Raw genomic sequence first — 57,671 nt, forward strand, 5'->3', positions numbered from 1 at the left:
TGCATGACCCTTCGCCATCTCGTCCCCCGATCCTCCGGATGCATCAGCCGTTCATCCATATGATGCAGCGGAGCGGCGACAGGAATTCCTGCGGTTATGCCGGAGGTCCTCAGCCATTATCCGCTTTTCGGCTGGCACCCCATCATGGACTGCCACCGCTTTCAGCCGGGAGCTGCATTCCCGCCCATTGCTGCATAGATACATCAAAGGGAAGCTCCGGACCTTGCAATCCGGAGCTTCCCTCTTCAATGCAGCTGATTCCGAACGTTAGATGATGCCCTGGGACATCATTGCGTCAGCAACCTTCAGGAAGCCAGCAATGTTGGCGCCGAAGACCAGATCGCCCTCGTGGCCATATTCCTTGGCAGCATCCCACGCAGCCTTGTAGATGGAATCCATGATGCCATGAAGCTTGTCGTCGACCTCGTCGAAGGTCCAGGACAGGTGCTCATGGTTCTGGGACATCTCGAGGCCAGAGGTTGCGACGCCGCCAGCATTGGCAGCCTTGCCAGGAGCGAAGAAGACGCCATTCTGCTGGAGATAGAGCGTAGCATCGGTCGTCGTCGGCATGTTCGCACCCTCGACCACATAGCGGCAGCCATTCTCGGTCAGCTTGATGGCATCGTCGAGATCGAGCTCGTTCTGCGTGGCGCACGGAATTGCGATGTCGCACTTCTCGCCCCAAGGACGCTCTCCCTCATGGTAGACAGCGGAAGGACGTGCCTCGACATACTCCTTGATGCGGCCGCGGCGGACCTGCTTGATATCTACGAGGGTATCGAAGTCGATGCCATCAGGATCGTAGACATAGCCGTTGGAGTCAGAGACCGTGATGACCTTGGCACCGAGGCTCTCTGCCTTCTGGACAGCGTACTGAGCGACATTGCCGGCACCAGAGACAGCGACCGTCTTGCCCTTGATGGACTCGCCCTTCTGCTTGAGCATATTGAGCAGGAAGTAGACTGCACCATAGCCTGTAGCCTCAGGACGTGCAAGGGAGCCGCCATACGAGAGGCCCTTGCCGGTAAGGACAGACTGCCAGCTGTTCGTGATCTTCTTGTAGGCGCCGAACATGTAGCCGATCTCGCGGCCGCCGGTGCCGATGTCGCCTGCCGGGACATCTGTGTCAGGACCGACGTGGCGATAGAGCTCGAGCATGAAGGACTGGCAGAAGCGCATGACCTCGCGGTCAGACTTGCCCTTGGGATCGAAGTCAGAGCCGCCCTTTGCACCGCCCATAGGAAGCGTCGTGAGCGAGTTCTTGAAGACCTGCTCGAAGCCCAGGAACTTCAGGATAGAGAGGTTCACGGAAGGATGCAGGCGGATGCCGCCCTTGTAGGGCCCGATGGCAGAGTTGAACTGGATGCGATAGCCGCGGTTGACCTGGACCTTGCCCTCGTCGTCCACCCAGGGAACACGGAACATGACGATACGCTCAGGCTCTACCAGGCGCTCGAGCAGTCCCTCCTTCTCATACTCGGGATGGGCATCAAGTGCCGGCTGGAGGGTGAGGAGCACCTCGCGGGCCGCCTGGATGAATTCAGGCTGGTCTGCATAGCGCGACTCGAGATCCTTTACCACACGCTCAGAGTAGTTCATGAGCTTCCTTCCTATGCAGTTCGTTACAGGGAAAGTGCAGCAGAGTCTTCAAACCGCAAAGCTCTGAAAAGCAGATAAAAATATAATTGTTTGATAATAAGCATTTGAAATGGTGCGTATTTGGTAACGTCAGCTTCCATGTTTCGTAACATTCCGTTCACCTTGCAAAACTTTTGCAGGAATACCTGCCCGTTCGTGTAATTACAGGTAATTCGCCGGAAACAAGGCATGTTAGGTACATAAGATGGCTATGGTTTTCATCAAACAGTCACTCCAGGGGAGGCGCGATGCCAAAGCTTTCAACGAAGGTGCTGGTCCCGATTCTCGCCGCTGCATGCGCAGTTTCTGTCAGCGCCTGCAAGGCACAGACAACCAGCGAACAGGAAGCAGACCAGACCACCACGACCAGCGAATCGGCTGAGCAGACCACTCGTCGCGTCGGCAAGGTAGGCGTCGGCTATGTGACCGTTCCTTCCGACTGGATCTCCCTTGCCACGAAGAGCGGTTCGGGCGACATCGAGTTCTGCGATATCACGGCCACCAAGATCATCACGATGAAGGTCATGGACTCGACCGACGTCGATATCGTGAACTCCAAGAATGCCGAGAAGTCAGCCGCGACCTCGACCACGACAGGCTCCACGACGACCGAGAATGCCACGTCTGGCACTACGACGCAGAACGGCACCTCCGAGAGCTCCTCCACTGCCAAGACAGAGGAGAGCAGCAATTCTTCCACGAACAGCGGCACTTCCTCGACAGGAACGAATTCCTCTTCGACCAGCACCACAGACAAGTCCTCGACCTCGTCTTCGAGCACGGAAAGCGAGACCGTGACGATCGACGATGCTATCAAGGCCATCATCTATCACGCGAAGGAATACGACGTGACGGATGACAACATCCAGCAGGAGCAGACGACGCTTGCCAACCGCGAGGCCACGAAGCTTACGATCACCTACGGCGATGGCACAAGGGTCATCTGCTGGATGCTCACCGATGACTCCGGCAATGTCCGCTATGTCGCAGCCGAAGCTCCGTCCGAGTCTGTGGACGAAGTTGCAGCAATTGTCGAGAGCACCTACTCCTTCTAGTTTTTCGTTGCCATCCGGCGCCCGCTCACGTATACTAAACAACGCGCTTCGGGGCGTAGCGCAGCTTGGTAGCGCATCTGCTTTGGGAGCAGAGGGTCGCTGGTTCGAATCCAGTCGCCCCGACCACGAAATGCGGCGGTAGTTCAATTGGTAGAGCGTCAGCCTTCCAAGCTGATTGTTGCGGGTTCGAGTCCCGTCCGCCGCTCCATGAGAGACCAGCAGGCCACGGCACACGCTGTGGCCTGCTTCTTTATTGCTCTGTGACCCCTCGACAGATGATGCAGCGAGAATTCCCTTTGATTTGCCATCCGCCATGCAGACTGCCCTTTACGCATCACCGAGCCAGCGAGTTCGATGCCTGACTCCCCTCTCCCACGCTGTCGATCTGTCGGCATCTGTCCTCTCCTTATGCATGGAGCAGGACAAAACACCAGCACTGAGCTGAAAGACTTGCATAGCCATGCACCTTTGTCCCAGAATATGCCCACTGGCCGATTGATAGCACCGTACATGCAATTGACACCTTGACGGTCTATACCAGCTGGTATGTATGGAAGTGGTATCAGGAGAAAGGGGCAGCACAGATGGACGCACCTATTCGCTGGGGCATCTTGGGCTGCGGCAGGATTGCCAGACGCTTCTATGCAAGCCTCAAAGGCTCTGAGCATGGGCTGGCCTATGCAGTCGCTGGAAGGGATTCGGACAAGGCAGAAGCCTTTGCTCAAGAATGCCCGGTCGCTGTGGTCTATGACAGCCTGGGTGCCCTTCTCGAGGATCCGAACGTCGAAGCAATCTATATCGCTCTCCCCCATGCCCTGCATGCCGACTGGTCCATCAAGGCACTCCGTGCCGGCAAGGCCGTGCTCTGCGAGAAGCCTGCCGTGCTTACAGCCCAGGAAATGCATGGTGTCATCGCTTGTGCCCACAGCACGAACAGGCTCTACATGGAGGCCATGAAGACCCGCTTCGTGCCGCTCCATGCCCGCCTCATGAAGCTCCTCGATGAAGGTGACCTTGGACGGATCCAGTTCGTCGAAGCATCGCAGTGCTACCTGTTCCCCGACGATATCACGGGCTATTTCATCGACCCGGTTCAGGGTGGCTGCCTTTACGACGAAGGCATCTACTGCGTAAGCTGGCTCGATGAGCTACTTCCCGGCAAGGTGCAGATCGACCGCACGAATGCCCTGTTCCTGCGCGGTGTGGACTGGTATGACAATGTCCAGCTGAGCATAGGCTCGGTTCCGGTGCAGCTTGAGATTGCAGCAGACCGTGGTCCCAAGAGCACGCTCCACATCGAGTGCGAGTGGGGCTCTGTCGATGTGCCGACGCTTCACAGGCCCCAGACGGCCACGATCCATCGCTTCGGCCAGCCTGACCAGACGCTGAGCGCTCCCTATGCGCGCGACGACTTTTCAGGACAGATCGAGCATTTCCAGAATCTTCTCCTTGCCGGCAAGCATGAGAGCTCCATCATGCCGCTTGCAGCATCTCTTCGCTGCGCCGAGATCATCGACGCAATACGTGCCTCCTGGCAGCGCTGAGCCATGCAACAGACACTAGGACGTACGCTCCTCATTGCCAATCCGGTATCCAGAAGCGGCATGGGCAAGGCTGGTGCCACAGCTATCGAGCGAAGGCTCAGAGAGCTGCCTGAGCAAGTCCCCACCTTCGATGTCTATCTGACAACTGGCCCAGGCGATGCTGTGCACATCGCTGCCAATGCGCAGGGCTACGATACTGTGCTCGTCCTCGGCGGAGACGGCGTCATCCACGAGGCAGCCAACGGCCTCATGCAGATACCGAAAGCATCCCGCCCCACATTGGGGCCCATCCCCTTGGGCTCTGGCAATGACTATGCAAGGACACTCCATATCACGAGAAACAAGCCCGAGAAGGCTCTGGAAGAGCTTCTGGACGGCAGAAAGATTGCAGCCGACCTCGGGCTCGTGAACGGCGTCTACTTTGTCCAGACGCTCTCCTTCGGCCTTGATGCTGCTATCGCCCTCGATACGATGAACCACCGCTCGACAGGGCGTGGCGCCCATCTCTTTGCGGACTCCGGCTTCAAGATCTTCTCCTCTGCCAAGCAGGGCTATGCCTTCAAGGCAGAGATTGACGGTGTCCCGGCTGCGGGCAACGAAGCCGTCTTCGCCGTGCAGGTAGGTCCTACCTACGGCGGAGGATTCAGGGTATGCCCCAAGGCAGTGGTCGACGATGGGAAGCTTGATGTCTGCTATTCAAAGACGCTTCCTGCCGTACCGGTGACCTTGGGCATCTTCTGCCTCGCCCGCTTCGGCCTCCATACGCACTCAAAGCATCTCTTCTTCGCCCAGCCGAAGCACATCACGATCGACTTCGAGAGTGCTCCTCCCTGCCAGGTAGATGGAGAGAGGCTCGAAGGCACCCACTTCGATATCTCTATCTGCCCAGGAGCCCTTGAAGTGCTCATCCCTTAGCATCGCAGCCACTATATCCAAAGAAGAAGGGCGCCCATCGCTGGACGCCCTTCCTTATTCTCTATGAGCCTTGAGCTACTTGACAGCAGCCTGGAGCATGGCGCGAACCTCGTTAGAGGTCTCGAGCTTCATGACCTTCTCAGTCAGAGCGTCAGCCTCTTCCTTCGTCCACTCGGAGATGATCTTGCGGGTGCGGAGGACAGAGCCAGCGGAGACGGAGAACTCGTTCAGGCCGAAGGACAGGAGCACCGGCACCATCAGAGGATCGGCTGCGACCTCGCCGCACATGCCGACCATGATGCCAGCCTTGTTGCCCTCTTCGATGATGCGCTTGAGGGAGCGCAGCACCGACGGCTGATAGACGTTGTAGAGATAGGCGACACGGTCGTTGCCGCGGTCTGCGCACATCGTGTAGCCGATGAGGTCGTTCGTGCCGATGGAGAAGAAGTCGCACTCCTTGGCAAGGAGGTCAGCGATGAGGGAAGCAGACGGCGTCTCGATCATGGTGCCGACCTGGATGTCCTTGTTGTAGGAGATGCCCTCGGCGTCGAGCTCCTTCTTGCAGACCTCGATGAGTGCCTTTGCCTGACGGACCTCGTCGAGCGTCGTGACGAGCGGCAGCATGATCTTGATGTCGCCGAAAGCAGAAGCACGGAGAAGAGCCCTGAGCTGGACCTTGTACTGCTCCGGGTTGTTCAGGCAGTAGCGGACAGCACGGAAGCCCATGAACGGGTTTTCTTCCTTCTGCATGTTGAGATACGGAATCTCCTTGTCGCCACCCACATCGAGCGTACGGATGATGACCTGCTTGCCCTTCATGGCAAGAGCGACCTTCTGGTAGGCCTGGAACTGCTCCTCCTCGGAAGGAAGCTCCTGAGCATCCATGAACAGGAACTCGGAGCGGAAGAGGCCGATGCCCTCTGCGTCATGCTCGATAGCAGATGCAGCGTCAGACGGGTTGCCGATGTTGGCAACGAGCATCACAGACTCGCCGTCAGCGGTGACCGTCGGCTTGCCGCGGAAGGCCTCGAGTGCCTGCTTCTCCTCTGCAAGCTTCTTTGCCGTTGCACGGAAGCCCTCGAGCTCGTCAGCAGAAGGATCGACGTAGACAACGCCCTTGTTGCCATCGACGACGCACATATCGCCGGTCTTGATGTTCGTCGTAGCATCTGGCACGGAGAGGACAGCAGGAATCTCGAGCTGGCGTGCGATGATGGCTGAGTGGGACGTACGGCCACCGGTCTCGGTGACAATGCCGACGATGTTCTTCTTGTCGATGTCAGCCGTCATGGAAGGCGTGAGCTCGTGCACGACGACGACAGAGTTCTCGGGAAGGACAGCCAGATTCACAAGCTCCTTGCCGAGGAGGTCAGCCAGAAGACCGGTCCTGACGTCGGCAACGTCTGCTGCACGCTCACGGAAGAGCTCGTCCTCCATGTTTGCGAACATGTTGTAGTACATGTCATAGGCATTCTGCACAGCCTGCTCAGCGCACATACCATCGTCGATGGAGCTGTTGACCATATCGACGATGCCCTCATCCTCGGCGAACTCGATGTGGGCCTGCATGATTGCAGCCGTCTCCTCGCCGACGGTCTCCTTCATGCGATCGATCTGAGCCTGCGTCTGGGCAACGAACTTGTCGCGGGCTGAGACGTAGCGCTGCTTCTCGGCGTCAGCGTCCTCAGGGCTATGCGGCGTGAAAGAAAGATCGGGCTCCACAGCAACGCGTGCAACGCCGATACCGATGCCCTCAGATGCGTTAACTCCCTCGTACATGTTTCCTCCATTCGGAAGCAGCGGGCATCCGCCCGCTGCAACTCCCCCATAGCGTCACCCCGAAGGGTGCAAGACAAGAGCTGCGGTGTCCCCACACCGCAGCTCGCAATCTCCGGAATTAGGCTTCGCCGTCGGCGACCATCTTGTCCAGGCGGGCAACGATGCGGTCGATAGTGGAGCGCTTTGCAATGCCCTTGCTTGCTGCCGTTGCAGTGCCGCAGGCGCTGGAGAACAGCAGAGCACGGTCATAGTCGTGCGTCTTGTCATACGTGGCCAGGAAGCCTGCGACCATGGAGTCGCCAGCACCGGTGGCGTTGACAAGCTTGATCTTTGCGCAAGGAGCGACATGCTCCTCGCCATTCTCATCCACGAGGGCTGCACCATGGCTGCCGCAGGAGACGAGGACATTCTGTGCACCCATCTCATGAAGCTTGTGGGCAAGCGGCATGACCTCGGCAGGAGTCTCAGGAAGCGGCTTCATGCCAAAGATGCGGCCAACCTCATGGTTGTTCGGCTTGATGAGGAAGGGCTTCGACTTCAGTGCGTTCGTGAGAAGCTCGCCCGGAGCATCGACGACAAAGCGGATGCCACGGCCTGCAAGACGCTCCATGATGATCATGTACATATCGCGCGGCAGGGATGCCGGAATCGAGCCGGTAAGGACGATCGTGTCGCCCTCGCCGAGGTAGTCGATGCGGTCAAGCAGCTCGTCGACCTTGGACTGCGGAATCTTCGGACCCATGCCATTGACCATGGTCATGACAATGCCATTGAGCTTGACGTTGATGCGCGTATTGCCCTTGTCCAGACGGACAAAGTTGCAGCTGACACCCTTTTCCTGGAGCCTCTTGATCAGGTAGTCGCCCGTAAAGCCGGCAGCAATGCCGAGAGCGACGTTGGGGGTATCGAGCTCATTGAGCAGGCAGCAGATGTTGATGCCATTGCCGCCTACATGAATCTCCTCCTGCTTGGATCTATTAGTGAAGCCCATGTCGAGAGACAGAGGGTACATCACGTAGTCGATTGCAGGATTGAGGGTAACGGTATAAATCACCACAGGCTCCTTTCGCCTTTGCCATCAAAAGATGGCAGACGGCTTCCCCCCAAGACCGTCTGCCCATTTCCTATAAAGGAAACTACTTGACCGCGTCTGCGATCACGGAAGCGATGGCTGCAGGATCGTCGGACTCTGCGATGCGCTTGCGAGCGTCCTCATGCATGAGCATGCTGGAGACCTTTGCAAGGACGAGAAGGTGCGTGGTGCCAGCCTCTGCGCCCGGCATAAGAAGGCCGATAGCGGTGGTCACAGGGACATCATCCGTGGACTTCCAAGCGACGTCATTTGCGAGCTTTGCGACAAGGATACCCGGCTTCTTGATTGCATCGTCCTTTGCGTGCGGGATAGCAAAGCCATCAGCCATGCCGGTGGAGCCGAGCTCCTCACGGTGCTTGAAGGAAGCGAGGACAGCGTCCTTGTCGTCGGCATAGCCAAGCTCGACTGCCTTGCTAGACAGGAACTCAAGCACGTCGTCGACGCTCTTAGCTTCGACATTCAGGAAAACATTGGTGGATGCGATCATTTCACTCATTTTAGATTCCTTTCCCAAAATCTCATGAGCTGCTTGCCGGTATCCCTGAGGAATTACCTTTGGCTCTAAGGATACAACATCCTGAGTCACCAATAGGCAAATGCATCAAGTCTTTGAGTGCTATGCCGTAAAATCATCTAACGAAGTCGGCGATATTTCTAAACTCTCGACACCACCACGTTTCATATATTTGATTTGTGAAGACAAAGGTAATTTTACCGTTAAAGCCCTATCCAATTCATAACGTCCGGCAAGCGTAGCCGGTCTGGGCCTCGACGGAAATTGAAGATGAATACTTTGATAGCTTGCGTTTGATGCTCTATCATATGAAGTCCGCGCCCTTAGCCCAGCTGGATAGAGCAGGGGACTTCTAATCCCAAGGTCATGCGTTCGAGTCGCATAGGGCGCACCAGAGATGACAAGAGCCGGGAGGTCTGCCCTCTCGGCTCTTCTTCTGTCTCTATCGCTCGCCCAGCGCCAGAGCTTGCGCGGCGATAATTGTCTTGCTGTCTTGGATGAGACCTGCTCTCACTCCGGCAAGGATATCCTCAAGCGGAAGCCAAACGACGCCCACGAATTCGCCTTCATCGGGGTGCGCTTCTGATTGATGCAGTCCACGAGCAAGGAAGACTCTCGTTGCTTCATTGGTGAAGCCTATCGATCCCGCAGACACAGCAAGCGGCACAAGTTCGTCAGCTACAAGGCCTGTCTCTTCAGTAAGCTCACGGGCTGCGCAGACAACGGGTTCCTCCCCCATCTCGAGCTTCCCAGCGGGTATCTCGAGCGTCATGCGTCCAAGAGCAACCCGATACTGACGTACGAGGCAAAGCTTGCCCTCATGAAATGCAGCCACACCACACCCGCCATGGTGCCATGCAATTTCACGCGTGGCGAAAGAGCCGTCAGGGAGCTTAACTTTGAGGACATCAGCCGAGAAGATGCAGCCTTTCCACTGGACCTCGTCATCGACTGTCTCCTCGTAGAGAGCAGGATCAAGCTCCAGATAGCGCTTAATAGATTCAACGGTACCTCGACGAAGATCCATAGCAAGACCTCTCTATATAAAAAGAGCCAGGCAATGCCTGGCTCGAACTCTCTGGTGCGCCGTCAGGGATTCGAACCCTGGACCTTGGGATTAAGAGTCCCCTGCTCTGGCCAGCTGAGCTAACGGCGCAAATATACGTCGCTGCAAAGAGGAAATGGTGCGCCGTCAGGGATTCGAACCCTGGACCTTGGGATTAAGAGTCCCCTGCTCTGGCCAGCTGAGCTAACGGCGCCTAGTATCATGCGAATGGGGTGGGTGAAGGGTCTCGAACCCTCGACCTACGGAGCCACGGTCCGTCGCTCTACCAACTGAGCTACACCCACCATCTCGTTCGTATGCCCTCTCAGGCAGCTCGTTAATTATTGAGCAGTAGACAGACCAATGCAAGCAAAATTTTATTTTTCTCTGCACGCTCCCTTTGTTGTGAACATTACGTGAACTTATAACACACAGCGAATCTAGCGAACAATACGAAACATCCCCAGAATCGCCTCCAAGCTTGCAGGGAACATTATTATCCCGGCATAAAGGCAATTCCGCATAGTAACTATCCCCGCGCTTGTGGGGAACAACGAAGTTGGCTGCTTTGATAACGTTCTAGCAGGCCATCCCCGCATCCGTAGGGAGCGCTGACGATACCTTCGTGAAGCGCTACTACCCCAGGAATCACTTCTGCGTTAACAGGGATCATCTTGATGCGACTGCTTGCCAGCGCGGTTGGATGGGATTATCCCAGCATTCACGGGGAGCACTGTACTACTTATCAGCACTATCATCTGTCACTAGGATCATCCCCGCTCGTGCGGGGAGCACATGGCTGCAGGATCGTCGGACTCTGCAATCTTCGGATCATCCCCGCTCGTGCGGGGAGCACTGGTTGTCGCCAGTGACGGCAACGGTCGTTGCGGGATCATCCCCGCTCGTGCGGGGAGCACTAATCCAACGCACGGGTTGGCTTTGCCGCGCCGGGATCATCCCCGCTCGTGCGGGGAGCACTCGTCGAAATAATCATGACACACAACTATGTTGGGATCATCCCCGCTCGTGCGGGGAGCACACCTCCACAGATGGTCTTGCAGCCGCTCATGCGGGATCATCCCCGCTCGTGCGGGGAGCACTCCCTCATGTCATGCAACGTGAGCATGATGCCGGGATCATCCCCGCTCGTGCGGGGAGCACAGATCGTGCGCGAAGTGCGAGAGCGGCACGAGAGGATCATCCCCGCTCGTGCGGGGAGCACGCAGTGGACACGTCCCTGCTCACGGCCTACGCAGGATCATCCCCGCTCGTGCGGGGAGCACCTGGGGGATGCGATGATGCATCTTCCGGGCGCAGGATCATCCCCGCTCGTGCGGGGAGCACAATGCCGCTGGGTTGCTGTAGGAGAACGTCGGGGGATCATCCCCGCTCGTGCGGGGAGCACATGCTGTCAGAGAGCTGCTTGATGGATGACTGGGGATCATCCCCGCTCGTGCGGGGAGCACCATCACGGCATGCCGGTTCCAGCAGGCTACCGGGGATCATCCCCGCTCGTGCGGGGAGCACGACTGCTGCCAGATTGAGGTGGAAGTGCGCTCGGGATCATCCCCGCTCGTGCGGGGAGCACGAGGTCATGCAGGATGTTCGCCGCAGTGTCGTGGGATCATCCCCGCTCGTGCGGGGAGCACAAGGTCTGAGTCTGAGAGAAGGACGTTCTGGTAGGATCATCCCCGCTCGTGCGGGGAGCACCTCGTGTCGGCAGCCCGGCTGCTGCGCCATGCCGGATCATCCCCGCTCGTGCGGGGAGCACCAGCACGTGGACCGCATTCCGTGAGTTCTACTAGGATCATCCCCGCTCGTGCGGGGAGCACAGGGAGTAGTTGAGGCGCTGCGTGTTGAGCCGGGGATCATCCCCGCTCGTGCGGGGAGCACGCTGCCGTCTCGCGGATGCCGTCGGCCACGTCGGGATCATCCCCGCTCGTGCGGGGAGCACACCAGATGTGGGCGTTCGTGCCGCTCAGCCCGGGGATCATCCCCGCTCGTGCGGGGAGCACACCCACATCTGGTCCTTCGATGTGCCTTCGTCGGGATCATCCCCGCTCGTGCGGGGAGCACCGGAAGGCGAGTTCCGCGCGATGCTGCCATCGGGGATCATCCCCGCTCGTGCGGGGAGCACGCTTCGAGCACAGTCAGCTTCGCCGAGGTCCGGGGATCATCCCCGCTCGTGCGGGGAGCACACGGCTGCGTTCTGCAAGCCGTAGGAAGGCACGGGATCATCCCCGCTCGTGCGGGGAGCACCCTGCGTAGCCCCAGCCGCTGTTCGCGCATGAAGGATCATCCCCGCTCGTGCGGGGAGCACCTTGACCGCCTGTATGTCTTCGAGGTGACCGAGGGATCATCCCCGCTCGTGCGGGGAGCACACCCGGAAGATTGGGACGTCGATGGCGCGGCTGGGATCATCCCCGCTCGTGCGGGGAGCACCAGGCTTGGCACGGTATCGCTCAACGCAGGGGGGGATCATCCCCGCTCGTGCGGGGAGCACGAGCTGAGCATCCACGAGATAGAGAACTCGCTGGGATCATCCCCGCTCGTGCGGGGAGCACACCAGATGTGGGCGTTCGTGCCGCTCAGCCCGGGGATCATCCCCGCTCGTGCGGGGAGCACGTCGATGATGCGCTGAACGAGGCGCCTGAGATAGGATCATCCCCGCTCGTGCGGGGAGCACCCCTCCTAGTCCATGACGGCTCCCCACAGCCGGGGATCATCCCCGCTCGTGCGGGGAGCACACCACTTTGCCGAAAGGCCGATGTGCATGGTCTGGGGATCATCCCCGCTCGTGCGGGGAGCACCCGAGATGTATCCATTTCGGAACGGCTCCGGCGGGATCATCCCCGCTCGTGCGGGGAGCACTGGCGGGCACGCTCAAGCGCATCGGCTTCGAGAGGATCATCCCCGCTCGTGCGGGGAGCACGTCTGGCTTGCTGGCGTGCTTCCGCCATTTCCGGGATCATCCCCGCTCGTGCGGGGAGCACAGTCCCGGCAAGCTTGAGGATGGTCCCGTACCAGGATCATCCCCGCTCGTGCGGGGAGCACACGGCAGAGAGCTCGTGCCGGGTGAGGTCGCTGGGATCATCCCCGCTCGTACGGGGAGCACACGGCAGAGAGCTCGTGCCGGGTGAGGTCGCTGGGATCATCCCCGCTCGTGCGGGGAGCACAGTCCCGGCAAGCTTGAGGATGGTCCCGTACCAGGATCATCCCCGCTCGTGCGGGGAGCACTCCTGCTTCCCAGAGAACCCGTTCTGCAATTTAGGATCATCCCCGCTCGTGCGGGGAGCACGATTACTACTACCAGAGCAGCGGAGACGAGGAAGGATCATCCCCGCTCGTGCGGGGAGCACTGCTCTACTTCATGAGCCTCGTTATCAACTGCGGGATCATCCCCGCTCGTGCGGGGAGCACAAAACTATGTCATGCGGGGCCGCTACCCTCGCGGGATCATCCCCGCTCGTGCGGGGAGCACTCGTCCGCATACTGTGCCACCCATGAGCCGCAGGGATCATCCCCGCTCGTGCGGGGAGCACGATGGCCCGCTCGGAGGCGGCACGACGTGGGTGGGATCATCCCCGCTCGTGCGGGGAGCACTGTCCTTCGGAAGCTCTATCATCTCTTTGTCGAGGATCATCCCCGCTCGTGCGGGGAGCACACTTAAGAACCTGCGTAATTCTAGCATGACTCAGTCATTTCTATTCAATTATCAAGGAACGTCCTGGCAATCTGATTAGTGTCTTATCTTTACCACTAGCCAGCTTCCCTCAATGTCTTCGTGCCATATGGTATTTACTTGCATTGCTCCAAGCTTTTGGAGGTGCGCCAAACATCGGAGCATCTTCTGTTCCGGATGGTTTTCTGATGAGCTCAACTCCTTCCACATCCACTGGTTCCCAGTCAGGCTGAAATGTCTCAAACGCGAGATGCTGCTCGTTGCTTGCTGAGTACGCCATAATTGCCCGACCGTTTCTCACCATGCTAATTACACGGTCCCACAAGGCCACTCTCACACGTGCCGAAACGTCACCTACGAATACGCCAGGAGATATCTCGAGCAGCCACCGTGTCAGATCCCCTCTTAGACCGACCGGACAAGCAGTAAGAGCAATAACGATCATCTGTCATCGCCTTCTGATCCATCAGCAGAATATGCCGCATAGGATTTGCCAGCAGGCACTTCGCCTGTCTTTTCATCCCACAAGCCAAGATGATTGGATGATGGATCGATATCCCCTGCCTTGCCGTCAGCATCGCCGGCGAGCAGAAGCCCCTTTATGTCGTGCACCATCCTCGACAGGATGCTCAGGTCATAGATTTCATCGCGCATGTTGCGCCTCGTTTCGGCTCCAATATCGTCTGGATGCTCTGCGGCAGTCTTGAAGGCAACAGGAATAGATATTTCAGCCTTGTACAAATCCGCAATGTCATAGACAAATGATTTCTCATGGCCTGTATGCACAAAGCCAAGCCCCGGAGAGCATCCCAGCGCCACTATGGCCGAATACGCAAGTGCATACAGACAGACATGCGCCGCAGAAAGAGCCTTGTTGATCTCTGTCGCATCGTCGAAATCGACTGGATTATAGGTGCGCTGGTCCCATGCCACGCCAGTTTCCTGAGACCATTTCTTGTACACGCGTCTGACTCGTACGCCTTCTCGCCCTCTCAGCTGCGCCATAGTCAGCTTGCTGACGTCCTCGCCAGCAAAGCGCATGGAGTACATCTTTCGTGCCACAGCAAGTCTGGTTCGAGTATTCGAAACAAGCTTTGCCTGCTGCTGCAGAAGAGCGCTCGAATGAGTCAGAGGCTGTCCGAAGGCATACATCCGGATGCCTCGTTCACCGACCCATACCACTGACACGCCGCTCTCCCCCATGAGCTTCATAGCATCATGCGTGATATCTGTGCCCGGCCCCAGCATGAGGACGCTGAGAATGGCTGAGGGCACATATGTCGTACCCTGGTCATTTCGTACGGTAATGGCATTGTCTGCTCGGTTGATCTTGCAATGCTCGAAATACAGAAACGAGATGCGATCCTCGACTCTTGCAAGGTCCGCAATATCAGGAGGAGGAGCACCTCTTTTCGCCGACGACCTCGATCCTGCGTTCTCGTCAGACATAGGCGCTCCTCCTGTCTTTCAATATGTTTCAGTCGCTCAGTGCAATGGCGCTATTGTCATCAGGCCACATCCAAATCCCTTGGCCCTGCCAATGCCGCAGCACAGAGACTTGCGGAACAGCTCCGAATCCCTCACTATCAGCACTCCATCAAATACCGCTGTATTGATTGTGACCTTGCCGTCACGATGCTTGTAGCGCTCGATGCTTCGATGGGTAACAGTGATGATTCGATTCCCATCGCTGTCTGTTGCAATTTCGAAGCCATGCTTCTCGCAGCGGTCCATCAGCCAGGTCAGCTGCTGCTCGACTGTCACATGGCCTTGGATGGTGCCGACCACTTTGTCGTTGGGCCTTCTTCCCTGATTCTGCATGACCTTTCTCGCAGGGTTTGCCTTGAGACGGAACTGCCATACCTGTCCTGCAGCAAGGGAATCAAGCACAGGAGAGTAGTCCTTCGTCTCCCAGCCTGTCGTAGAAGGCCAGCCAGCCTGTTCGACTATATGCGTAAAGTCTGGCTTAGAGGGACTCACGACATAGAGCCATACACCATCCTTCGCGTTCTTCGTAGAATCGATTCTCCAAAGAATGCGACCTGAGTCATCGCTGCGAAGCGCATTCGGCGGGAAAGCCTGTTCGATGGCGGCGTGCATCTTGTATGGCGAATTCACAAGCTGTACGGCCTGCATGCGAGCGATATTCAGCGGCATACGTGAGATATACACGTTGGCACCTCCTCTCAGAAGAAGCTCATTGGATCATGGCTGCCGTGAAACTCAATAGGCTGCTTGTCTGTTCCATCCTTGCGGGGAGCAGTTTCGCCCTCGAGGCCGGATATCTCTATCCGGCAGCGCCATGTCTTCCTGTTTGCATACTTGCGGCCACTGCCGCTAAAGGTAATCGGAATATCGGCCTGACTGATTCCTTCCTCATCAGCCTTGGCATCGCATACTGCTTCCAGTTCCCGTGTACGCGAGTGCTTTTTCCTGTAAGCCTGAGATGCAAGCCACGGAGCTTTCCCAAGAGCATCTCTCACGCCTTCATATTCCTCATGGAGGCCAAGCGACACCGGGCCATCAGGAGGACAAGAGCGCCTGCCAAGGTAAAGCGGCCAGCAGGGATGCTTCAATGCCGCATCGATATCCTTGAGCAGTTCGTCATCTCCGCCCAGTGCAGCCAGAAACTTCGCATCGGACAGATAATATCTGTACGAAAGCGGCATGCTTTTTCCTGCATCGCCGAGCGTCTTCTCGGTCTGAAAGTCAACAATCAGGTTTCCAGGCTGATCGGCACGAACTCCGAATTCGAGTGCAGCCAAGTCCTCGACGCTGTCTTCCCTTGACCGTCCAAGCGCAGCAGCCATCAATCCGATGACTCCGCTCTTTGTCGGTTCATTGCGCGTCGTCCTGCGCACAAAGCGCGAAGAATCGCCCCATGACTGCATTGGCCCAGAAAGTCTGAGCAGCAATACCGTCATTATGCTTCACCACCAGCCAGCACGTTCTTTACGCTAGCTTCGACCTGATCCAGCATCTCAGGGAACGAACAACCAGCCCCGAAGTCCTGGAGCGCCTCCGTTCCTCCATCCACGGCAGTCCACCATGCTGCAGCAGGAGCGTCTCCGTATGCACCAGAAATCTGCACGAGCGTCTTCGCAAGCTTATCCTCTGCCTGCCTAGAGATTGAAGTTCCTTCCTTGGCGCTGACCGGCTCTTCGAAGGCTGCAACACCATTTACTGGCTGGTCCTTGCGCAGCGCAACGAGAACAGCGCTTGGAAGCGTCCTGTTCGCGAACGTATTCTGCTTGCCTGTCGGCATAGCGGTCACAAACGCATCCAGGAACGCCTTCGTTGCTGCAGAGGTAGCATCTGCACCACCAAGCTGCTGCTCAAGAGTGTCAAGATTCACCGTTGCGTAGCGGTAGAGCGTAGAGGAATTGAAGCCAATGGTATCCAGCATTGCAGCGCCTGCATTGTCTTCTGCTGCAATATCATCGACAGCAGTGAAGTAATCGAACTCCTGCGAAATCTTGTCCACCGATATGGCGTGGGCAACCTGCGCGCTAGCATCGGTGTTCAGGTCAGGCGCATCGGCAAGCATCCTGCCGAAGAGCGCGATGTCCAGCGCCTGCACTCCGTGGAAAGCGCTCGACACCTGCTTCTTCAGTTCCTTGCTCGGCTTCGTAAGATCATCTCCGCTATCATGCGCCTTGATGGCAATAGCTGCGAGCTTGCTAATCTCCGAACGGGCGATGAAGATCAGATACTGCGTGACTGAGGTGCCCTGATCCTGGCCCTTGCGCTTTGACTCCTCAACCTTCACCCCTGTGATCTTGAGGACATCAGTAGCCATCGACTCTGCAAGATCGGCAAGTTCCGGACGCTGCTTCACGATCTCATCCGCAATCAGCGCGACCGCATGCTTCGACCTGACCCCAAGCTGGGAGCCATCCACGTGCTTGGAGAACTCTTCGCGCATGGCATGCTTCCATGCCTGGCTGGAAACACGAGACCGCAGATAGCCACCGTAGATTGCCGTCTTCGGCGTACCGGTATCGTCGCGATTGATGTCACAGGGCGGTACATTCTGGATTGCATAGATATCAACAAACATGGTTGCCTCCCGCTATTCTTCTTTGTCATTCTTTGTGCTCGTCGAAGATCCGACGCGATAATAATCTCTCGCCCATGCCTCGAAGACTTCCTGCCGCATATCTTCGAACTGGAGCTTGAGCAAATCGCCGGCCAACCTGCCGAAATCAAGCTGAATCTGGCTATCTGCCGCATGCATGAGCTGTATCAGAGCCCGAATTCCATTCTCGAGAGAATTGAAGTCTGTTGCTGATTCCAGCACAGCCATACGTCTCCTGACGCCGGGAGCGCCTTTGTCATCTCCCGATGCAATGCGTCCGCATGCCGAACCGAAAGTACCCTCGTTTCCCTTGGAGCCAATCAGAGCAACAGGATATTTCTTCGATTGCTGGAGCATTGCATAGTATCTGAGAGATGCACGTATGCTGAGCAGCTCCTTGTGCTCGACTGCTGGTCCGTATCCCAAATCAGGCAAATCCTCGAAGAGTTCCTCTCCTACGACAATCCAGGGTGCTCCTCCCTGCTGGTCGGTCTTGCGGAGACGCGCCAGGCTCGCACGCGCCGAAGAGGAGCCTGCCAGATAGGCTGACTGCAAGCCTCCGACTTTGCGATTGACGCATATGCCAAGTGTCTTTGCACATGTTGATATGAACATGACATCACGCCCCTTTCGCATCCGAAACAGCCGCGTTGGCATTCGTGCCTTCCGCAGCGACGTTCGGTTTTCCCAGGATCTTGTTTAGGCTGCCGTGAAGGATGGCAACAGCCCGTCCGGCAGTCATGCCCTCATGCTCGTCAAAGAACGAACGCTGGGAGGACTGCACGTAGCCATTCGCGATGCTCAGCAGCTTGAAATGAACTTCCTGCTTCCAGGATTCGCTGAAGTCATAGGCTTCTTCCTGGTTGCTCGGAAAGTGCGCAAGCCGGCTGCGGCATATCGAATCAAGCTCGCTGTATGCAAGCTCTCGAACCTTCTCGCGCTCAGCTCGCGCAACATCTTTTGCTGCCTTATCGCCCGCTGCACGCTGTAGATTGGAAACGAAGTTTACCAGTGCACCTACAGACTGATCGACTAGGTCCACCACCTCTACAGCTCTCTTGCATGAAGCGGCATCATGAGACAGCAGGGATGAGCTCATATCGAACACATCGTCTATGGCATCCGAGAAGACGCTGCTTTGAGTGCCATATGTCATCCCCTGTGCATGTATTGCGAGCACCGGCAGATCATGGTCATCTATTGCATGCACCGAACGCAGCAGCTCTGCCCACCTGACAACGCCAGGCCGCAAATCATCTCCTTCAGCAGAGACAATCGAACTAAGACCTCTCCAAATGGATCTCGAAGAATCATGCACTTGCGGCATGCGAGGAGGAACGGGAAGGCCAAGACGCTTCTGCTGTGCCTCGCTCCTTCTCCAGGCTGTCATAGGTTCAGCGGCATCTGCATTCAGAACGCTTGGAATATCGCCGTAGCAGCTGATGACGCCGGTGACGCGTTTTCCGTCTGCTGAGGGGATGAGACGCATCCTTCGCGACTGCCAGGTATACGCCTGAGCAGGACCGCAGGGCTCGCCCGGCTTTGCGTCTTTGAGATCGAAGCTATGTGAATCGAGCTCCCACGCAGGAATATCCTTTTCATCCCCTACGATTGGAGTGGACTTCCGGTTGGAATCATAGAGCACCCAATTGAGCATCAGCGTCTCAAAGAGCGAATGTCCCTCAAGGAAGATGCCGCCTTCTGCCCCCAGCATTCCAGTTCCAACAGAGCCTTTCGGAGCATAGACCTTTCCTGACTTCACATGAGTGTTGCCAACAACAGCAGGCTTGATTCCTGCTGTCGCATATGACTGCTGGAAGATCAGCCACCTCGCAGCTTCTGCGAAACTCAGACTTTCGAGCGTGCCCTTATCCCTCATGGAAAACAGGTACTTGTCATCCTTGGGAACATCTGCAACCAGCTCTCCGACCCCGTCCGAATCCTTGCCTGAGTAGACAAGACCGGGAGTCTGATAGAACGGATGCTGGCTGTCAAAGAGATCGAACCTGTCCTTGAAAAAGTCGAGGTACTGGCAGATGGGCTCCATATCAAAATGTCCAGCTTGCCAAATCTCTCCCCAAGTCTTCAGAAGACTTTTTTCATCGTCTCCTTCCGGCAAAGGATAGGCACGGTAAAGAACTGCCAGCATCATTCTGTATATAGGCAGGACTTGTTCTGGGATGTCGCCTGACAGCTCTTTGATAGAATCTGCTTCCTCGAAAGCCGTTTTGAGCGAGATTTCTCCCAAGCTTCCATCCAGATACACCGCTGGCATCCATGCGTCCATGCAAAGATCGAACGATGGCTCTTGCTTCTGGTCTGTCATACTTCCTCCTCTCTTTCAGACCGTTTAACTCATCAACCCCGCCGATGCGGGGAACACTTGCGACCCTTCACATAACACGGGTCATCCCCAGCATCTCAAGGGAACAAGTCCATATCCGCCTCCCCTCATCAGAAGTTATCGCTTTGCTAGCTATAAATATAAACTCAACTGTTATGTGAATGTAATTCTATCCGCGAACGGTAGCCAAACCGCTATGAAGGGAATACTCCAAGACCTTGCCATTGAGCTCAGTCTGATACTCGCTATTCTCCCCCTGATGCATGACAAGAAGAAGCTGTCCGGCGAGCCATGGAGACTGCTGCCAGCATGATACGTATGGCCACGATTTGTCTTCTAGCTCATGGATAACGTTGTCGATGTCCTTGAGCGGGCAGATAGAAAGAGGCAGTCTTACGGCGCACTGCAGCAAGAGCGATGCCGCTGCACGTTCCGGCTCGCAGTCACAGGGAAGCTGCGCTCCCTTTGGCACATCCTTGCTGCCAACCCAGGGCATGAGGGCGATGCCGCCATCCTCTGTCTCTCTAACCAGCAGCACTTCGACAGTTTCCTGCGTATCGCGGACAGCACGTTGGCCTTTGTCGGAGTCTCTTGGATCTTCTTCCAGCACCTGCTGAGATTCGGCAAGCTCGATCAGGCTGCCATCGTTTTTTGCAACTTTAGCAACATCATGCAGCAGGTATGTCTGCGCCCTTTCCGTCTTTCCCTCGTTCTTTTTCGATCTTTCTTTGCAGGCTTTCTCATACCTCGCCATCCATGCATCTGGGATGAGCGCCTTCACTGCATCGGAGTATGCAGTCCTGACCAGCCGCGGTATGTCATGTGGCAAAGAAATTTCCGTGTCTGCCCTTTCATCTGCCATCCCCAGCATCGCAACGCTTTCAAGCAGCGTCGCCTGGTCATATACGTTTGCTACCCCCAATGCGAATTTCGGACCATCCTCGCTCCATTCGGAAATGCCCCTGATGAGGCACCGTGCCCGTCTCAGCGGCTCTGGGCGACTGCATTCTGCAGCTCCTCTTGCATGCCTGTGCGTTCTGCCCAAGCGCTGCAGCAACAGGTCAATTGGTGCAATATCGCTTATGAGCACATCGAAATCGATATCGAGCGACTGTTCGAGAACCTGTGTCCCGACAACGACAAGAAGGGCAGGTCTCATGCCATTCTCGACAGTTGCCTCGGGACCCAGCTTATCCCTCAGGCTCTTCTCTCTTGCAAAACGATCTATATCCATGAACCGGGAATGATCCAGTACAACTGCATCCTGTCCGAAGCATCCAGAAAGCACCCGCTCTGCCGCCTGTGCGCGACCTACCGTATCGCAGATGATGCCCACGCAGCCTCCATCCTTGAGGAGCTGCTTCAATGTCTCTGCAAGAGTCTCGATATCGTCTCCGATAAACTCGGCACTGACGGTGACACTGCGTCCAGATGCTGGAACTTCAGTCCACTTCTCTTTTAGCCCCTCCGTATAGGTCAGAAGCGGATATGCGCCGAGTGCAGGTTCATCCGCAGCGGCTGATTCATCAGAAACAGCAGAGGCCAATTTCTTCCTGAGATATGGAGGCAACGGTTTTGCGGACTTGTTATCTGCAGGCCCATCAGCTGCCCCTCTGCCAGAAAGATATGATCTGACCATGCTCTCTTGCTGGCCAATAGGCAATGTGGCTGAGAGCAGTATTGCTGGCACGTGCCAGAATCCTAGCCACTCCAGAAGCCGTTCGAGATACTGGCGCATATAGAGGTCGTAAGCATGACACTCGTCGATGATGACGACCTTGTTCGTTATGGCAAGCTGGCGAAGGGACAGATGCCTCATGCAGAGAGCTCCCATGAGTACCTGGTCGACCGTGCAGACCACAAAGTTTGAAAGCATGCCACGCTTGCGTCCCAGCATCCATTCAGAGATTGTCACACCATCCGCTTTGCCATCATCGTCTGTATGGACCTTGCGGGACGCTCTCCAAGATTCTCTGATGATGCCCTGGAATTGCTCGTTCAGCCGCGATTTGCCATGTGCCAGATAGATGCTTTTCTCATCCCCTCCTTCTGCTTGAGGAAGACGGTCAAGCCATTCATCGACACGACTAAACATTGCATCGGTCGTTGCCATGGTCGGCAGAGCCACGCAGACGCCGCCCATGCCGCAGCGATATGCCATAAGCTCTGCAGCAGCAAGAGCTGCCTCCGTCTTTCCCTCTCCCATAGGAGCTTCGATGATGAGGAGTCCGGGATCTTTCGTCTCCCAAGCAATCTTTGCAGCAGCGACCTGCACAGGCCGTGCATGCGCCCCTGCAGGAAGATTGAATCTCGATGCGAAGTATTCTTCGAACGGCTGCACGACAGGAGGCTCTTCATTCCATGACGGAAGTATCGATGCGTTCTGCCAGGCTCTATCAACTCTTCCCTTCAGCTTTTCATCGCCAATCGAGTCATAGACAGAGCAGGTAGGGAAAAGGTCCTGGTTGCTTGCCAGCCAGTCTGCCATGATGAGGAAACCGTCTACCAGGCTCTCTGTAGCCACAGTCAGATGGTGATGGGCGATTCTCCGGAGATGCGCTTCATCGATACCTGCCATGCTCAGGGCATGATCGATGAGCTCGTTCTGGACTTCCTTCCAATTGCCGGCGCTTTCTGTCCATCCAAGCTCCACCAGCTTGCCTTCTCCATCGCTGATGCGGGAAAGGCTGGGGAAGTTGCCATGATGAGCACCGATGATGCTTGCGATGGCGTCTATCTGTCTCTTGCAGTGCCAGGAATCCTGCTGCTCTTCTTCGCCGAAGACCTTGGATTCGAGGTAATCGGCAAGGATAATCTCGCCGGCTATAGGGTGTGTCGGATCTTTCTCATTTCGTAAGGTCTCTCGAACATGCAGGCCAGCCTCTTCCGGCATGCTCCGCAGATCGGTTTTCGCCTCGAAGATCGGAGTTGCCTTTCCGACATCATGAGCCCCGCAGATGAAGATGACGAAAGCCCTCGCAAGCTGCTCGTCTCCATCAAATGCCCCAGCAATGACTTTGCGTGTCGATTTCGGGAGCCATTGATCCCAAAGCTTGCCTGCAATGCCAGAAGCATCGCTCAGATGGACAGAAAGTGGAAGCCAGGTCGGATCGCCCTCTTCATTGGGCTCGCCTGTCTTGCCCCAGAGGGAACGTGCCTGTTTGGAGAGCACATGCTGTACCTTTGCTTCTTCCGACATCCTCATCACCCGCTGCAGTAGGCATATCGATAGGAGTCCCGCTTTCATACAGCACTCTAAACCATGAGCCAGACAGAAATAGGTATTCGCGCTGTCGGGAATCTAACAGGAAGAGCCTCCCAGCATGGGAGGCTCTGACCAAACGCTTTATATGCAGTTGAGCATGAGGTACGAGCTACCAGCCGCGCCTTCTGGAAGCACGATTGCCGCCACGGCCCATGCCGGGCATGCCGCCCATTCCAGGCATGCCGCCCATGCCCTGTGCCTGCCTCATCATCTGCTGGAGCTGACGATTGGAGATCTTGCCGTTCTTGGAAGCCTGCTGAGACATCTGGCGCATCTTGCCAATCATCTTGTTCATCTCGCTCCACTGCTTAAGGAGCTGGTTCACTTCCTGGACCGTCCTGCCGGAACCGGCAGCAATGCGCTTTCTCCTCTGGCCATTGATGGTCTTGGGCCTTGCCCTCTCCTCTTTTGTCATCGACCGTATCATGGCCTCGATGCGCTTGAGCTGCTTCTCGTCCTCGATATCTCCTGCCTGCTTGAGCATGCGCTCGCCACCAGGCAGGGATGCGATGATCTTCTTGACGCCGCCCATCTTTCGGATCTGCTGCATCTGGGTCAGCATGTCGTCCATGGTAAAGCCCTCGCGCAGCATCCTCTCGGCATCTGCAATGGACTGCTCGTCAGCCGTCTTCTGGGCCTGCTCGATGATGCCCACGACATCGCCCATGCCGAGAATCCTCTTTGCCATGCGGTCAGGATGGAAGACCTCGAGGGAATCCGGCTTCTCGCCCATGGACACGAACTTGATGGGCTTGCCGGTCACGGCACGCACCGAGAGTGCGCCGCCGCCACGGGCATCGCCGTCGAGCTTCGACATGATCACACCGTCGAAGTCGACGCGCTCGGCGAAGGTCGAGACGACGTTCACAATGTCCTGGCCGGTCATGGCATCGACGACCATGAGGATCTGGTCGGGCTTGACCGCATCCTTGATGTCGACAGCCTCCTGCATCATCTCTTCGTCGATCTGGAGACGCCCTGCCGTATCGACGATCACGATGTCGTTCATGCCGTCGACAGCAGCCTTGATGGACTCCTTCGCGACCTTGACAGCGTCCTTGCCGTCACCGCGATAGACAGGGACGCCGATCTCCTTGCCCAAGGTCTCGAGCTGGTCTGCTGCAGCAGGGCGGTGGGTATCGCAGGCAGCGAGCAGGGGCTTGTGGCCCTGGCCCTTCAAGAGGTAGGCAAGCTTCGATGCCGCCGTCGTCTTGCCGGAGCCCTGGAGGCCGACGAGCATGATGACATTGGGCGTCCTGTTCTGTGCAAGCGTGAGCTTCGACTCGGTCGTGCCGAGAAGCTCGGTCAGCTGGTCGAGGACGATCTTCACGACGTTCTGGGACGGCGTGAGCGAATCCAGGACCTCGGCCGAGAGGCACTTCTCCTTGCAGGAGGCAACGAAGTCCTTCACGACGCGGTAGTTGACATCCGCCTCGAGCAGGGCCATGCGGATCTCGCGCATGGCGACATTGATGTCGTCCTCGGTCAGGCGGCCCTTGCCGCGCAGCTTGTCGAGGGTGTCCTGCAGGCGGTCAGAAAGGCTGTTGAACATCTATCGATTCCCTTCGTTCTCTCCCACAAGCGCACGACAGAACGACAGGGCATCGAAGGACTGGAAATCCTCCGCTCCCTCGCCGACGCCGATGCGGTAGATGGGCAGGTTCAGCTGATGAGAGATGGCGACAGCGATGCCGCCCTTTGCCGTGCCGTCGAGCTTCGTGACGATGAGGCCGTCCACATCGAGGGCATCGTTGAATTCCTTGGCCTGGAGAAGGCCATTCTGGCCCGTCGTGGCATCGATCACGAGGACGACCGAGACAGGATAGGAGCTCCGCTTCCTTGTGACATTCACGATCTTGGCAAGCTCGCGCATGAGCTCAGGGCTCGTATGGAGACGTCCTGCGGTATCGATGAGAACAAGCTGGGCGCCCTGCTTCTCTGCCGTATCGACGACGTCGTAGCAGACAGACGCCGGGTCTGCTCCCCTCTCGCGTGTGATGACCGGCACGTCGACCCTTGTGCCCCAGACCTCAAGCTGCTCGATGGCAGCAGCACGGAACGTATCGGCGCCGCCGATGAGGACGCTCTTTCCATGCCTGTGGGCATCTCCCGCAAGCTTGCCCACAGTCGTGGTCTTGCCGGCACCGTTGATGCCGACGAAGAGGACGACGGACGGAAGATCGGTGAAGGGGTCGCGCTCCACAGGAGCAAACTCCTGGGCAAGGCGCTTGGCGAGGGCTTCCCTCAGCTGAGGCGCTGTCTTCAGGTTCTTGCGTGCCGCTTCCTCGCGCAGGTCATCGGTGACCTTCATGGCGACCTCTGCTCCCATGTCGCCCATGACAAGGGTGTCTTCGAGGTTCTCCCAGAACTCCTCGTCGACCTCGCCGCCCATGTAGAAGAGCTCGTTCATGGCCTCGCGCGAGCGGGAGAGGCCATGCTTCAGCCTGTCAAAAAGTCCCATCTTAGGCATCGACCACCTTTCCTGTAGCATGATCCAGCCGCTGCGACACGACATGGCTCACACCATCCGCCTGCATGGATACACCATACAGGACATCCGCCTGTTCCATCGTACGCCGCTGGTGGGAAATGACGATGAGCTGCGTCGATTCCTTCAGGATATCTATTGCCATCAGCAGCTTCCCGAGATTTGATTCGTCGAGTGCCGCCTCCACCTCGTCGAAGACGTAGAAGGGGACGGTACGGGTCTTGTAGACCGCAAAGAGGAGGGCAAGGGCCGTCAGCGACTTCTCGCCGCCGCTCATGAGCGTCATCTTCGCAATCCTCTTGCCCACAGGCTGCGCCACGACCTCGATGCCGGTCTCGGAGAGATGGTCCGGGTCCGTCATCTCGATGTGGGCATGCCCTCCCGGGAAGAGCATCGCAAAGATGTCCTGGAAGTTTGTGTTCACCTGGTCGAAGACCGCAAGGAAGCGGTTCTTCATCTTCCGCTCTATGGCAGCCGTGATCTTCGCAAGCGAGGCCCGTGCGCTCTCGAGGTCCTCCACCTGCTCGTGGATATAGTCTGCGCGCTCCTTGAGCTGCGTGTACTCATCCATGGCAACCTCGTTCACGGGGCCGATCTTGGCAAGCTGCGCTTTGAGTGAGTCACGCTCCTCCTCGAGCGCTCCCCTGTCCTCGGGCTCAGGGAGATTGAGCGCTTCCTCGAGCACGGCGCCTGTCTGTGCAATCGCATTGATCGCGTTCTCGACCTGCACCTCGAGCTTGCCGCCTTCGACCTTGAGGTCCTGCGACGTGGTCTTGGCGCGTTCGAGCGCAGCGGAGGCCTCATCGACTGCTGCCTTCGCTTCGTGGATCGTCTTCTTGAGGTCTTCAGAGTCTGCCTCGGCGAGGCTTGCCTGATCGGAGAGACGACGTCCCCACTCATCTGCTGTCTCGATGAGGGTACGGTAGCGCTGATGGAGCGGGTCCACGCGATCGCGCAGCACATCGAGCGCCTCTGCCGCCTTCTTTGTGGCATCGATGCGCTCTGTGAGCGTCTTGTCCCTCTTCTCGAGCTCGTTCGTCCTTGTCTCGAGATGACGGAGACGCTCCGTGACCGTCGCGAGCCTGAGCTTCGCGTCGGAGAGCTTGCGCTCGAGATCGGACTCTTCGCGCGATGCCTCGCTGCGCTTGCTCGAGAGGTCGTCGAGCTCCTCTGTGAGCTTCTTCACGCGGACAGCTGCCTCGTCTGCCTTGCCGTGATGGAGCTCCACCTCGGAGCGTGCCTTCTCGACCTTCGATTTCGCCTCTTCGCGGCGCTTCTCGACGCCTGCCTTCTCGGACGCTGCCTGGCGTGCCTGCTGCTCGAGGCGTCCTATCTCAGAGGTCACGGAGCTGAGCTCGGCACGGGTCTGAGCAAGCTCGCCCTTTGCCTTGGCCTCGCTGTCGCGGGCACCGGACAGCGCCTTCTCGAGCGAGCGCTCCTTGGTCTCTGCCTCTTTCTGTGCCGCTTCGAGCGCTCCCATGCCATCCTCGAGGGCACGGATGCGGCGCTTGCGCTCAAGGGCGCCCTGCTCGACGCCACGGCCAGAGCCGACGACGCAGCGTCCGTCCGGAAGCACCGTGACGCCGTCCTTCGTGACGAAGGTATAGGCAGGCCACTGCTCGTGGGCCTCTATTGCCGCACGCGCAGTGTCGACGATGCGCACATCGCCGAGAAGAGCGGAGAGCAGCTTCTCTGCACCCTTCTGTGCATGGACAGAATCGATCAGGGCTGTGCCTGCCACGCCGTCTGTTGAAGGGAGCTCTGTGGCTGCTGCCTTCTTCGAGACGATCGTCGCCGTTCCCTTGGCACCGCGGATCCCGAGAGCCGACGACGCTACCGTTGCAGCATCCTCAGCATCCTCCACGACAAGGGCTGCCATATCGTCGCCCAGAAGGCGCTCCACGAGGTCGTCGAGCTCAGGCGGCACGTCGAGCGCATCGCCCAGGCGGCAGACAATCCTCTCCTTCACATCGCCGCGCTTGGCAAGAGCACCTGCAAGCGGGCTTGCACTTTCCTGCGAGGCATCGACCGAGCGAAGCGCCGAAAGCGAGGCTTCGGCCTGCGAGAGCTTGCGGCGTGCATCCTCGAGGGTACGCCGTGCACCTGCTGCCTCGTCCTGGCTCTTTCGGATCGTCTCGTGGGCCGCATCTGCACGTTCCTGTGCAGCGGTCCTCGCCTCTTCGAGCTCAGCCTTGCGTCCGCGCCTCTCTGCAAGCGTCTCTTCGCAGACGGAGAGCGTCTCTTCGAGGCTTGAGATCCTGCTTGCATACATCTGGTCCTCGACCTCGGCATTCGAGATCTGGTCCTTGAGACGCGCATAGGCGACGGTCTCCTGGTCGGATTCCCGCTGCGCTGCGCGCTGTTCGCCCACCAGCTTCGACTGGCGGTTTCCAAGCTCGCGGCGCCTGTTGGCTGCGTTCTGCACTTCAGGCGTGAGCTCACGTACCTGACGCTTGAGCTCGTTTGTCTGCACCTGGGCATCGGAGAGGTCTCCCTGCATCTCCGAGAGCTCGCGTGCGGCATCTGCTTTCTGCTTCTCCATGGACGAGAGGCTCGACCTCATCTCGGAGAGGCGGGAGACCATGTTCTTGCCCTTCTCCTCCAGGATGCGGATGTCTGAGTCGAGATGGGACTGGATGTCCTGCATATGGCGGCGCTGCTCGCCGAGGTCGCCTACGAAGAGGCCCTTCTCCTCGAGCAATGCCTGGAGATGGTCGAGCTCGTCGGTCTTCTTCTGGAGCTGGTACTTGCCGAGGTCGACGGCGGCATCAGCTTCCTTCTGGCGCTGCTGGAGCATTCCATGCTGTGCCTGGAGCTGGCGAAGATCGTCCACTGCCAAAATCTGCGTGACTTCGGAGAGACGGTCCTGGATCTCATGGCTCTTCTGTGCCTTCGTGACCTGACGCTCGAGCGGACGGAGCTGACGCGTGATCTCGCGCTGCACATCCTTGGCACGGGTCAGGCTCTGGTCCATGCTCTTGAGCTTGCGCTCGCTTCTCTCCTTGCGCCTCCTGTGCTTCGAGATGCCGGCTGCTTCCTCGATGAGCTCGCGGCGGTCTTCCGGCCTGCTTGCGAGGACCGAATCGAGCTTTCCCTGGGAGATGATCGAATGGGTGTCCTTGCCCAGACCCGAGTCATGGAGGATGTCCTGGATATCGAGAAGACGTGCCGGAGCTCCGTTGATGAGATACTCGGACTCGCCCGACCTATACATGCGGCGGGTGATCCCCACCTCGTCGAAGTCGATCGGCAGCGTATGGTCCGAGTTGTCGAGCACGATCGTGACTTCTGCCATGCTCACGGGCTGCCTGGCCGAGGAGCCGGAGAAGATGACATCCTCCATAGCCTGGCCACGGAGCATCTTGGCAGACTGCTCTCCCAGAACCCACAGGATCGAGTCGGAGACATTCGACTTGCCGCTGCCATTCGGTCCCACCACGACATTCAGGCCTGGGTCGAATGTCATGCTGGTCTTGTCGGCAAATGATTTGAAGCCCTTGAGGGTCAGCGACTTGAGGTACACGGGTGGGAAAGCCTTTCGGATGCGGGAGGAAAAGGACTGCTACTGGATTGGCTTGCGGAAGTTCTCTTTGAGACGGCGCAGTGCATCTTCTGCTGCTGCTGTCTCGGACTCCTTCTTCGAGGAGCCGGATCCACGTCCGATGCGGTTGCCCTGCACAAGCACGACACTCGTAAAGGTCGGATTGTGTGCAGGCCCTTCCTCGCTCTCGAGCTTGTAGACCGGAGCGCACTTGAGGTCCTTCTGCGTGACCTCCTGGAGCCTGCTCTTCGGAGAGAGCGGGCGCTGTGCACGCTCTGCCACCATGTAGGGCGAAAGCGTATCGCGCACGAACGTGTGCGTCCGCTCATACCCTGCATCGAGGTAGAGGGCGCCGACGATGGACTCGTAGACGTTCTCGAGCGCCGAGTGCATGCCACGGGCACCCGTCCCCTTCTCCGACTCGCCGAAGATGATGAGAGAGCCGATGCCCAAAGCCTCGCCTACCTCGGAGAGCGTCGCTCCCGAGACAAGCGAGATCTTGAGACGCGTGAGCTGTCCCTCGTCCATGTTCGGGAACTTCTCGAATAGGTCGGTCGCAACCATCGCGCCGAGGATGGAGTCGCCAAGGAACTCGAGGCGCTCATACGAGGCCCAGATAGGCTCGTTCTCCACGGCCGATGGATGCGTGATGGCAGAGACGATGAGCTGACGGTTCTCGAAATGGTAGCCAAGCATCTTCTCTGCAGCAGCGACGTGTTCGTCTACGTATGCAGCTGAATTGTTCTCTTGCACCTACAGGACCTTCTCAATCGCGTCGACAGCATCCTTCACGGAGTCGATGCTAGCAAGCACCTCGTCGGGAAGCGTTGCGTCGAACTCTTCCTCGAAGGCCGTGACAAGCTCGAGACGGTCGAAGGAATCTGCGCCGAGGTCCTCGAACGTCGTGGCTTCTGTGATCTTCGAAGCATCGGCGCCGTCGATCGTGTCGGCGACGATGTCCTTCACCTTTGCAAGAATCTCATCGCGGGTCATGAGCTCCGCCTTTCTCTTGTCTGGATATACGAGGCCTATTGTACCCGGTCATTCGTGAGGCTGCAGGATTGCTGGATCTCGAGCGGCAGACGGGCGCGCACAACCTCTGCGCAGGCAAGCGTGGCTGCCTTGACAGCTGCTGCATTCGAGGAGCCATGGCCCTTCACGACAGGAGCGCGAAGGCCCAGAAGGACCGCACCGCCGTAGCGGTCACCGGAAAGCTCCGATGCCACAGCCTTGAGGGCAGGCTTCATGAGGAGGGCACCGATGGCTGTCTTCTTGGAAGAGCCCGCCTGCTCCTTGATCTGCGCGACGAGGAACTTGGCTGTGCCCTCGATGCTCTTGAGCGCCACATTGCCCGTGAAGCCATCCGTGACGATCACATCGAACGTGCCGTTCAGGATATCCGTGCCTTCGGCATTGCCGACAAAGCCGCAATTGCCCTCGGCAAGCGCCGCATGGTATGCGAGCGCCATCTCGGAGCCCTTCGTATCCTCGGAGCCATTCGAGAGGAGGCCCACCTTCGGATTGTCGGTGCCGAGCGCCACCTTTGCATAGGCACGTCCCATATGGGCGAACTGGACCATGACCTCAGGCTTCACATCAGCGTTCGCGCCAAGGTCGAGCATCACGGTCTTGTGGCCGCCGACGCCGGGACACGGCAAAGCGAGCGCCGGACGCTTGATGCCCTTGATGCGGCCGATACCGAAGGTGGCAGCCGTAAGGACGGCGCCCGTGGAGCCGAAGGAGCAGAGTCCCTCTGCCTCGCCTGCATGCACGGCTGCAGATGCGCGCACGATGCTTGAATCCTTCTTGGTGCGGATGGCATTGGCAGGATGCTCGTCCATATGGATGACCTCGGTCGTCACCAGCGGACGTGCCCCTTCATGCTTCTCGCAGAACGGCGTGACATACTCGTCTGCTCCAGCCACAAGGACCGTCAGGTCGGAATCAGCGGCGAGCGCCTGCGCTACGCCTTCGAGGACGACTTCAGGCCCCTTGTCTGAGCCCATCACATCGACACAGATGGCTGTCATGTCTGCTCCCATCTCTTGCCTGGCCCCATAAGGAAGGAGGCCGGCCCCAGAAGGGCCGGCCTCCCAGGCCACGTCTCTGTTGGATAGCGCGAACTACTCGGTGACGACGACCTCGCGGTCCTTGTAGTAGCCGCAGTTCGGGCACACGTGATGCGGAAGCTTAGGTGCACCGCACTGTGGGCAAATGGAACGAGCCGGAGCGGCGAGCTTGCTGTTGGCCGAACGACGAGTGTGCGTGGCGCCGCGACCCTTTTTCTGCTTAGGTACTGCCATCTTGACCTCTCTTTGACCTTCTGACGCCGGAGTGCATACCGGCGGTCTTGCCTCAGAAACACACAATAAGACACTATACCACGCACATGCTATCGATGCGCGCGAACAGCAATTCTACATCTTGGACCTATTCGGTGCTACTTGTCCAGATGGAGATCTTTCAGAACGGCGAACGGGTTCTGCGCAAGCTCTTCCTCTTCGCGCTTCTTCGCGCAGCCACAGTCGCTTTCGTTCAGGTTGGCGCCGCACGTCGGGCAGAGGCCCTTGCAGTCAGGCTTGCAGAGCACGACGTAGGGCGTATCCATCAGAAGCGCGCCCATGAGGGCATCGGTGATATCGACCGTGGAATCGTCAGAGACGAGCGCATAGTCGACGCCTGCCTCTTCCCCATCCTCGTCCTCGCTCACCTGCTCGGCCGCATCGTCCGGAGCCTTGAAGAGATAGTACTCGTCCACCTCTCCTGCAACATCGAACTCAGCAGGCTCGAGGCAGCGGTCGCAGGTTCCCACGACATGAGCCTTCAAGATGCCCGTGAGAAGTATGCCTTCGCCGGCATTCGTCAGCACGACATCGTAGTCGAAGCCGCCCGGCAGCTCGAAGTCATGGTCGCCCAGGCTATAGCCGTCGATATCCACATGCCCGGCCTGGGGCACGGAATCGCCGGGATTGGCCAGGCGCTCATCGAGCGCAATCGTGATATTGAAATCTCTGCTCATGCAATCACGCTACCAAGGCACATCGTTCGTGTTGTTGCGCGGGCCCGAGTTCTCGGAGAGCGTCTGGCGCGTGCGCGTCACCGTGCTCGTGAGCGACTTCAGGTTGTCCTCGAGGTGTGCAAGCACCGTGTCGGCATACTCTTCCGCGTTGTAGCGGGTATCGCGCTCATACTGGGCAGCCTGGTCGCGGATGGAGTCAGCCTGCTGCTGGGCGATCCTCACGACCTCCTGGTCGCCTGCCAGGATCATGGCCTGCTGCTGGGCATCGGCGATGATGGAATCCGCCTGCTGCTGCGCACGCTGGATGGTCTCCTGCTGCTCCTTGACGATGCGGCGTGCCTCCTGGAACTCCGTCGGGAAGACACGGCGGATATCGTCGATGATCTCGTAGATGTCGTTCGCATCCACGATCTTGCGGCCGCCACCACCGGTAAGGGGAGTCTTCGCCTCGGTGACAAGCTGCTCAAGCTCATCGAGCAGGCTTTCGGTTTCCTCACCTGGCTGCATTCTCGGCTCCTTTCAGGGCACACAAGGGGCAACATGCCCCTTCTGGCATCACTTCATATTCCATACCAGAATACCGCTTCATGCGGCCTTCGTGCATCAGCGTGCCTGTGCAAAATGCTCTTTCAAGGCACAGGAGACGCTCGGCGGCACGAGCAGATTCACATCCGAACCAAATGAGGCAAGCTCGCGCACGATCGAAGACGACACATAGCCATATTCCGGACTCGACATGACAAATATACTTTCTATATCCGGAGCAAGGCGCGAATTCAAGCTTGCCTGCTGCAATTCATATTCAAAATCCGTAATCGCGCGCAGGCCCTTGACAACGCCGCCAGCCCCTACCTCATGGCAGAAGTCGACAAGCAGGCCCGTGAGCGGCTTCACATCGACGCCTTCTGTCACGTTGGCCTCTTCGAGCGCCTGCTTCACGAGGTCGACACGCTCCTGGAGCGTGAACATCGTGCCATTGCCGTGCTTGCCGCGGGAGAGCGCGACACCGACCGTGACCCTTGGGCAGATCTTGAGCGCGCGCGAGATCACGTCGATATGGCCATACGTCACCGGATCGAACGTGCCCGGCACGACGAGGTGCGTGATGGTGGATGATGCAGCCATTCATGACTCCTTTATCTTCCAGAGCTCCACGGCAGTGGAGCCATAGCGTTTGGACTTCAAGAGCTCTGCTCCTGCAAGCGGAAGCGCATCTCCCGTGGCAGAGCGCTCATAGAGCACAAGGCATCCTTCCTTGAGCATCCCCTGCTTCCTGGCTTGATCGACAAGGGCCGCCACCTCTTCTGCCGGCATCTTGTAGGGAGGATCGAGGAAGACCGCATCGAAAGGAGCGCCCGGAAGAGAGCCCCGGGCAATCGCTGTGGCCGTGGCAGAGGAGATGACATGGGCCTGCTCGCGTCCTGCCCCGACAGCAGCAAGATTTCGCTTGATGCGGGCTGCTGCCTTCCTGTCCTGGTCGATGAAGGTCGCTTCCTCCATGCCGCGGGAGAGCATCTCGATCCCGAAGGCACCAGAGCCGCCGAAGGCATCGAGCACATGCCTGCCCGAGAGGTCGAGCCCGAAGGCGCTCTCCATCATGGAGGCCAGGGCTTCCCTCACCCTATCCGTCGTCGGGCGTGTGACAGAGCGTCCCTGAGGCGCTTCGAGGGGATGCCCCTTCCATATGCCGCCGACCACTCTCACGCCCGTTCTACCTCCTCGAAATAGGCACCGAAGCGTGCCCTCATCTCCTGTGCCAGAAGCACATGCTCAGGCTCTTCCAGTGCCGGGTCTTCCTCTGCCACATTGCGCGCATCCACGTAAGCATACTGCACAAGATCGGTATCCTCGGCCAGGTCTGCGACGCGAAGCGCCACGCCTCCCGACTGCCTATAGCCCAGAAGCTCGCCTTCATGCCTGAGCGAGAGGTCGAGCTCTGCAAGCTCGAAGCCATCCGAGCTCTTCTCGAGCGCAGAGAGGCGCTTTCTTGCAGGAGAGCCTTTCCTGGCTGCCGCAACGAGGAACACCTGCCCCGAGATCTTGCCTCTGCCGACACGGCCTCTCAGCTGATGGAGCGTGGCCAACCCAAAGCGGTCTGCATCGAAGACGATCATGACGGTGGCATTCGGGACGTCGACACCGACCTCGATGACGGTCGTCGAGACGAGCACATCGATCTCGCCTGCCGCAAAGCGCCCCATCACCTCATCCTTGTCCTGGGCAGACATGCGTCCATGGAGAAGGGCGACGCGCATGCCGGGAAAGACATCGCGGGAAAGCCGCTCTGCCGTCACGGTTGCCGCATGGAGCTCCTTCGGCTTTGCCTTCATCGCATCAGGCACGTCGTCGAGCTCGTCTCCCGTGTCCTTCGCATCGACCAGCGGGCATACGACATAGGCCTGCTGCCCTTTTGCCACAGCCTCTCGTATGGCCCCATAGGCAAGATCGGCATTCTCAGGCGCGAGCACCTTTGTCGTTATCCCTGCACCCTTGACAGGGCGCTTCCTGATCCTCGAGACAGAGAGGTCGCCGTAGACAGAAAGCGCAAGCGTCCTCGGAATCGGCGTTGCTGTCATGGTCAGAAGGTCTGCACCTGCACCCTTGTTGCGAAGAAGCGCCCTCTGCCCCACGCCGAAGCGGTGCTGCTCGTCGATCACGGCAAGCGAGAGATGGGAGAAATTGACATCTTCGGAGAGTATCGCCGTCGTGCCGAAGACGGCCGTGATGGCTCCCGACTGGATGCCTTCCGTTGCTGTCCTGCGCTCAGCTTCGGGCGTGGCACCGGTTATGAGTGCCCACCTGATGCCTGCTTCATCGAGCACCGGCCCCATCTTCTCTGCATACTGGCGCGCCAGCACCGAGGTCGGTGCCATGACAGCAGCCTGGGTGCCAGTATCGGCGACAGCACCGATCGCCACGGCGGCAACCGCCGTCTTGCCGGTGCCGACATCTCCCAGAAGGAGACGGTTCATCAGGTGAGGAGAGGCCATGTCGGAGAAGATCTCGGATACGGCAGCATCCTGCTCATCGGTAAGGGCAAAGGGAAGCGCTGCGCGGACTGCTGCCGAACGAGGTCCGTCCACGATGTGCTGCACGGGAGCAAGCCCCTCGGACTCGAGCCGCGTGCGTGTCAGGAGCGCAAGCTGCAGGAGCAGGAGCTCGTCGTAGGCAAGCCTCCTTCTTCCGCGCTCTGCTGCTGCCATGCTATGCGGGAACTGGACCTGCCGTATGGCTCTGGCCTCGCTCATGAGCCCATGGAGCGCCACAAGGGAGGCCGGCATGAAGTCAGAGACATCGCCCAAGTCTGCCACGGCAGAGCTCTCGATACGCCTCATCCAGGCCTGCGTGATGCCTTCTCCCACGGCATGTACCGGAAGTATCCGGGCAGAAGCGCCTGCCTGGTCCTTTGGTCCCAGATTCTCGAAGAAGGGGCTCTTCATCTCCTTGAAGCCATAGCTGAAGGAGATCTTGCCCTGAAGGACAAGCACATCGCCCTCGTGGATCTGGTCTGCTATCCAGGGCTGCTTGAAGAACGACACGACAAGCACGCCTGTATCGTCGAGGACGGAGACCTCGACGATCTTCATGCGGGGACGTGGCTGCTTGACCTTCACCTTGTCAGCAACGCCTCTGACCGTCGCCTGCGTGCCGACATCGGCAAGGGCGATCGGTGTCACACAGGTGAGGTCGATATAGTGGCGGGGCAGGTCCAGGAAGAGGTCCTGGACGGTATGTATCCCGAGACGCTCGAGCGCCTCCTGGCGTGTGCCCGATACATAGCGGAGCCGTCCGATACCATCGGAGAGGGCACTCGTGCGCAGAAGGCGCTCCGATGCTGCTCCGATGCTCGGACGGCTCATGGAATCATTCGCTGCCAAGGGCTACTCGATGGAGAACACCACCGGATAGAGCGGCTGCTCGCCACGGTGGGAATCGATCTCGAGGTCAGGCTGTGCCTCCTCGATGGCAGAGATGAGCTTCTCGAAGTCCTCGTCGGACATGTCCTTGCCGGCCAGAATCGTGAGGGTATCGCCCTCCTCGTCTTCCTGCATCTTGTTGATGAGGCGGACGCAGACATCCTGGACATCCTTGCCGACGACGACGATCTCGCCGCCCTCGATGCCCATAACGTCGTTCGCATGGATCGGCGTGCCGTCAGCGGCTGCGGAGTCGCGCACGGCCGTTGTGACCTCGCCGTCGCGGATATCGGCGATAGCATCGGTCATCTCTTCGGCGTTCTCTTCTGCAGAGAGGCCCGTGTCGACCGCGAACATCGCAGCGAAGGCCTGAAGGACGGTCTTCGTCGGGACAACCGTCACCTTGGCCGTATCGCAGGCATTGGCGGCAGCCTCTGCTGCCATGCGGATGTTGCCATTGTCCGGAAGGACGATAACGTTCTTCGCATTGACCTCTTCGATGGCAGCAAGGATGTCTGCCGTCGAGGGGTTCATCGTCTGTCCGCCAAAGACCACGACATCGACGCCGAGGGACTTCAGGATATCTGCCTCGCCAGAGCCAGCTGCGACTGCGACAAAGCCGAGCTCCTTGCGCTCAGGCTTGGCTGCTGCCTTCTTGTCAGCTGCAATCTTCTCCGTGCGCTCATGCGCCTCGAGGTCCATGTTGTGGATGAAGACCTTGAAGATCTGGCCAAGCTCGAGCATGTGGCCGAGGACCTGGTCAGGACGGTTCGAATGGACATGAATCTTGTAGTCGGGGTTCGTGCCGACCAGAAGCTCGCAGTCGCCCATGGAGGAGAGGAACTTGAGCGTGCCTTCCTCGTCGAAGTCGGGGCTGTCTGCCTTGAAGAGGAACTCGGTGCAGTAGCGGTACTGCGAGCCCTCCCAGTCATCATTGAGCTCGATGTCCACAACATCCGAGACATGGGACTTCGCGTCATCCGTGCTCTCGACGGTCGTCTTGAAATCGGAGACCTGGCCTTCCTTGCCTTTGAGCGCATTCACGAAGCCCTCGATGAAGGTGGCAAGGCCGAAGGCGCCCGAGTCGACGACGCCATTCTCCTTGAGCACCGGGAGAAGCTCCGGGGTGCGGGCAACGGACTCGTAGGCCTCGACGACGATTGCGTCGAGCGTCTCGTCCGGGCTCATGCGCTTGAGCTCGCAGGAGTCTGCCTTTGCAGAGACATCCTTGAGGACGGTCAAGATCGTGCCCTCGACCGGCTTGCGGACTGCCTTGAAGGCGACCTTCACGCCGCGGCGCAGGGCATGGGCGATATCGGACGTTGTCGCTGTCTCGCCCTTTGCATCGCAGAGGCCTTCAGCGATGCCACGCAGAATCTGGCTCGTGATGACGCCCGAGTTGCCACGGGCGCCCATGAGGGAACCATGGGTGATGGCCTTGGCAATCTCTTCCATCGAGGCATCCCTCGGGAGCGCCTCGACCTCCTTCACGACCGTGTTCAGCGTGAGGGACATGTTCGTGCCGGTATCTCCGTCAGGTACCGGGAACACATTCAGCTTGTTGATCTCCTCTGCCTTGTCTGCCAGCACCTTGGCGGCAACAGGGAAGCATGTGCGTACTGCGGTGGAAATCATTCTTGAACCCCTTGGTTCTCTTCTGCTCTTCCGATGGGCCAGGCTGCTTGTCAGTGGACGCGCATGCCTTCGACGTGGATGCGCACGTCCACATTGTCCAGCTCGGCAATCTGCTTGAGCAGGAACTTGACGCCGCTCGCAAGGTTCTGGGTGACCGAAGCGATATTCACGCCCTGCTCGACCACGACATGGAGATCGATAGCGACATGGCCATCCTCATGGGACACGCCGATGCCACGGCGCAGGCGTGCAGTCGGAAGGAGCCGGATGACCCCATCCTCTTTTCCGATCTCTGCCATTCCCACGATGCCATAGCACTCCATCGCGGCATAGCCGGCAAGGTCGGCGATGCAGTCGTTCGAAACCCTCAGGCCTCCTGGAACGGGCTTTGCCATATCTATCTCCTCTCACGTGCCCCGCGCGGGACACGGGCCAAAGACAAATCAAGCTGAGTATACTCCAAGCACGCAGAATCGCCCTCGATGCTTGGGTCTTGCCACACTCTCCATGGTATATGGTCTCCTTGTGAACCCCAAGAGCAACTCCGCCAATGTCAGGGCATCTTTTATGGACGAGCTGGCATTTTTCTGCTGGGGAGCTACAATACATCTCTGCAAGCAAACGAGTTGCCCCCATGGTCCGCCCTGCTCCGCTGCACCTCCGGGTTTCTCCATAAATGTCCCAAGAACTCGCGATGAAGCTTGCGGGCTTAATAGCCTGTGGTATATTTAGAAAGCTATGCCAATCCGGGCGCACCTGCGCCGCCCATGGGAGGTCAAAGAAATGTCTAAGGTCTGTGAGATCTGCGGTAAGCACGCTGTAGCTGGGCGTTCCATCAGCCACTCGCACCGTACCGTCAACCGTAAGTTCAAGCCGAACATCCAGCACGTCACCGTCGTCGTCGACGGCCGCAAGCAGAAGATGAATGTCTGCACTGGCTGCCTGAAGTCTGGCAAGGTTGCCCGTTCGTAGGCTGCGCACACACTGCATGCTTGAGAGGAGCCGAGGCCAAATGCCTCGGCTCCTTTTCTGTAGCGGCTCTGCCTGATAATGGCAGGCGGAAAGCAGTGCCTCCGCTCCCCTAGTCCGTGTGTCCGAGCTCCTGAAGCAGGAACGCAGCGACCGTTCCCTCATGGCAGACAATCTCTGACACGTCTTCCGTGATCTGGTTCGAGACGCCACGGTCGTCGAGGATGCCAAGCGCCGAGTGGTCGGGGCACCAGAGCATGCCGCGCTCGGTCACGACAGAGCGCGCTGCGAGAGAGAGTGCCGAGAACGTATGGCCCTTGGCCTCGGCCCCAAGCTTCCAGGACGTGCCTGCCACAAGCATGCGGCACACGAACCTGTCCTCATGAAGCACGAGCGAGCCACCGGCCTGCGAGATGGGCTCTGCAGATTCTGCCATGACACCGAAGACGCCGAGCGCATGGTCAGGACGCCCTCCCGAGACGCAGGTACAGACAAGGTCGAGCGGCTCTTCGCGCTCTTCTGCTTCCTGCCGTGCAAGCTTCACCGCAAGGCCGAAGTCCGTGTCATCCTTCATCCAGGGATAGCGCTTCTCAGGCAGAGGCAGGCTCCGCATCGTCTCGAGCGCCCCCTTGCCGACAGAATCCTCGTCGCCGCAGAAGAGGTCGGGCGCAATGCCTGCTGCGCAGAGCATCTCTGCGCCTTTATCTGCTGCAATCACATAGTCTGCTTCATGGGCAAGCTCTGCTACAAGCTCTGTGCTCGAGGGTTCGGGTGACCCTCCGACGATCAATGCCTTCACGCGTATCCTTCCCGCCATCCGTCCAGTCTTGGGCATTACGTGTCTTGGTGGCACAAATGCCAGCTATTGGGTACAGTTAATCCTGCTGGCTCGTGTGCAGGTACATCCTGCATCCTATATCTGAATACGACGGAGGCATACAGATGGCTCGCTATGATTATAAATGTCCGGCATGCGGCACGACGTTTGAGGTGGAGCATCCCATGTCCGCCCATCCGAAGGTAAGCTGCCCGAAGTGCGGCCATGAGGCACAGCAGGTCTTCGAGCCGTACGGCATCAACTTCAAGGGCTCAGGCTTCTACAACACCGACCAGAGAGACAAGAAGTAGTTCTATCCTGTCATAGATAAAGATGGAGCACGGCAGATGCCGTGCTTTTTCTTTGCCTCAATACGTTTATGCCTCCCGCTTCCATTGCTGGATGCGGGAGGCATATCCGTCTGATTCCCTGCTCTTTGCTACTTCCTCCTGAGGACGCAGCAGAAGTGCCCGTCGGGCCCTCCGAGCAGAGGGCTCGATCGGAAGAAGCCCTCGTCGGTGACGGGAAGCGCATCCTGCGCTTCAGGCCAGAGCACCAATGCCGGTGCCTTGCGCACATCCTCGACCGCAAAGCCTGCACCTGCCTCGCAGCTGAGGAAGCGCGAGACGATATCCTCGTCCTCCTCGCGAAGCACCGAGCAGGTCGCATAGACGAGCCTGCCGTGGGGCGCGACCTTGGCTGCCGCAGCCGCAAGAAGCGCGAGCTGGAGCTGCGGCAGCCCTTCTGCGCTCTCCGCATCAACGGCTGAAGGCTCGAGCGACCAGGAGATCTCGGGATGGCGGCGGAGGGTACCGGTGCCTGAGCACGGTGCATCGACGAAGACCGCGTCGAATGTGCCGGACATCTCCTGCGGGAGATTCCTTTCCTCGCCGAGTTCTGTCCCATCGAACGCGACACAGCTCACGCGTCCATCCCAGCCGCCCTTGGCAAGGCGTTCCTGGGCAAGCTTCGTCTTGAACTCCTCGGAATCGAGCGCGACGTAGCGCGCCCTGTCTGCCTTCACGCCCTCGCGTTCTGCCAGCATCTTCTGCGCCGAGAGCAGAAGGAGCGTCTTCGTGCCCCTTCCCTGTCCGATCTCGAGCATGCTCTCGCCTGGACGCGGCGCCGCAATGAGCGCGACCTCCTGGGCGGAAAGATCTGCCGGCACGGCTGAGACCGCACCGACAAGGCCCGAAGCGAAGAGCTTCTGCGGGTGCCTGAGCTCGCAAGCGCCTGGCAGGCCCTGTGCCTCCGGGGCAAGGCCTGCCTCCGTGAGCTTCCGCTCAAGCGCAGAGGCATCGGTCACGCCGAGATTTGCGGCTACATAGACCGGTGCCGGCTCCGCGAGAGAGGAAAGCGCCAAGATGGCCTGAGGCATGCCAAGAGAGGAAGCGATCCTTTCGCAGAACCATACGGGCTGGCCTGTGGCACATGCCAGATCTTCTGCCGTTGCCGCCGCCGGTGCATCCGCAAGCTTTGTCTGCGCTTCATGGCAGGCCGGCACATCCTCTTCGAGGATGCGGTGGAGGACCGCATTGGCAAGCCCTGCTGCCTTGGGGCTCTGGGAGCGCACAAGCTCGACGCCCTGGCTCACGGCAACGGCAGCCGGCGTCTTCATGAACAGGAGCTCGAAGGCAGAAAGCGCCAGGGCATCTTTCACTTTGGGCTCGAGATGCCCTTTGCGTGAGAGATGCGAAGAGATGGCAGCATCGAGCGCGCCTCTTGTCTGGACGCAGCCAAGCGCCAGCCTCGAAGCGAGCGCCCGGTCCTCAGGCGAGAGCTTCTCGAGCACAGGAGAGGTGCGCATGAGGTCGCGCAGGCGTGCAGAGCGCCTCCTCTGCTCAGAGACAAGCGAGAGCGCGGCAGCGCGCGCCGGAGAGAGCTTCGTCTTCCTTCCTGTCACGAGAGATGCTCCCAGGTGAGCTCATCTGCATGCTGGCCCCGTGCCCAGGCAGAGGCCTCCATCTCGCGCTTGCCATCAGGCTTCACGGAAAGCGCTGCAAAGGCACCCTCGCCGCAGCCGAAGAGCACCTTGCCGCCGGCAAGCTCCACCTTGCCCTGAGCCACAGAAGCATCTGCCGACTCTGCCTTCATGATGCGCAGACCCTTGCCGGACACTGCGAGACGTGCTGGTGCTGCATCGCTCGAGGCCTGGACGCGGTGGAGGTTCTGGGCAGCAGAGTCTACCGAATCGAGACGCATCTCTGCCTTCGTGACCTTCGGGGCGAACGTCACAAGGCTCTCGTCCTGCTTCGTCCACTGAGCAGTCCCCGCCTCGATCTCCTTGAGGGCAGGCACGAGCTCTCTCGCGCCAAGCTCGCCAAGGGCCTGCGTGAGCTCCATGTCGCCCATCGTGCCCACGGGCACGGATGCCTGGCGGCAATAGTCGCCTGCATCGAGGTCGTGCACGAGCTTCATGATCGAGATGCCGGCACGCTCATCTCCTGCGAGGATCGCACGCTGGATCGGGGCGGCGCCACGCCAGCGCGGCAAGAGCGATGCATGTACATTGATGCATCCGAGAGGTGCAAGCGTGAGCACTGCATCCGGCAGGATGCAGCCGAAGGCAGCGACGACGATGATGTCAGGGGAAAGGGACCTGAAGTGCTCAATGGTCTCTTCTGTCATCCGCTTGGCCTCAAGGACCGGGAGGCCGAGCTGTGCAGCCTCTGCCTTCACAGCAGAGGGCTCCAGCTTCTTGCCGCGCGAGCGCACAGCATCAGGCCTTGTCACGACCTCGACGACGTCGAACGCCTCATCGAGGGCCGCAAGCGATGGCACCGCGAAATCGGGGGTGCCCATGAAGATGATGCGCATGCCGATCACTCCGCCACATCGCCCGGACGGGCGCCATTGGCCAGTGCCTCGTTGTAGGCACGAAGGGCCTTGACCTTCTTCATCGGCGAGAGATGGTCGACCATCGTGATGCCGTGGACATGGTCAATCTCATGCTGCAGGCACACGGCAAGAAGGTCTCCTTCTGCCTCGTACTGCATGAGCTCGCCGTCGAGGTTGTAGGCATGGACGATCACATGGGACGGACGCTCCACATCGACCGAGATGCCCGGGAAGGAGAGGCATCCTTCGCTGTAGCTCCTCATCGGGCCATCGGCCGTGATGACCTTGGGATTGAGAAGGACGTAGGGGTTCCTCTTCTTGCCGACATAGTCGACATCGATCACGACGATCTGCTTCATGACGCCGATCTGGGGGCCGGCAAGGCCGCAGCCATCTGCAGCGTACATGTCGTCGAGCATGCGCTCGGCAAGCTTTCTCGTCTCAGGGCTCACGATCTCCTCTTCCGTGAGCGGTGCGCACTCCTCCTCGAGCCTTGGGTCGGGCGAGAGCACGATATCTTCAAGCAGCTCCTCTTGCTTCTTGCTAGCCATGATTCTCCTTATGGTCGGGAGCAGCAGCTGCTGCTCCGGCTTGTCTTTACAATCCTCTATAGTACCCAGCTCTCAGATGAGGTCATAGGCATCGATATCGATAGCAAGGCTGACTCCATGCGGTTTCCGCAAGCTGGCTACGGCATCTGCAAGAAGCCTTCCGGCATCTGCCTCGACCGGCGACTTCACGAGCACATGGCGGCGGTAGCGGTCCTCGACCTTTGCCTTCACGCAGTCGGCAGGGCCAAGCACCTCCCAGCCCGATTGAGATCCGATCTTCTTCCTCACCGCTTCGGCGCACTCGATGCTGAGCTCGCGCACCTGGCGGGCATCCTTGCCCCAGAGCACGATGTTCGAGAGCCTTGAGAATGGCGGATAGTGGGCCTCGGAACGTGCCTCGAGCTCGCACTCGACAAAAGTCTCCTTGTCGTGGGTGCGCACTGCCTCGATGGCAGGATGCGTTGCCCAGTAGGTCTGGATGATGACCTTTCCGGGATCCTCGCCTCTGCCAGCACGTCCTGCCACCTGCTCAAGGAGGTCATAGGTGCGCTCGGCTGCACGGAAGTCCGGCAGCTTCAGGGTCGTATCCGCATTGATGACAGCAGCGAGGGTGACCTCGGGGAAGTCCAGCCCTTTTGCAATCATCTGGGTTCCCACAAGCACGGCACATTCCGCATTGTCGAACTCCTCCAGGAGCGCCTCATGCGCTCCTTTGGCCTTCGTCGTGTCGGCATCCATCCGCACGACGGTGACATTGTCCGGAAGAAGCGCTTTGAGCTCGTCTTCGACACGCTGCGTCCCGACACCGAACTGTGCAAGATAGCGCGATCCGCAGTTCGGGCAGCGCGTTGTCGGGTCGGGATAGGCCTTGATGGGCCAGCTCCTGCCGCAGCTGTGGCACATGAGCGAATGCGTCCGCTCGTGGTAGGTAAGCGCCGTCGCGCAGTGCGGACACTCCGGCACACAGCCGCACTCGCGGCACATGAGGAAGTTTGCAAAGCCGCGGCGATTCAGAAGAAGGACTGCCTTCTGCTTCTTCTCTACGACCTGATCGAGCGCCTCCTGGAGAGGCTCAGAGAAGATCGACTTGTTTCCGTGCGAGAATTGGCTTGCCATATCGACGATCTGGACAGCCGGAAGCTCTGCAGTGCCCGGGCGCTCCGGCATCTCGATCCTTGTCCACTGGGTTCCGCGGAAGCTTCCTTCCCGGCAGCGCCAGAGGCTCTCGAGCGAAGGCGTGGCAGAGCCCAGGACGAGCGCCGCTCCCCTTCTCTTTGCAAGCTCTGCGGCGACCTCGCGGGCATGGTAGCGCGGAGCCGAATCCTGCTTGTAGGAAGCCTCGTGCTCCTCGTCGATGATGAGAAGGCCCAGATCATGGACCGGGGCGAAGAGCGCTGAGCGGGCACCGACAACGACCTGTGCAATCCCTTTCCGGGCAAGGTCCCACTGGTCGTATCGCTCTCCCTGCGAGAGCCGCGAATGGAGGACTGCCACCTTGTCGCCGAAGCGGGAACGGAAGCGTCCCACGGTCTGTGCCGTGAGCGAGATCTCAGGCACAAGGACGATGGCAGAATGCCCCTCTGCGAGCGTCTTCTCGATGGCCTCGAGATAGACCTCGGTCTTGCCCGAACCTGTGACGCCGTCGATGAGGACAACATCTCCTGCACCTTTGGCCTGAGCTGCTGCGATGGCAGAAAGGGCTTTCTTCTGCCCTTCTGTCAGATGCTCGGGCCGCTTGGCCGAGGCAGAGGAGAGCGTCGTCTCCTCAAGCTCTCTGAGCTCACGCTCCTGGAAGATGCGGACAACACCTTTTGAGGCAAGCGTGCGGATGGCAGAAGAGGCTCCCGGCAGGAGCGCCTCGAGCTCGGCGACACGGCAGGGACCTTCAGAGAGGGCTTTCAGGACCCCTTTCTGCTTCGAGGCGTTGGCACGCGGCACGAAGGCGGCGGCATCCGGTGCAAGCTCTGCCCAGCGCACATCGCGCGGCCCTGCAGCATGCTGGACAAGCTCCCAATGGCCCGTCTGATCGTTCTTCCTGACGCGCACGGCCTGTCCCGGTGCCAGGAACGGATGCACCGCATCGGCCAGGGTCGAGGCATAGCCCTCCTTGATCCAGCGGATGAGCCCCGCCGACACCTCATCGAAGGCAGAAGGCGCCAGCACCTGCTCGAACATCTTGAGCTTGCCGGCATCAAGGCCACGCGGCGGTTCTTCAGAGGCACCCAGGATGTAGCCTATGGCCTTCCTGCCCGAGAACGGGACGAGGACGGTCATGCCGACAAGGCCCGATCTCACTGCATCGGGATCTTCTCCGAAGGAGGCCGCAACCTCAGGCGGCACGGCATAGCTGAAGCAGCCATCGAGCGCCCTTGTCGGGATATCGAGTGCTACATCAGCAAACCACATGGATATATCTGCCTTTCAAACGTCTCCGGCGCATCTCAGCCTCATTGTCTCATAGCAGGCAATCTTGCAGCACGCCGGAACATGGAGCCAGCACATTCTGCAAGGCTAGCTCTTCCCGCCGTCTGGCCCTTCCTGATGCGCAGCGATATCGTCGAGCATCATCTGCCGGAGCGTCTCATCTGCTTCCGGGTCCTTTCCGGACGCTCGCGACACGGGACGATGCGGCCTCTTGGCCTTGCCGATGATTGCAAGAACGATACCGATGATGATGGCAGCCACGAGCGCATAGCCCACCCATGCAACCGCAAGGCTCATGGATATCTCCCCCTTCAAGGCATCGTACCGTATAGGCTAGATGGCCCTTTTGTGCTCCATCTTATCTCAGCGAAGAGGGAGCCAGAGGATGCACTCCGCTCTCCTGGCTTCTTCGCCCCGCAGACAATCGATGCACTTTGCCAGGAAGGTTCCCTTCCGAGAGCTTGGCATGAGCATGACGACAGCATTCGTGATCTATGCAAAGAAGGTTGCACGGGAGCACCGCATACCCTTCGAAGTATCTGTAGACCCGTTCTATTCGGATGAGAACATGGCCCATCTCAGGGCCTCCATTGCATCGCTCGATGCTGGCCGCGGTCATCCGCATGACCTGAAGGAGCCCGATGAAGCTGAATAAGGTCTGGGCACCAGAGGCTTGTGAAGACTACGTTGCCTGGGAAACGCAGGACAAGAAGACGCTGAAGCGCATCAATGCCCTTGTCAAGGACATTGAACGAAACGGATGTGCACAAGGGATCGGCAAGCCAGAGCAGCTGCGTGGAAATCCCCCTTGATGGTGGTCTCGCCGTATTGACAGCAAGAACCGGCTTGTATATCGAATCGTTGGCATAGACCTTGAAATCGCTCAATATCAGTCACATTACGGCGATCGCTGAATAGCTGGAACAGCAAAAGGCACACGGCTGGATGCGCGTCATAAGAAAGGAGCCAGGGGATGCGCTCCCCTGGCTCCTTCGCCCTGACAGATATCAGATGATGCTATGCAAGCTCTGCAACGGCTGCCTTGAGCTCGTCTGTGCGGTTCGTTGCTTCCCACGTGAAGTCCGGGTCCTTGCGGCCGAAGTGGCCATAGGCTGCGGTCTTCTGGTAGATCGGACGACGGAGCTTGAGGTCGCGGATGATGGCGCCGGGACGAAGGTCGAAGACCTTCTCGACAGCGCGTGCGAGCACCTCATCGTCCACAGAGCCGGTACCGAAGGTATCGACCATGATGGAGAGCGGCTGGGGAACGCCGATAGCGTAGGCAAGCTGGATCTCGCACTTGTGGGCAAGGCCCGCAGCGACGATGTTCTTGGCAACCCAGCGTGCAGCGTAGGCAGCAGAACGGTCGACCTTGGTGGGGTCCTTGCCAGAGAAGGCGCCGCCGCCGTGACGGCCCATGCCGCCGTAGGTGTCGACGATGATCTTGCGGCCGGTCAGGCCGGTGTCGCCCATCGGGCCTCCGACAACGAAGCGTCCGGTCGGATTCACATAGATCTTGGCGGATTGCCACTTGATGCCGACCTCGTCGAGGACCGGGCGAATCACGAACTCGATCATATCCTCGCGGACCTGGGCGAGCTTCACGTCAGCGGCATGCTGCGTGGAGACGACGATGGCCGTGACCTCGACCGGCTTGTCGTCCTCGTAGCGCACGGTCACCTGCGTCTTGCCATCCGGGCGCAGATACGTGAGGGAGCCGGCCTTCCTGACCTCGGCAAGCTTCTCTGCGAGACGCTGTGCAAGGTAGATCGGCATCGGCATGAGCACGTCGGTCTCGTCAGAGGCGTAGCCGAACATCATGCCCTGGTCGCCAGCACCGATCTTGTCGATCTCATCCTGGTCATTGGCGCGTGCGAACGTGCCATCGACGCCCTGGGCGATATCGGGCGACTGGGAGTGGATGAGGTTCATGACACCGCAGGTCTCGGCGTCAAAGCCATACTTGGCGCGCGTGTAGCCGATCTTGGCTACCGTGTCGCGGACGATCTTCTGCACGTCGACGTAGGCCTCGGTGCGGACCTCGCCCATTACGACGATGGTGCCGGTCGTCGTGAAGGTCTCGATGGCGCAGCGGACGTTGTCGACATTGGCAGCCTGGCCGTCGGAGTCGACGTAGCCCTGCTCCTGGAGCTTTGCCTCCTTCGCGAAGATGGCATCGACGATTGCGTCGGAAATCTGGTCGCACATCTTGTCAGGATGGCCCTCGGTCACTGATTCCGAGGTGAAGAGGTAGTTCTTGTGAGACATAACCAACCTTCTCTGAACGTCTTCGCACAGGCGCTCATAAAAAACAGAGCCCCTGTACCTTACCCAGGGACTCTGTGCACAAGACACGTATGCCCCCGTCTTCCAGGCCTTTGAGCCTGCCGAGAATTGGCACCCTTCCCTTGCGGGCGGGTTGCCGGAGCGTCATAGGGCTCGGTCCCTCGGCTCTGTGCATCCTTTCGAATGCCTCTTGACGAGCTGGCACGTACGATATGCCACTTTCGCAGTGCTGTAAATAGTCAGAGCGGTCTTTTTTGAATGAAATTCAAAAAATTTCAGCAAAGATCCTGACAGGCGCTCTGGACCCCATGCTTGGTGCCGATGCCTTCGAGCACGATGCCCATGAGCTGGCTCGAGAGCTCAGATGTATCCATGAGATCCTCCTGGCCAAGATAGGAAGCGGCGGCGAACATGAACATGCCGATCAGGCTGTTCGCGACAAGCGATGTATTGACCTCGGGATCGACCGCCCCTTCCTTCTTGCCACGCTCGATCAGAGATTCGGTCAGCGCCGCAAGCTTGCCGTACCGATTATCCAGGCCGTTGACAGAGTCATAGCCACGGTGCATGAACTCGCCCAAAAGCGCTCCGAAGCCTGCACGGTTGCCGGAGAGCGCAATTGCGAAGGACTCGCAGATGTCCTGCAGCGCATCGACGGCAGACGATTCATGCGAGCTGATGTCTTCAACAGCGGAGATGATGCCCTGGCCGATCTCTTCGTTCACGATGGAGACGATCTGCGAGCGGTCCTTGAAGTAATAGTAGAGGGCGCCCTTCGACATGTTGCAGCGCGTGGCGACTTCGCTCATCTGGAAGTTCGTCGTGCCCTTCTCGTCGATGATCTCCTTGGCAGCATCGATGATGCGTTGGCGTGTCCTGGTGCTCTTGCGTGTTTTCATGCGCGAGCCTGCGGTCTTCAGCTGCTTCTTCTGTGACTGCAGCTTCTTCTGGATCGCTTCGTGGACCTCTATCGCTGCTGTAGCCGTAGCAGATACTGCATCATGCTTCGACTGTTCGCCTGCTTCTGCCATTCGTAAGGTCCTTTCTTCCCGCTTAGGCGGGCATGCAATTTGCGTAAAGTGTAGCACCATAGACAGATATTTTTGACCGTATTTCAAAAAGGGTGATAGGAACAGGCGCTTTTGTGCAATAGTGTAGCGTGTAGATTTTTGAATCTTTCCTGCAAGTGAGGTACCGAAATCACTGGAGGCCCTCTTGAAGACCGTTTTCGCTATCTTCTTTCGTGATCTCAAACGGCTCATTCATAACCCTGCTGCCGTCATCGTGGCGCTCGGTGTCTGCGTGCTGCCTTCGCTCTATGCATGGTTCAACATCATCGCCAACTGGGATCCCTACAAGAACACGAGCGACATTGCAATCGCTATCGTCAATGAGGATGCCGGCGCCGACATCTCCGGCATGGGCTACATCGATGCAGGAGATATGGTCGTGGACGAGCTCAGCGAGAACACCCAGCTCGGCTGGAAGTTCGTCGATGAGGACACAGCGATGGACGGCGTGAAGTCCGGCACCTACTATGCTGCCATCGTCATCCCTTCAGACTTCACGAGCACGCTCGCAGGTGTCCTTGACGGAAAGACCGACAAGGCGCACATCCAGTACTACGCAAACGAGAAGGCCAATGCGGTCGCCCCGAAGGTGACCGATACCGGCGCCTCGACGATCGAGACCCAGATCGATGCGACCTTCGTCGAGACGGTCGGCAAGGTCGTCGGAGAGAAGATCGCTGATGCCGCAGGCAAAGCGAAGGATACGGTCGTCGACGGCTCCCATACCGTCGCGCAGGACGTCCGCGATGCGCAGGGGCTTCTTGACGGGCTCGACCAGGACCTGACAGATGCCCAGACGACGATCGGCACCTCGAAGGATGCGCTCGACTCTGCCGTCTCCATGCTCGCAGACGCCGACTCGGGAGCAGCCGATGCCGCCACGTCTCTGAGATCTGCGCTCGGCACCCTGACCAATACCCGCTCTCAGGCCCGCACCTTGAACCAGCAGCTCGGAAACTCGCTCTTGAATGGTGCCGGCACGATCTCTTCCCTCTCGACGAATGCGAATGTCTCCATCGCCGATGCCGCAGCCGGTATCGAGCGTGCGCAGGGCAAGGTCGACAACGCGCTCTCTGTCCTCGAGGATGCAAACACCCAGACGCAGTCCGTGCTGAACCGCGTGAAGTCCATCCGCGACAGGATTGCAGCGCTCTCGCTTCCTGACAGCGTGACCTCAGACATCAGGGACCAGGTCCTCGCAAAGCTCGATGCCCAGATCGACAAGCTCCAGACGCTCGTCGACGACCAGACCGCCCGCATCCAGAAGCTCCAGGACCTCTCCGACTCCATCAAGAACGACACGGTGATTGCAACGGACCTCTCCTCATCCGTGAACACCGCCATCCAGGATTCCGCGACAGGGCTCCAGAACCTCGACTCAGACCTCCAGTCCCAGACCATGCCGGCACTCGACTCTGCGCTCGACTCGTTCTCCGATGTCGGCAACCAGCTTGCCTCGACGCTCGACGCCGTGACGCCGATTGTCGACCAGACAACCGCCCAGCTCCAGCAGCTCGAGACGACGCTTGACCAGACGACCTCGGTCCTCGACAGCACGAAGGACTCTGTCGCCACGGCCAAGAGCGACCTCGGCGTCCTTGCGGGAGACATCGACACGATCGCCTCCGCCGATATCGTGGAGCAGCTCTCGAAGCTCATGGACATCGACCCGGAAAGCCTCGGCGACTATCTCGGCTCCCCTGTGAACATCGTAGACAAGTCCATCTACCCCGTCATGAACTACGGATCCGGCGTCACGCCGTTCTATACGAACCTCGCGCTCTGGGTCGGCGGCTTCGTCCTCGTTGCCATCTACAAGCTCGAGGTCGACCATGAGGGGATCGGTGACTTCAAGCCCTGGCAGGGCTACTTCGGCCGCTGGCTTCTGCTGAACCTTCTCGGCATCGTCCAGGCGCTCTGCTGCTGCATAGGAGACCTCTGCCTCGGCATCCAGTGCCTCTCGCCTGCTGCCTTCGTCTTCGCAGGCCTCGTCGAATCCTTCGTCTATGTCAGCATCATCTATGCGCTCTCGATCGCCTTCAAGCACATCGGTAAGGCAATAGGCGTCCTTCTCATCGTCGTGCAGATCCCAGGCTCTTCGGGCACCTACCCGATCCAGATGATGCCCGGCTTCTTCCAGGCCCTTAACCCCTGGCTTCCCTTCACGTATGGCATCAATGCGATGCGCGAAGCCATAGCCGGCTTCTACGACGGATACTTCGCCTACGACATCTTCATCCTTCTCCTCTATGTCATCCCCTCCCTTGTCATCGGCGTGGGTCTCAGGCGCCACCTTCTCAACATCAACGCTCTCTTCGACCGCAAGCTTGCCGAGACCGACCTCATGGTCACGGAGCGCGATGGCCTGCCCGAGGTCCACTTCCGCCTCTCCACGATCATCAAGGCACTCGGCAACTCGAAGGAATACCGCAAGGTCTTCGGCGAGCGTGTCGCGAACTTCGAGCTCCGCTACCCAACCTATATCAAGCGCGGCTTCCTCGCGCTGCTCTGGGTGCCGCTCGTCCTTCTGGCCCTCATGTTCATCCTGCCCTTCCGCATGATTACAATCACCTGCTGGATCATCTCGCTCATCGTCGTGTGCACCTATCTCATCGTCGTCGAGTACCTGCACAGCCGCGTCTCCGAGAAGACCCGCATCGCGAACATGTCAAGCGAAGAGCTCTACCAGCTCCTCGACGACAACCTGAAGCAGGAGATGTTCACGTTCTCGCCGATCGAGAGCCTGAAGCTCTCCCGCAACATCGGCACGCATGGCCTCGATGTCCAACGCGGCGTCGCAGACGATACGGACAAGACGAGCATCCTCGAGCGCAGCCGCACGCTGATCATGCCGAGAGCGAAGCTCAGGAAGCTCGTGCATGAACGCGCAGAGGCAGCCAGGAAGGCAGATGCCGCCAAGAACACAGAGAGGCCAATCGAGGTCGAGCAGACCATCACCATGCACCTGCCCTCCTCGCACACGAAGGGAGATGATCGCCGTGCCTAGGTTCATGAAGGTCGCAGCCTATGATGCGCATAACGTGTTCAAGAACGTGATCTCCCTCGTCGTCTGCGTCGGCATGATCGTCATCCCCAGCTTCTATGCCTGGTTCAACATCTGGGGTTCGTGGGACCCCTACAAGAACACGGCCAACCTCAAGGTCGCCGTCGTGAACCTCGACGAAGGCTACACAAGCGATCTCATCCCAGTCGATGTGAATCTCGGCGAGCGCACGGAAAGCGAGCTCAAAGCCTCGAAGAGCATCGGCTACACGATTGTCGACTCAGAGGACGAGGCTGTCGAAGGCGTGAAGAGCGGCACCTACTATGCTGCTGTCGTCATTCCTGCCGACTTCTCAGAGCGCATGCTCACCTACTTCGCCGACAGCACAGACAAGCCGGAGGTCTACTTCTACCAGAACGAGAAGGCCAACGCTATTGCCGCCATCGTCACGGACAAGGCATCTGCTGCCGTGCAGAAGGACATCAACCAGTCATTTGCCAGCTCGCTCACAAGCGCAGCTGCAGGCGTCCTCGACCAGGTAGGAAACTATCTCAATTCGGACGATGTCCGGACGCTGGCAACGCAGCTCGATTCTGCCCTGGCACAGACGCAGAAACGCCTGAGCGATACATCCGGAAACCTCCGCTCCTATGCTGCCATCTCAGGCTCAGCCTCCCAGCTTCTGGACCAGCTCGACTCCGATGGCTCGGGCACCCTCTCCTCGGCACTCGATGCTTCAGGCATGCTCCGCTCTGGCACAGACGGCGTCCAAAGCCTCTCCGATGCGCTCGACGGAGCGACGTCTTCCATCAACGACTCGTTCGCAAACTCCGCCTCCGACTTCGACAATGTGAAGAGCGCACTCGATAAGGCCTTCGATGCCGCAGCTGGGCACACGGACCAGCTTGTCGATGCCCTTACGCAGGCAAAGGGCACAGTCGACTCCCGCGTTGCAAAGCTTCAGGACCTCTATGACTCGATGGATGGCACCGACGCGATCACGAAGGAATACCGCGACCAGTTCGAGATCGGCAGCTCCGAGTGGGAGATTGTGAACAGCTACACGGTCGAGATCGAGGGTCTGAACGCGAAGGTCAAGCAGGCTCTGGATGATGCCAAGCAGCTCGACGACGGGCTTGCGAAGGCCATCTCCGATATCCAGAACACCCAGTCTTCTGCCTCCGACGCGAGAACGACGCTCGACGGTCTTGTGGACCAGGCGAAGACGAGCATCACAAACATCTCCTCCGACTACGAGCAGGGTCTGCGCTCGTCGCTTTCGGACATGAACAGCTCGCTTCAGGATGCCGCCTCCAAGGCTGACGCAATGAAGACGCAGCTCGACAATGTGAGCTCCTCCCTCAAGGACACGGCAGCCACCGCCTCCAAGAGCATGGGCGATGTGCAGGGCTCGCTTCTCGATGCCGCAGACCAGCTCGACGGCGCAGCAGCCAAGCTCGGCGATATCCATACGCAGATCCAGGATGCCCTCGATTCGGGCGACCTCGACCAGCTGAGGACCATCCTTTCCGCCAACACCGAAGACCTCGCGAGCTTCATCTCGACACCGGTCTCCATGGACCGCACAGCCGTCTTCGCCGTTGCAAACAACGGCTCCGGCATGGCACCGTTCTATTCCACCCTGGCCATCTGGATCGGCGGCGTCGTGCTCTGCGCCCTTGTGAAGACAGCGCCTTCCGACCGGTTCCTGAAGAAGATCCATGCCCGTCCGACCGACTGCTACATCGGCCGCATCATCTTCTTCCTGATCATCGGCTTCTTCCAGTCGACCCTTGTCATTGCCGGCGACCTGTGGTTTTTGGGCGTGCAGTGCCAGCACCCCGTGCTCTTCTTCCTTACGGGCTGGCTCGAGTCCTTCATCTTCATCAACATCATCTATGCACTCACGGCCTCGTTCGGAGACGTCGGCAAGGCCATCGCCGTTGTCCTCATGGTCATCCAGGTTGCAGGTTCGGGTGGCACCTTCCCGAAGGAGATGCTCCCGGGCGTCTTCCAGAAGCTTTATCCGTTCCTGCCCTTCGTCCACGGTGAGGATGCGATGCGCGCCTGCATAGCCGGCATCTACCAGAACGACTACTGGTTCTGCATGCTGCGCCTTGCCTGCTTCATCATCCCTGCCCTCCTCCTGGGCCTCATCCTGAGGCGCCCGGTGATCCATCTCAACCACTGGCTCGAGGAGAAGCTCGAAAGCACGAAGTTGATGTAGACGCATCTCTAGCGTCTATACTGAATGCGCTAACCATGTACATATGGGCCCAATCGGGCCCCTGTCGAGAGGCAATTCTGTGGCAGATCAAGACCGTCCCGTCCGTGTGCGCTTCGCGCCCTCGCCCACCGGCAAGCTCCATGTCGGCGGCGCCCGCACCGCAATCTTCAACTGGGCATTCGCCCGTGCCAACCATGGCACGTTCATCCTGAGGATCGACGACACCGATCCGACCCGCTCCACCGAGGAGAACACCCAGATTATCCTCCGCGCCATGAAGTGGCTGGGGCTTGACTGGGACGAGGGTCCCGAGGTCGGCGGCGACTTCGGCCCCTACAAGCAGACCGACCGCATGGATCTCTACCGCAAGGCTGCAGAGGATCTCGTGAAGTCCGGCAACGCCTACTACTGCTTCTGCACGCCCGAGAAGCTCGCAGAGGACAAGCGCAAGGCACAGGAGCGCAAGGACCCCTTCCAGGGATACCAGCGCACCTGCAGGAACATCGACCCTGCAGAGGCACAGGCCAGGGTCAATGCCGGCGAGCCCCACACAATCCGCATCAAGGTGCCTCTTGACCGCGGAGACGTGGTCGTGCACGACGCCGTGCACGGAGATGTCGTGTTCGATGCGAAGGAGCTCGACGACTTCATCATCTTCCGCTCCGATGGCACGCCGACCTACAACTTCGCGACCGTCGTCGATGACTCCATGATGGGCATCACCCATGTCATCAGGGGCGACGACCATCTGTCGAACACGCCGCGCCAGATCATGGTCTACGAGGCCCTGGGAGCACCGGTTCCCACCTTCGCCCATATCTCGATGATCCTGGGTCCCGACGGCAAGAAGCTCTCCAAGCGCCATGGCGCAACGTCGGTCGAGGAGTACCGCGATGCGGGATACCTCTCCGATGCCTTCGTGAACTATCTGGCGCTTCTGGGCTGGTCTCCTGACGGCGAGACGACGATCGTGCCGAGGGACGTCCTTGCCAAGACGTTCTCGCTCGAGCATGTGAGCAAGAACCCCGCTACCTTCGACCCGAAGAAGCTCGACTCCATCAACCAGACGTACCTTATGGCAATGAGTGATGCGGAGTTCGCAAAGACCGTGCTCCTGCCTGAGCTCAAGAAGGCAGGGCTCGAGGGCGATGCCCCTGTTCACGACGAGGCTTGGTATGAGCTGCTTGCCTCGATCCTGAAGCCGCGCACGACCGTGACGCCTGATGTCGTGGAGAAGAGCCGCTTCCTCTATGAGGGAGAAGATCTTCCGCTCGACGAGAAGAGCGTCCAGAAGAACATCTCGAAGCCGGATACGAAGTCCTACCTTGAGGGTGCCCATGCAGCGCTTTCGGCACTCGACTCCTGGAAGGCCGAAGCAATCGACGCTGCGCTCGAGCCTCTGCCCGAGCAGCTTGGCACGAACAAGCGCAAGTTCTACGGAGCCCTCCGCGTCGCTGTCTGCGGCAACATGGTCTCCCCTCCGCTTGGAGAGTCCCTTGAGCTCATGGGCAAGGACATGGCACTTGCCCGCATCGACCGTGCACTTCCGCTCGCCCAGTAGAAAACGTTTCGATACCAGATTCACCCCAGATAGCCTCCCATTTCCTCATCCGGAAATGGGAGGCTTTTTCATGCAGGGGCATCAGAGGACCAGACACTTCAATGCATCCAGCAAGGCAGGCCCTCTCCGGGAAGCTTCCGCTCCATCCTGGATTCTTTCCATCGGTTCCACCTGCGGCAGATACCAGCATCTCCAGCCCAATTCGCTGGCCATACTGGGGCGGACATCCGGACAGGGCATGCTAGCTGCATTGCCGCAGACCTCACTTGCTTTTCCGTTCTTTCAGCCAGCGCATGCAGACAATGATGATGAGGATATTTGCTACAAGCTGGACGATGCCGCCGATGACTCCGAACGACATGGCTGTTGCTGCATAGATGTTGAAGAATATCTCTGCCATGGCTCCTCCTCTAGATGCCTCACTCGTACGACAAATCTGCATTTAGCCTGCTATATATGCCAGGCATGAGAGATGGGACGCCTGCTGCTCAGCTCGATCTGCATTCCTTCAATCAGTACAGTCCAAGCAAGCAACACAGGGCCATCGCTTAGTCGAAGGATAATCCCGAGCTGCGCGAACCAACTGTACTGAACTGCGTCCAGCCTGCACAATTGTTGGCACATACGGATAGGACGACGTCAAGCAAAATGAGCGGCACCAGCTTCACGAGATGCCGCATAGGCTAAATGGCATCACGGGGCCTTCTCATGTCATGCAGCTCAGCTTTCATGATGGCATCCATTCAATTCATGCATCTCAAGGTTGGTAGCATTCTTCCCGAATGCTCTGAAACTTAGTCCAGATGGCGGCAAGCAGCTTTTTTCATCTGGACAGCAGCCAAAACCAGCACATATTGCTTTCCACAACAGACCAATGTCTTGCGCGTGCTTGACGCTGGCTATGCAGAGACTGCATTCTGTGACGACGCATTACAGGGGACATAAAAACCCTGCATATCCTCGAGGCAAGCACCGGCCATAGCCTTCCTCGCAATTCCAAGCGTTCAGCGCAGAGCCCCGCAGTCCTTCCTCCAGTCAGGAATGCTTTGTCGGAGCCGAATCCAGATAAAGACGGCGTGGGGTGGCTCCTTAGCAAGACGCCTTGCCATATCTGCTGTCTTGTTTCTGCACTACGTGCTGGTTCTATGCCGAATCTGCACTCCGATAAACTGCCGGAGAGTCTATTTCTTCCTATCTGAAATATAGCCAAGAATATCCAGGACAAGTGCAATGACAAGAAAAAGGGTCATGGCCCAGAGACAATTCATGCGACTCGTTTCATCGCCCAGATAAGCGAAGTAACCAGCCATGCATGCCGCAGCAACCGCTGCCACCTGGAACACAATTCGCACTATGCCCATTCTTGTCATTGAAATCACTCGGTTCGCCAGTCCTCGCTGATCTCCAATGACTTGAAAGACCCTTCTGATCGGATCAGGTCGTGCATGGTCTTTCTCTTGCACCACATCTTTTCAGAAAATGCTTGGCAATATATTAATCAGCTTTCAGAATCAAAAACACGAAAGAGCCTCCATCCGCATCTTCCATCTTCCATCGGCAAGCGGCATGAAGCATCTGACGCTCATCAAGAGCATCTATACGGAAAGGACGTATGGGCCTGAGCCGTATAAAGGCGATGTGGTGGAGGACGAAGCCTGGTTCTGCAAGAAGGATGCCGTGATAGGCGGCGAGCATAGGACGGCGTACAGCCTCTGGCATATCGAGACATACGGCTTGCTTATCGAGGCCGGCCAGAGATTTCGGTATCCTGGAGTCCCGTGACCGGCCTCGGAAACGAAGCAACAGGCTGCACTGAAAGGCTCAGATGCTCGCTAAAGCTCGATCAGATGGTCCGTGATGAAGGTCAGGCGCTCGTAGCCACCGTCGCAGATGAGATAGTCATCCTCCTGGCGCACGCCGCCAAGTCCCGGCACATAGATGCCCGGCTCGATAGTCGTTATCGTCCTCGCCTCATACGGCGTCTCGTCGTTTCCATTGATGAACGGCAGCTCATGGATATCGAGGCCGAATGAGTGGCCGAAGCCATGGGGCGTCACATAGCCTGCTGCCTTGATCGGCGCCTCGATCGCCTCGTGGAGCTCCTTCCTAGTAAGGCCTGCATGGAGGGCTTCCTGGCCAGCCTTCTTGGCCTCGCACACCACATCGAAGATATGGTAGAGCTCGGCGTCGGCGCCCTTGCCGACAGCGACCGTGCGCGTGATGTCGGAGCAGTAGCCGTGGTAGCGCGTGCCGAAGTCGATCGTTACGAAGTCGCCCTTCTGGATCACGCGGTCGGAGATGCTTGCATGCGGGCAGGCGCCATTGACAGGACCGGAAGCGACAATCGTGTCGAAGCACATGCCGGAGCCGCC

At 58.8% G+C, this 57,671-nt stretch carries 48 protein-coding genes, 6 tRNA genes, 1 pseudogene and 1 CRISPR repeat array (1 of these 56 running past the window's edge); of the genes and pseudogenes, 14 read left to right on the forward strand and 41 right to left on the reverse strand.

Annotation, left to right across the window (positions count from 1 at the left end; all coding sequences use genetic code 11):
- Positions 1–267: 267 nt before the first annotated feature.
- Positions 268–1,599, reverse strand: coding sequence for an NADP-specific glutamate dehydrogenase (gene gdhA, locus VXJ24_RS04485; protein ID WP_330971730.1), 1,332 nt, complete (start codon positions 1,597–1,599; stop codon positions 268–270).
- 287 nt (positions 1,600–1,886) lie between these two features.
- Here gdhA and VXJ24_RS04490 point away from each other — a divergent pair, with 287 nt between their 5' ends.
- The 5 genes from VXJ24_RS04490 to VXJ24_RS04510 all read left to right on the forward strand — a co-directional run bounded on the left by VXJ24_RS04490 (position 1,887) and on the right by VXJ24_RS04510 (position 5,152).
- Positions 1,887–2,693, forward strand: a complete 807-nt coding sequence (locus VXJ24_RS04490; RefSeq protein WP_330971731.1) for a hypothetical protein — start codon at positions 1,887–1,889, stop codon at positions 2,691–2,693.
- A 49-nt stretch (positions 2,694–2,742) separates the two neighbouring features.
- Positions 2,743–2,819, forward strand: a tRNA-Pro gene (locus tag VXJ24_RS04495).
- Positions 2,820–2,825: 6 nt separating this feature from the next.
- Positions 2,826–2,901 (forward strand) — tRNA-Gly (locus VXJ24_RS04500).
- A 376-nt stretch (positions 2,902–3,277) separates the two neighbouring features.
- Positions 3,278–4,237: a Gfo/Idh/MocA family protein gene (locus VXJ24_RS04505; RefSeq protein ID WP_330971732.1), complete on the forward strand. Its 960-nt coding sequence runs from the start codon at positions 3,278–3,280 to the stop codon at positions 4,235–4,237.
- Between the two features lie 3 nt (positions 4,238–4,240).
- Positions 4,241–5,152 carry a diacylglycerol/lipid kinase family protein gene (locus VXJ24_RS04510; protein ID WP_330971733.1) on the forward strand — a complete coding sequence of 304 codons (912 nt, stop codon included), beginning with the start codon at positions 4,241–4,243 and terminating at the stop codon, positions 5,150–5,152.
- A gap of 75 nt (positions 5,153–5,227) precedes the next feature.
- On the opposite strand, the gene ptsP is transcribed toward VXJ24_RS04510, so the two are convergent.
- The 3 genes from ptsP to VXJ24_RS04525 all read right to left on the reverse strand — a co-directional run bounded on the left by ptsP (position 5,228) and on the right by VXJ24_RS04525 (position 8,520).
- Complete coding sequence (ptsP, locus tag VXJ24_RS04515; RefSeq protein WP_330971734.1) at positions 5,228–6,931, reverse strand: phosphoenolpyruvate--protein phosphotransferase; 1,704 nt, start codon at positions 6,929–6,931, stop codon at positions 5,228–5,230.
- Between the two features lie 118 nt (positions 6,932–7,049).
- Positions 7,050–7,985 carry a 1-phosphofructokinase family hexose kinase gene (locus VXJ24_RS04520; protein ID WP_330971735.1) on the reverse strand — a complete coding sequence of 312 codons (936 nt, stop codon included), beginning with the start codon at positions 7,983–7,985 and terminating at the stop codon, positions 7,050–7,052.
- An 82-nt stretch (positions 7,986–8,067) separates the two neighbouring features.
- Entirely contained in the window at positions 8,068–8,520 is a 453-nt protein-coding gene (locus VXJ24_RS04525) for a PTS sugar transporter subunit IIA (RefSeq protein ID WP_330971736.1), read from the reverse strand.
- Between the two features lie 335 nt (positions 8,521–8,855).
- Between VXJ24_RS04525 and VXJ24_RS04530 the strand changes: the two genes are divergently transcribed.
- A tRNA-Arg gene (locus VXJ24_RS04530) sits at positions 8,856–8,932 on the forward strand.
- A gap of 48 nt (positions 8,933–8,980) precedes the next feature.
- Here VXJ24_RS04530 and VXJ24_RS04535 read toward each other — a convergent pair.
- The 26 genes from VXJ24_RS04535 to VXJ24_RS04660 all read right to left on the reverse strand — a co-directional run bounded on the left by VXJ24_RS04535 (position 8,981) and on the right by VXJ24_RS04660 (position 37,947).
- Positions 8,981–9,565 (reverse strand): NUDIX hydrolase, encoded by a 585-nt coding sequence (locus VXJ24_RS04535; protein WP_330971737.1) that lies wholly within the window; start codon positions 9,563–9,565, stop codon positions 8,981–8,983.
- Positions 9,566–9,617: 52 nt separating this feature from the next.
- Positions 9,618–9,694, reverse strand: a tRNA-Lys gene (locus VXJ24_RS04540).
- 26 nt (positions 9,695–9,720) lie between these two features.
- Positions 9,721–9,797: transfer RNA gene (locus VXJ24_RS04545), tRNA-Lys, on the reverse strand.
- Between the two features lie 15 nt (positions 9,798–9,812).
- Positions 9,813–9,888 (reverse strand) — tRNA-His (locus VXJ24_RS04550).
- A 461-nt stretch (positions 9,889–10,349) separates the two neighbouring features.
- A CRISPR array of direct repeats spans positions 10,350–13,247; the repeat unit is 29 nt; unit sequence GGGATCATCCCCGCTCGTGCGGGGAGCAC.
- Positions 13,248–13,356: 109 nt separating this feature from the next.
- Positions 13,357–13,710, reverse strand: coding sequence for a type I-E CRISPR-associated endoribonuclease Cas2e (cas2e, locus tag VXJ24_RS04555; RefSeq protein WP_330971738.1), 354 nt, complete (start codon positions 13,708–13,710; stop codon positions 13,357–13,359).
- Positions 13,707–14,714: a type I-E CRISPR-associated endonuclease Cas1e gene (gene cas1e, locus VXJ24_RS04560; protein WP_330971739.1), complete on the reverse strand. Its 1,008-nt coding sequence runs from the start codon at positions 14,712–14,714 to the stop codon at positions 13,707–13,709. The genes cas2e and cas1e overlap by 4 nt, the downstream gene beginning before the upstream one ends.
- A 36-nt stretch (positions 14,715–14,750) precedes the next feature.
- Positions 14,751–15,437 carry a type I-E CRISPR-associated protein Cas6/Cse3/CasE gene (cas6e, locus tag VXJ24_RS04565; protein ID WP_330971740.1) on the reverse strand — a complete coding sequence of 229 codons (687 nt, stop codon included), beginning with the start codon at positions 15,435–15,437 and terminating at the stop codon, positions 14,751–14,753.
- Positions 15,438–15,451: 14 nt separating this feature from the next.
- Entirely contained in the window at positions 15,452–16,189 is a 738-nt protein-coding gene (gene cas5e, locus VXJ24_RS04570; RefSeq protein ID WP_330971741.1) for a type I-E CRISPR-associated protein Cas5/CasD, read from the reverse strand.
- Entirely contained in the window at positions 16,189–17,325 is a 1,137-nt protein-coding gene (gene cas7e / locus VXJ24_RS04575; RefSeq protein WP_330971742.1) for a type I-E CRISPR-associated protein Cas7/Cse4/CasC, read from the reverse strand. Before cas7e ends, cas5e begins: the two co-directional genes overlap by 1 nt.
- A gap of 12 nt (positions 17,326–17,337) precedes the next feature.
- Positions 17,338–17,958: a type I-E CRISPR-associated protein Cse2/CasB gene (gene casB / locus VXJ24_RS04580; RefSeq protein WP_330971743.1), complete on the reverse strand. Its 621-nt coding sequence runs from the start codon at positions 17,956–17,958 to the stop codon at positions 17,338–17,340.
- A 4-nt stretch (positions 17,959–17,962) separates the two neighbouring features.
- On the reverse strand, positions 17,963–19,669 hold the full coding sequence (gene casA, locus VXJ24_RS04585; RefSeq protein ID WP_330971744.1) for a type I-E CRISPR-associated protein Cse1/CasA: 1,707 nt from the start codon (positions 19,667–19,669) through the stop codon (positions 17,963–17,965).
- A 187-nt stretch (positions 19,670–19,856) separates the two neighbouring features.
- On the reverse strand, positions 19,857–22,886 hold the full coding sequence (gene cas3, locus VXJ24_RS04590) for a CRISPR-associated helicase Cas3' (RefSeq protein WP_330971745.1): 3,030 nt from the start codon (positions 22,884–22,886) through the stop codon (positions 19,857–19,859).
- A 175-nt stretch (positions 22,887–23,061) separates the two neighbouring features.
- On the reverse strand, positions 23,062–24,504 hold the full coding sequence (gene ffh / locus VXJ24_RS04595) for a signal recognition particle protein (protein WP_330971746.1): 1,443 nt from the start codon (positions 24,502–24,504) through the stop codon (positions 23,062–23,064).
- Positions 24,505–25,413 (reverse strand): signal recognition particle-docking protein FtsY, encoded by a 909-nt coding sequence (gene ftsY, locus VXJ24_RS04600; RefSeq protein ID WP_330971876.1) that lies wholly within the window; start codon positions 25,411–25,413, stop codon positions 24,505–24,507.
- 1 nt (position 25,414) lies between these two features.
- Positions 25,415–28,963 (reverse strand): chromosome segregation protein SMC, encoded by a 3,549-nt coding sequence (gene smc, locus VXJ24_RS04605; protein WP_330971747.1) that lies wholly within the window; start codon positions 28,961–28,963, stop codon positions 25,415–25,417.
- Between the two features lie 39 nt (positions 28,964–29,002).
- Entirely contained in the window at positions 29,003–29,677 is a 675-nt protein-coding gene (gene rnc / locus VXJ24_RS04610; RefSeq protein WP_330971877.1) for a ribonuclease III, read from the reverse strand.
- Between the two features lie 57 nt (positions 29,678–29,734).
- Entirely contained in the window at positions 29,735–29,974 is a 240-nt protein-coding gene (locus tag VXJ24_RS04615; protein WP_330971748.1) for an acyl carrier protein, read from the reverse strand.
- Between the two features lie 35 nt (positions 29,975–30,009).
- Positions 30,010–31,011, reverse strand: a complete 1,002-nt coding sequence (gene plsX / locus VXJ24_RS04620) for a phosphate acyltransferase PlsX (protein ID WP_330971749.1) — start codon at positions 31,009–31,011, stop codon at positions 30,010–30,012.
- Positions 31,012–31,104: 93 nt separating this feature from the next.
- Complete coding sequence (rpmF, locus tag VXJ24_RS04625) at positions 31,105–31,284, reverse strand: 50S ribosomal protein L32 (RefSeq protein ID WP_330971750.1); 180 nt, start codon at positions 31,282–31,284, stop codon at positions 31,105–31,107.
- Between the two features lie 137 nt (positions 31,285–31,421).
- Positions 31,422–32,000, reverse strand: coding sequence for a YceD family protein (locus VXJ24_RS04630; RefSeq protein ID WP_330971751.1), 579 nt, complete (start codon positions 31,998–32,000; stop codon positions 31,422–31,424).
- Between the two features lie 9 nt (positions 32,001–32,009).
- Positions 32,010–32,507 (reverse strand): ATP synthase subunit B family protein, encoded by a 498-nt coding sequence (locus VXJ24_RS04635; RefSeq protein ID WP_330971752.1) that lies wholly within the window; start codon positions 32,505–32,507, stop codon positions 32,010–32,012.
- Positions 32,508–32,603: 96 nt separating this feature from the next.
- The gene (gene coaD, locus VXJ24_RS04640) at positions 32,604–33,125 is read right to left on the reverse strand and encodes a pantetheine-phosphate adenylyltransferase (RefSeq protein WP_330971753.1); all 522 of its coding nucleotides are present in this window, start codon (positions 33,123–33,125) and stop codon (positions 32,604–32,606) included.
- Positions 33,126–33,704, reverse strand: a complete 579-nt coding sequence (rsmD, locus tag VXJ24_RS04645) for a 16S rRNA (guanine(966)-N(2))-methyltransferase RsmD (RefSeq protein WP_330971754.1) — start codon at positions 33,702–33,704, stop codon at positions 33,126–33,128.
- Positions 33,701–35,860 carry an ATP-dependent DNA helicase RecG gene (gene recG / locus VXJ24_RS04650; protein WP_330971755.1) on the reverse strand — a complete coding sequence of 720 codons (2,160 nt, stop codon included), beginning with the start codon at positions 35,858–35,860 and terminating at the stop codon, positions 33,701–33,703. Before recG ends, rsmD begins: the two co-directional genes overlap by 4 nt.
- A 21-nt stretch (positions 35,861–35,881) precedes the next feature.
- Positions 35,882–37,552, reverse strand: a complete 1,671-nt coding sequence (locus VXJ24_RS04655; RefSeq protein ID WP_330971756.1) for a DAK2 domain-containing protein — start codon at positions 37,550–37,552, stop codon at positions 35,882–35,884.
- Between the two features lie 50 nt (positions 37,553–37,602).
- Positions 37,603–37,947: an Asp23/Gls24 family envelope stress response protein gene (locus tag VXJ24_RS04660; RefSeq protein WP_330971757.1), complete on the reverse strand. Its 345-nt coding sequence runs from the start codon at positions 37,945–37,947 to the stop codon at positions 37,603–37,605.
- A 388-nt stretch (positions 37,948–38,335) separates the two neighbouring features.
- Here VXJ24_RS04660 and rpmB point away from each other — a divergent pair, with 388 nt between their 5' ends.
- Positions 38,336–38,524: a 50S ribosomal protein L28 gene (gene rpmB, locus VXJ24_RS04665; protein WP_330971758.1), complete on the forward strand. Its 189-nt coding sequence runs from the start codon at positions 38,336–38,338 to the stop codon at positions 38,522–38,524.
- Between the two features lie 109 nt (positions 38,525–38,633).
- Here rpmB and VXJ24_RS04670 read toward each other — a convergent pair whose 3' ends face one another.
- On the reverse strand, positions 38,634–39,320 hold the full coding sequence (locus VXJ24_RS04670; RefSeq protein WP_330971759.1) for a thiamine diphosphokinase: 687 nt from the start codon (positions 39,318–39,320) through the stop codon (positions 38,634–38,636).
- A 143-nt stretch (positions 39,321–39,463) separates the two neighbouring features.
- Here VXJ24_RS04670 and VXJ24_RS04675 point away from each other — a divergent pair, with 143 nt between their 5' ends.
- Positions 39,464–39,649 carry an FmdB family zinc ribbon protein gene (locus tag VXJ24_RS04675; protein WP_330971760.1) on the forward strand — a complete coding sequence of 62 codons (186 nt, stop codon included), beginning with the start codon at positions 39,464–39,466 and terminating at the stop codon, positions 39,647–39,649.
- A 128-nt stretch (positions 39,650–39,777) separates the two neighbouring features.
- Here the strand turns inward: VXJ24_RS04675 and VXJ24_RS04680 are convergent, their stop codons facing one another.
- The 5 genes from VXJ24_RS04680 to VXJ24_RS04700 form a co-directional block, all read right to left on the reverse strand.
- On the reverse strand, positions 39,778–41,241 hold the full coding sequence (locus tag VXJ24_RS04680; RefSeq protein ID WP_330971761.1) for an RsmB/NOP family class I SAM-dependent RNA methyltransferase: 1,464 nt from the start codon (positions 41,239–41,241) through the stop codon (positions 39,778–39,780).
- The gene (fmt, locus tag VXJ24_RS04685; protein ID WP_330971762.1) at positions 41,238–42,155 is read right to left on the reverse strand and encodes a methionyl-tRNA formyltransferase; all 918 of its coding nucleotides are present in this window, start codon (positions 42,153–42,155) and stop codon (positions 41,238–41,240) included. Before fmt ends, VXJ24_RS04680 begins: the two co-directional genes overlap by 4 nt.
- Before the next feature lie 5 nt (positions 42,156–42,160).
- The gene (gene def / locus VXJ24_RS04690; RefSeq protein ID WP_330971763.1) at positions 42,161–42,727 is read right to left on the reverse strand and encodes a peptide deformylase; all 567 of its coding nucleotides are present in this window, start codon (positions 42,725–42,727) and stop codon (positions 42,161–42,163) included.
- A gap of 72 nt (positions 42,728–42,799) precedes the next feature.
- Positions 42,800–45,133, reverse strand: coding sequence for a replication restart helicase PriA (priA, locus tag VXJ24_RS04695; RefSeq protein ID WP_330971764.1), 2,334 nt, complete (start codon positions 45,131–45,133; stop codon positions 42,800–42,802).
- Between the two features lie 105 nt (positions 45,134–45,238).
- Positions 45,239–45,448 carry a hypothetical protein gene (locus VXJ24_RS04700; protein ID WP_330971765.1) on the reverse strand — a complete coding sequence of 70 codons (210 nt, stop codon included), beginning with the start codon at positions 45,446–45,448 and terminating at the stop codon, positions 45,239–45,241.
- 169 nt (positions 45,449–45,617) lie between these two features.
- On the opposite strand from VXJ24_RS04700, the gene VXJ24_RS04705 reads away from it, so the two are divergent.
- Together VXJ24_RS04705 and VXJ24_RS04710 are read left to right on the forward strand one after the other, a co-directional pair.
- Positions 45,618–45,806, forward strand: a complete 189-nt coding sequence (locus VXJ24_RS04705) for a type II toxin-antitoxin system antitoxin, RelB/DinJ family (protein WP_330971766.1) — start codon at positions 45,618–45,620, stop codon at positions 45,804–45,806.
- A pseudogene (locus VXJ24_RS04710) lies at positions 45,793–46,065 on the forward strand (Txe/YoeB family addiction module toxin). The gene VXJ24_RS04705 and the pseudogene VXJ24_RS04710 overlap by 14 nt, the downstream one beginning before the upstream one ends.
- Before the next feature lie 103 nt (positions 46,066–46,168).
- Here the strand turns inward: VXJ24_RS04710 and metK are convergent.
- Together metK and VXJ24_RS04720 are read right to left on the reverse strand one after the other, a co-directional pair.
- Positions 46,169–47,419 carry a methionine adenosyltransferase gene (gene metK / locus VXJ24_RS04715; protein ID WP_330971767.1) on the reverse strand — a complete coding sequence of 417 codons (1,251 nt, stop codon included), beginning with the start codon at positions 47,417–47,419 and terminating at the stop codon, positions 46,169–46,171.
- 293 nt (positions 47,420–47,712) lie between these two features.
- On the reverse strand, positions 47,713–48,468 hold the full coding sequence (locus VXJ24_RS04720) for a TetR/AcrR family transcriptional regulator (protein ID WP_330971768.1): 756 nt from the start codon (positions 48,466–48,468) through the stop codon (positions 47,713–47,715).
- Between the two features lie 184 nt (positions 48,469–48,652).
- On the opposite strand from VXJ24_RS04720, the gene VXJ24_RS04725 reads away from it, so the two are divergent.
- The 3 genes from VXJ24_RS04725 to gltX all read left to right on the forward strand — a co-directional run bounded on the left by VXJ24_RS04725 (position 48,653) and on the right by gltX (position 55,299).
- Positions 48,653–51,514: a YhgE/Pip domain-containing protein gene (locus tag VXJ24_RS04725; protein ID WP_330971769.1), complete on the forward strand. Its 2,862-nt coding sequence runs from the start codon at positions 48,653–48,655 to the stop codon at positions 51,512–51,514.
- On the forward strand, positions 51,507–53,738 hold the full coding sequence (locus VXJ24_RS04730) for a YhgE/Pip domain-containing protein (RefSeq protein WP_330971770.1): 2,232 nt from the start codon (positions 51,507–51,509) through the stop codon (positions 53,736–53,738). Before VXJ24_RS04725 ends, VXJ24_RS04730 begins: the two co-directional genes overlap by 8 nt.
- Positions 53,739–53,817: 79 nt before the next feature.
- Positions 53,818–55,299 (forward strand): glutamate--tRNA ligase, encoded by a 1,482-nt coding sequence (gltX, locus tag VXJ24_RS04735; RefSeq protein ID WP_430623811.1) that lies wholly within the window; start codon positions 53,818–53,820, stop codon positions 55,297–55,299.
- Positions 55,300–55,561: 262 nt separating this feature from the next.
- Here the strand turns inward: gltX and VXJ24_RS04740 are convergent, their stop codons facing one another.
- Positions 55,562–55,699, reverse strand: coding sequence for a hypothetical protein (locus VXJ24_RS04740; RefSeq protein ID WP_330971772.1), 138 nt, complete (start codon positions 55,697–55,699; stop codon positions 55,562–55,564).
- A 781-nt stretch (positions 55,700–56,480) separates the two neighbouring features.
- Positions 56,481–56,762, reverse strand: a complete 282-nt coding sequence (locus VXJ24_RS04745) for a hypothetical protein (RefSeq protein ID WP_330971773.1) — start codon at positions 56,760–56,762, stop codon at positions 56,481–56,483.
- 178 nt (positions 56,763–56,940) lie between these two features.
- Here VXJ24_RS04745 and VXJ24_RS04750 point away from each other — a divergent pair, with 178 nt between their 5' ends.
- The gene (locus VXJ24_RS04750; RefSeq protein ID WP_330971774.1) at positions 56,941–57,081 is read left to right on the forward strand and encodes a hypothetical protein; all 141 of its coding nucleotides are present in this window, start codon (positions 56,941–56,943) and stop codon (positions 57,079–57,081) included.
- 50 nt (positions 57,082–57,131) lie between these two features.
- Here the strand turns inward: VXJ24_RS04750 and VXJ24_RS04755 are convergent, their stop codons facing one another.
- A protein-coding gene (locus VXJ24_RS04755; protein WP_330971775.1) for a M24 family metallopeptidase crosses the window boundary here: on the reverse strand, positions 57,132–57,671 show its 3' end. 558 nt of this gene lie beyond the right edge of the window; only the last 540 of its 1,098 coding nucleotides appear in the window; its start codon lies beyond the right edge, outside the window — the gene reads right to left on this strand; it ends in the stop codon at positions 57,132–57,134.

The sequence above is a fragment of the Olsenella kribbiana genome (assembly GCF_036408795.1).
Taxonomy (GTDB): domain Bacteria; phylum Actinomycetota; class Coriobacteriia; order Coriobacteriales; family Atopobiaceae; genus Olsenella_L; species Olsenella_L kribbiana.

What these genes read in the sequence shown, in the direction of transcription:
- gdhA (WP_330971730.1), bottom strand. Translation starts at nt 1,599, where the DNA reads ATGAACTACTCTGAGCGTGTGGTAAAGGATCTCGAGTCGCGCTATGCA.
- VXJ24_RS04490 (WP_330971731.1), top strand. Translation starts at nt 1,887, where the DNA reads ATGCCAAAGCTTTCAACGAAGGTGCTGGTCCCGATTCTCGCCGCTGCA.
- VXJ24_RS04505 (WP_330971732.1), top strand. Translation starts at nt 3,278, where the DNA reads ATGGACGCACCTATTCGCTGGGGCATCTTGGGCTGCGGCAGGATTGCC.
- VXJ24_RS04510 (WP_330971733.1), top strand. Translation starts at nt 4,241, where the DNA reads ATGCAACAGACACTAGGACGTACGCTCCTCATTGCCAATCCGGTATCC.
- ptsP (WP_330971734.1), bottom strand. Translation starts at nt 6,931, where the DNA reads ATGTACGAGGGAGTTAACGCATCTGAGGGCATCGGTATCGGCGTTGCA.
- VXJ24_RS04525 (WP_330971736.1), bottom strand. Translation starts at nt 8,520, where the DNA reads ATGAGTGAAATGATCGCATCCACCAATGTTTTCCTGAATGTCGAAGCT.
- VXJ24_RS04535 (WP_330971737.1), bottom strand. Translation starts at nt 9,565, where the DNA reads ATGGATCTTCGTCGAGGTACCGTTGAATCTATTAAGCGCTATCTGGAG.
- cas2e (WP_330971738.1), bottom strand. Translation starts at nt 13,710, where the DNA reads ATGATCGTTATTGCTCTTACTGCTTGTCCGGTCGGTCTAAGAGGGGAT.
- cas1e (WP_330971739.1), bottom strand. Translation starts at nt 14,714, where the DNA reads ATGTCTGACGAGAACGCAGGATCGAGGTCGTCGGCGAAAAGAGGTGCT.
- cas5e (WP_330971741.1), bottom strand. Translation starts at nt 16,189, where the DNA reads ATGACGGTATTGCTGCTCAGACTTTCTGGGCCAATGCAGTCATGGGGC.
- cas7e (WP_330971742.1), bottom strand. Translation starts at nt 17,325, where the DNA reads ATGTTTGTTGATATCTATGCAATCCAGAATGTACCGCCCTGTGACATC.
- casB (WP_330971743.1), bottom strand. Translation starts at nt 17,958, where the DNA reads ATGTTCATATCAACATGTGCAAAGACACTTGGCATATGCGTCAATCGC.
- casA (WP_330971744.1), bottom strand. Translation starts at nt 19,669, where the DNA reads ATGACAGACCAGAAGCAAGAGCCATCGTTCGATCTTTGCATGGACGCA.
- cas3 (WP_330971745.1), bottom strand. Translation starts at nt 22,886, where the DNA reads ATGTCGGAAGAAGCAAAGGTACAGCATGTGCTCTCCAAACAGGCACGT.
- ffh (WP_330971746.1), bottom strand. Translation starts at nt 24,504, where the DNA reads ATGTTCAACAGCCTTTCTGACCGCCTGCAGGACACCCTCGACAAGCTG.
- ftsY (WP_330971876.1), bottom strand. Translation starts at nt 25,413, where the DNA reads ATGGGACTTTTTGACAGGCTGAAGCATGGCCTCTCCCGCTCGCGCGAG.
- rnc (WP_330971877.1), bottom strand. Translation starts at nt 29,677, where the DNA reads ATGCTTGGCTACCATTTCGAGAACCGTCAGCTCATCGTCTCTGCCATC.
- VXJ24_RS04615 (WP_330971748.1), bottom strand. Translation starts at nt 29,974, where the DNA reads ATGACCCGCGATGAGATTCTTGCAAAGGTGAAGGACATCGTCGCCGAC.
- plsX (WP_330971749.1), bottom strand. Translation starts at nt 31,011, where the DNA reads ATGACAGCCATCTGTGTCGATGTGATGGGCTCAGACAAGGGGCCTGAA.
- rpmF (WP_330971750.1), bottom strand. Translation starts at nt 31,284, where the DNA reads ATGGCAGTACCTAAGCAGAAAAAGGGTCGCGGCGCCACGCACACTCGT.
- VXJ24_RS04630 (WP_330971751.1), bottom strand. Translation starts at nt 32,000, where the DNA reads ATGAGCAGAGATTTCAATATCACGATTGCGCTCGATGAGCGCCTGGCC.
- VXJ24_RS04635 (WP_330971752.1), bottom strand. Translation starts at nt 32,507, where the DNA reads ATGCAGCCAGGTGAGGAAACCGAAAGCCTGCTCGATGAGCTTGAGCAG.
- coaD (WP_330971753.1), bottom strand. Translation starts at nt 33,125, where the DNA reads ATGGCTGCATCATCCACCATCACGCACCTCGTCGTGCCGGGCACGTTC.
- recG (WP_330971755.1), bottom strand. Translation starts at nt 35,860, where the DNA reads ATGAGCCGTCCGAGCATCGGAGCAGCATCGGAGCGCCTTCTGCGCACG.
- VXJ24_RS04655 (WP_330971756.1), bottom strand. Translation starts at nt 37,552, where the DNA reads ATGATTTCCACCGCAGTACGCACATGCTTCCCTGTTGCCGCCAAGGTG.
- VXJ24_RS04660 (WP_330971757.1), bottom strand. Translation starts at nt 37,947, where the DNA reads ATGGCAAAGCCCGTTCCAGGAGGCCTGAGGGTTTCGAACGACTGCATC.
- rpmB (WP_330971758.1), top strand. Translation starts at nt 38,336, where the DNA reads ATGTCTAAGGTCTGTGAGATCTGCGGTAAGCACGCTGTAGCTGGGCGT.
- VXJ24_RS04675 (WP_330971760.1), top strand. Translation starts at nt 39,464, where the DNA reads ATGGCTCGCTATGATTATAAATGTCCGGCATGCGGCACGACGTTTGAG.
- fmt (WP_330971762.1), bottom strand. Translation starts at nt 42,155, where the DNA reads ATGCGCATCATCTTCATGGGCACCCCCGATTTCGCGGTGCCATCGCTT.
- def (WP_330971763.1), bottom strand. Translation starts at nt 42,727, where the DNA reads ATGGCTAGCAAGAAGCAAGAGGAGCTGCTTGAAGATATCGTGCTCTCG.
- priA (WP_330971764.1), bottom strand. Translation starts at nt 45,133, where the DNA reads ATGTGGTTTGCTGATGTAGCACTCGATATCCCGACAAGGGCGCTCGAT.
- VXJ24_RS04700 (WP_330971765.1), bottom strand. Translation starts at nt 45,448, where the DNA reads ATGAGCCTTGCGGTTGCATGGGTGGGCTATGCGCTCGTGGCTGCCATC.
- VXJ24_RS04705 (WP_330971766.1), top strand. Translation starts at nt 45,618, where the DNA reads ATGAGCATGACGACAGCATTCGTGATCTATGCAAAGAAGGTTGCACGG.
- metK (WP_330971767.1), bottom strand. Translation starts at nt 47,419, where the DNA reads ATGTCTCACAAGAACTACCTCTTCACCTCGGAATCAGTGACCGAGGGC.
- VXJ24_RS04720 (WP_330971768.1), bottom strand. Translation starts at nt 48,468, where the DNA reads ATGGCAGAAGCAGGCGAACAGTCGAAGCATGATGCAGTATCTGCTACG.
- VXJ24_RS04740 (WP_330971772.1), bottom strand. Translation starts at nt 55,699, where the DNA reads ATGGCAGAGATATTCTTCAACATCTATGCAGCAACAGCCATGTCGTTC.